The sequence below is a fragment of the Hymenobacter psoromatis genome (genome assembly GCA_001596155.1).
Classification (GTDB): domain Bacteria; phylum Bacteroidota; class Bacteroidia; order Cytophagales; family Hymenobacteraceae; genus Hymenobacter.
Map to the genome: position 1 here is coordinate 1,903,157 of CP014771.1, position 57,671 is coordinate 1,960,827.

At 54.5% G+C, this 57,671-nt stretch carries 49 protein-coding genes (1 of these 49 cut by a window edge); 6 read left to right on the plus strand and 43 right to left on the minus strand.

Going from position 1 to position 57,671, the window contains the following annotated elements:
• On the minus strand, window positions 1-330 hold the 5' portion of the coding sequence (locus A0257_08070) for a peptidase M28 (protein AMR27068.1). The gene continues 1,155 nt to the left of window position 1, outside the view; 330 of the gene's 1,485 nt are visible here — the first part of the coding sequence; the start codon lies at window positions 328-330; the stop codon falls past the left edge of the window.
• Window positions 331-378: 48 nt separating this feature from the next.
• Window positions 379-2,172 carry a hypothetical protein gene (locus A0257_08075; protein AMR27069.1) on the minus strand — a complete coding sequence of 598 codons (1,794 nt, stop codon included), beginning with the start codon at window positions 2,170-2,172 and terminating at the stop codon, window positions 379-381.
• A gap of 169 nt (window positions 2,173-2,341) precedes the next feature.
• Between A0257_08075 and A0257_08080 the strand changes: the two genes are divergently transcribed.
• Complete coding sequence (locus A0257_08080; protein AMR27070.1) at window positions 2,342-3,478, plus strand: N-acetyl-alpha-D-glucosaminyl L-malate synthase BshA; 1,137 nt, start codon at window positions 2,342-2,344, stop codon at window positions 3,476-3,478.
• A gap of 59 nt (window positions 3,479-3,537) precedes the next feature.
• On the opposite strand, the gene A0257_08085 is transcribed toward A0257_08080, so the two are convergent.
• Together A0257_08085 and A0257_08090 are read right to left on the minus strand one after the other, a co-directional pair.
• A complete protein-coding gene (locus tag A0257_08085; protein AMR27071.1) occupies window positions 3,538-4,041 on the minus strand; it encodes a hypothetical protein in 504 nt (167 codons plus the stop codon).
• 96 nt (window positions 4,042-4,137) lie between these two features.
• Entirely contained in the window at window positions 4,138-4,674 is a 537-nt protein-coding gene (locus A0257_08090; protein ID AMR27072.1) for a hypothetical protein, read from the minus strand.
• Between the two features lie 194 nt (window positions 4,675-4,868).
• On the opposite strand from A0257_08090, the gene A0257_08095 reads away from it, so the two are divergent.
• Window positions 4,869-5,216, plus strand: a complete 348-nt coding sequence (locus A0257_08095; GenBank protein ID AMR27073.1) for a [Fe-S]-binding protein — start codon at window positions 4,869-4,871, stop codon at window positions 5,214-5,216.
• A gap of 40 nt (window positions 5,217-5,256) precedes the next feature.
• The gene (locus A0257_08100; GenBank protein ID AMR27074.1) at window positions 5,257-5,445 is read left to right on the plus strand and encodes a hypothetical protein; all 189 of its coding nucleotides are present in this window, start codon (window positions 5,257-5,259) and stop codon (window positions 5,443-5,445) included.
• Window positions 5,446-5,504: 59 nt separating this feature from the next.
• Here the strand turns inward: A0257_08100 and A0257_08105 are convergent, their stop codons facing one another.
• The 13 genes from A0257_08105 to A0257_08165 form a co-directional block, all read right to left on the minus strand.
• A complete protein-coding gene (locus A0257_08105) occupies window positions 5,505-6,212 on the minus strand; it encodes a hypothetical protein (GenBank protein AMR27075.1) in 708 nt (235 codons plus the stop codon).
• Between the two features lie 355 nt (window positions 6,213-6,567).
• Complete coding sequence (locus A0257_08110) at window positions 6,568-7,458, minus strand: iron-regulated protein (protein ID AMR27076.1); 891 nt, start codon at window positions 7,456-7,458, stop codon at window positions 6,568-6,570.
• A gap of 139 nt (window positions 7,459-7,597) precedes the next feature.
• On the minus strand, window positions 7,598-8,989 hold the full coding sequence (locus A0257_08115; protein ID AMR27077.1) for an ABC transporter permease: 1,392 nt from the start codon (window positions 8,987-8,989) through the stop codon (window positions 7,598-7,600).
• Between the two features lie 4 nt (window positions 8,990-8,993).
• Complete coding sequence (locus A0257_08120; GenBank protein ID AMR27078.1) at window positions 8,994-9,956, minus strand: ABC transporter ATP-binding protein; 963 nt, start codon at window positions 9,954-9,956, stop codon at window positions 8,994-8,996.
• An 89-nt stretch (window positions 9,957-10,045) separates the two neighbouring features.
• Window positions 10,046-10,723, minus strand: a complete 678-nt coding sequence (locus A0257_08125; GenBank protein AMR27079.1) for a hypothetical protein — start codon at window positions 10,721-10,723, stop codon at window positions 10,046-10,048.
• A 20-nt stretch (window positions 10,724-10,743) separates the two neighbouring features.
• Window positions 10,744-11,250 carry a hypothetical protein gene (locus A0257_08130; protein ID AMR27080.1) on the minus strand — a complete coding sequence of 169 codons (507 nt, stop codon included), beginning with the start codon at window positions 11,248-11,250 and terminating at the stop codon, window positions 10,744-10,746.
• A gap of 251 nt (window positions 11,251-11,501) precedes the next feature.
• Window positions 11,502-12,647, minus strand: a complete 1,146-nt coding sequence (locus tag A0257_08135) for a molecular chaperone DnaJ (protein AMR29674.1) — start codon at window positions 12,645-12,647, stop codon at window positions 11,502-11,504.
• Window positions 12,648-12,797: 150 nt separating this feature from the next.
• A complete protein-coding gene (locus tag A0257_08140; GenBank protein AMR29675.1) occupies window positions 12,798-13,349 on the minus strand; it encodes a nucleotide exchange factor GrpE in 552 nt (183 codons plus the stop codon).
• A 374-nt stretch (window positions 13,350-13,723) separates the two neighbouring features.
• Entirely contained in the window at window positions 13,724-14,719 is a 996-nt protein-coding gene (locus A0257_08145) for a GTPase ObgE (GenBank protein ID AMR27081.1), read from the minus strand.
• A 171-nt stretch (window positions 14,720-14,890) separates the two neighbouring features.
• Complete coding sequence (locus A0257_08150; protein ID AMR27082.1) at window positions 14,891-15,514, minus strand: adenylate kinase; 624 nt, start codon at window positions 15,512-15,514, stop codon at window positions 14,891-14,893.
• 65 nt (window positions 15,515-15,579) lie between these two features.
• Window positions 15,580-16,119, minus strand: coding sequence for a hypoxanthine phosphoribosyltransferase (locus A0257_08155; protein AMR27083.1), 540 nt, complete (start codon window positions 16,117-16,119; stop codon window positions 15,580-15,582).
• A 244-nt stretch (window positions 16,120-16,363) separates the two neighbouring features.
• Entirely contained in the window at window positions 16,364-18,601 is a 2,238-nt protein-coding gene (locus A0257_08160; protein ID AMR27084.1) for a sodium-translocating pyrophosphatase, read from the minus strand.
• A 79-nt stretch (window positions 18,602-18,680) separates the two neighbouring features.
• Complete coding sequence (locus tag A0257_08165; protein AMR27085.1) at window positions 18,681-19,616, minus strand: aminopeptidase; 936 nt, start codon at window positions 19,614-19,616, stop codon at window positions 18,681-18,683.
• Window positions 19,617-19,729: 113 nt separating this feature from the next.
• Here A0257_08165 and A0257_08170 point away from each other — a divergent pair, with 113 nt between their 5' ends.
• Together A0257_08170 and A0257_08175 are read left to right on the plus strand one after the other, a co-directional pair.
• Window positions 19,730-21,004, plus strand: a complete 1,275-nt coding sequence (locus A0257_08170; GenBank protein ID AMR27086.1) for a tol-pal system protein YbgF — start codon at window positions 19,730-19,732, stop codon at window positions 21,002-21,004.
• Between the two features lie 20 nt (window positions 21,005-21,024).
• Window positions 21,025-22,380, plus strand: a complete 1,356-nt coding sequence (locus tag A0257_08175; protein ID AMR27087.1) for a hypothetical protein — start codon at window positions 21,025-21,027, stop codon at window positions 22,378-22,380.
• Between the two features lie 11 nt (window positions 22,381-22,391).
• Here A0257_08175 and A0257_08180 read toward each other — a convergent pair whose 3' ends face one another.
• The 23 genes from A0257_08180 to A0257_08290 form a co-directional block, all read right to left on the minus strand.
• Entirely contained in the window at window positions 22,392-23,468 is a 1,077-nt protein-coding gene (locus A0257_08180) for a group 1 glycosyl transferase (GenBank protein AMR27088.1), read from the minus strand.
• Window positions 23,468-24,637 (minus strand): hypothetical protein, encoded by a 1,170-nt coding sequence (locus A0257_08185; protein ID AMR27089.1) that lies wholly within the window; start codon window positions 24,635-24,637, stop codon window positions 23,468-23,470. The genes A0257_08180 and A0257_08185 overlap by 1 nt, the downstream gene beginning before the upstream one ends.
• 329 nt (window positions 24,638-24,966) lie before the next feature.
• Window positions 24,967-26,187: a hypothetical protein gene (locus A0257_08190; protein AMR27090.1), complete on the minus strand. Its 1,221-nt coding sequence runs from the start codon at window positions 26,185-26,187 to the stop codon at window positions 24,967-24,969.
• Between the two features lie 33 nt (window positions 26,188-26,220).
• Entirely contained in the window at window positions 26,221-27,141 is a 921-nt protein-coding gene (locus tag A0257_08195; protein AMR27091.1) for a hypothetical protein, read from the minus strand.
• Between the two features lie 5 nt (window positions 27,142-27,146).
• On the minus strand, window positions 27,147-28,157 hold the full coding sequence (locus A0257_08200; GenBank protein ID AMR27092.1) for a hypothetical protein: 1,011 nt from the start codon (window positions 28,155-28,157) through the stop codon (window positions 27,147-27,149).
• Window positions 28,158-28,452: 295 nt separating this feature from the next.
• A complete protein-coding gene (locus A0257_08205) occupies window positions 28,453-29,772 on the minus strand; it encodes a hypothetical protein (protein ID AMR27093.1) in 1,320 nt (439 codons plus the stop codon).
• A gap of 174 nt (window positions 29,773-29,946) precedes the next feature.
• A complete protein-coding gene (locus A0257_08210; protein AMR27094.1) occupies window positions 29,947-31,059 on the minus strand; it encodes a GDP-mannose 4,6-dehydratase in 1,113 nt (370 codons plus the stop codon).
• Window positions 31,060-31,186: 127 nt separating this feature from the next.
• Window positions 31,187-32,224 (minus strand): hypothetical protein, encoded by a 1,038-nt coding sequence (locus A0257_08215; protein ID AMR27095.1) that lies wholly within the window; start codon window positions 32,222-32,224, stop codon window positions 31,187-31,189.
• Between the two features lie 91 nt (window positions 32,225-32,315).
• Entirely contained in the window at window positions 32,316-33,206 is an 891-nt protein-coding gene (locus tag A0257_08220) for a hypothetical protein (GenBank protein AMR27096.1), read from the minus strand.
• A 456-nt stretch (window positions 33,207-33,662) separates the two neighbouring features.
• A complete protein-coding gene (locus A0257_08225) occupies window positions 33,663-34,820 on the minus strand; it encodes a hypothetical protein (GenBank protein ID AMR27097.1) in 1,158 nt (385 codons plus the stop codon).
• Window positions 34,807-35,703 carry a hypothetical protein gene (locus A0257_08230; protein ID AMR27098.1) on the minus strand — a complete coding sequence of 299 codons (897 nt, stop codon included), beginning with the start codon at window positions 35,701-35,703 and terminating at the stop codon, window positions 34,807-34,809. Before A0257_08230 ends, A0257_08225 begins: the two co-directional genes overlap by 14 nt.
• A gap of 3,251 nt (window positions 35,704-38,954) precedes the next feature.
• Window positions 38,955-39,290 (minus strand): hypothetical protein, encoded by a 336-nt coding sequence (locus A0257_08235; GenBank protein ID AMR27099.1) that lies wholly within the window; start codon window positions 39,288-39,290, stop codon window positions 38,955-38,957.
• Window positions 39,291-39,847: 557 nt separating this feature from the next.
• On the minus strand, window positions 39,848-40,921 hold the full coding sequence (locus A0257_08240) for a CDP-glucose 4,6-dehydratase (GenBank protein ID AMR27100.1): 1,074 nt from the start codon (window positions 40,919-40,921) through the stop codon (window positions 39,848-39,850).
• 1 nt (window position 40,922) lies between these two features.
• A complete protein-coding gene (locus tag A0257_08245; GenBank protein ID AMR27101.1) occupies window positions 40,923-41,693 on the minus strand; it encodes a glucose-1-phosphate cytidylyltransferase in 771 nt (256 codons plus the stop codon).
• Window positions 41,694-41,697: 4 nt separating this feature from the next.
• Entirely contained in the window at window positions 41,698-43,005 is a 1,308-nt protein-coding gene (locus A0257_08250) for an ABC transporter ATP-binding protein (protein ID AMR27102.1), read from the minus strand.
• 30 nt (window positions 43,006-43,035) lie between these two features.
• Window positions 43,036-43,860 (minus strand): ABC transporter permease, encoded by an 825-nt coding sequence (locus tag A0257_08255; GenBank protein AMR29676.1) that lies wholly within the window; start codon window positions 43,858-43,860, stop codon window positions 43,036-43,038.
• 263 nt (window positions 43,861-44,123) lie between these two features.
• The gene (locus tag A0257_08260) at window positions 44,124-45,050 is read right to left on the minus strand and encodes a GDP-fucose synthetase (protein AMR27103.1); all 927 of its coding nucleotides are present in this window, start codon (window positions 45,048-45,050) and stop codon (window positions 44,124-44,126) included.
• 46 nt (window positions 45,051-45,096) lie between these two features.
• Window positions 45,097-46,068, minus strand: coding sequence for a hypothetical protein (locus A0257_08265; protein AMR27104.1), 972 nt, complete (start codon window positions 46,066-46,068; stop codon window positions 45,097-45,099).
• 8 nt (window positions 46,069-46,076) lie between these two features.
• Entirely contained in the window at window positions 46,077-47,075 is a 999-nt protein-coding gene (locus tag A0257_08270) for a hypothetical protein (GenBank protein AMR27105.1), read from the minus strand.
• A gap of 599 nt (window positions 47,076-47,674) precedes the next feature.
• Complete coding sequence (locus A0257_08275; protein AMR27106.1) at window positions 47,675-48,790, minus strand: aminotransferase; 1,116 nt, start codon at window positions 48,788-48,790, stop codon at window positions 47,675-47,677.
• A 117-nt stretch (window positions 48,791-48,907) separates the two neighbouring features.
• Window positions 48,908-49,855: an NAD-dependent dehydratase gene (locus A0257_08280; protein AMR27107.1), complete on the minus strand. Its 948-nt coding sequence runs from the start codon at window positions 49,853-49,855 to the stop codon at window positions 48,908-48,910.
• A 75-nt stretch (window positions 49,856-49,930) separates the two neighbouring features.
• Window positions 49,931-51,271, minus strand: coding sequence for a UDP-glucose 6-dehydrogenase (locus tag A0257_08285; protein ID AMR27108.1), 1,341 nt, complete (start codon window positions 51,269-51,271; stop codon window positions 49,931-49,933).
• Window positions 51,272-51,337: 66 nt separating this feature from the next.
• Window positions 51,338-53,266 carry an asparagine synthetase B gene (locus tag A0257_08290; protein ID AMR27109.1) on the minus strand — a complete coding sequence of 643 codons (1,929 nt, stop codon included), beginning with the start codon at window positions 53,264-53,266 and terminating at the stop codon, window positions 51,338-51,340.
• Window positions 53,267-53,443: 177 nt separating this feature from the next.
• Here A0257_08290 and A0257_08295 point away from each other — a divergent pair, with 177 nt between their 5' ends.
• Window positions 53,444-53,938, plus strand: a complete 495-nt coding sequence (locus A0257_08295; GenBank protein ID AMR27110.1) for a hypothetical protein — start codon at window positions 53,444-53,446, stop codon at window positions 53,936-53,938.
• 117 nt (window positions 53,939-54,055) lie between these two features.
• Here A0257_08295 and A0257_08300 read toward each other — a convergent pair whose 3' ends face one another.
• The 3 genes from A0257_08300 to A0257_08310 form a co-directional block, all read right to left on the minus strand.
• A complete protein-coding gene (locus A0257_08300) occupies window positions 54,056-54,907 on the minus strand; it encodes an N-acetylmuramoyl-L-alanine amidase (GenBank protein ID AMR27111.1) in 852 nt (283 codons plus the stop codon).
• A 30-nt stretch (window positions 54,908-54,937) separates the two neighbouring features.
• Entirely contained in the window at window positions 54,938-55,612 is a 675-nt protein-coding gene (locus A0257_08305) for a hypothetical protein (GenBank protein AMR27112.1), read from the minus strand.
• Window positions 55,613-55,856: 244 nt separating this feature from the next.
• Complete coding sequence (locus A0257_08310; GenBank protein ID AMR27113.1) at window positions 55,857-57,557, minus strand: ribonuclease Y; 1,701 nt, start codon at window positions 57,555-57,557, stop codon at window positions 55,857-55,859.
• Window positions 57,558-57,671: the final 114 nt, after the last annotated feature.

A 57,671-nucleotide genomic window follows, 5' to 3' on the forward strand; every position in this document is an offset into this window, starting at 1 on the left:
CTCGTGGGTGCCAATGCGCAGCGTGCTCGCCTTGGTGAGGCGGGTGCGCTGCAAACTGAACCACTGGAAGTACGTCCCGTCGTCGCCGGCCGGCAGCATGCCGGTGGCCCGAATCTGGTCGGCGAGCCATACGGAGGCCTTCAGCTCGTCGAGCGTGCCGCCCTCGCGGCCCCGAAAATGGTCGTCGGCCAGCGCAAACAGGTCGCGCTTGATGTCGGCTTCCTTGATGGCGCTTTCGGCGTTGGCGGGGGGGGTAGGGGCCTTTTTCTGCGCCTGGCCGGCCAGCGGCAGGCTCAGCGCCAGGGTGGCGAGGAGAATTTTAGATTTCATTTGGGCTAGGAAAATGATGAAGCATGACGTTCTTTTTTAGTTAATTTTTCACTTCTGCCTTGCCGCCCAGGCGTCCATTCTTCGCTCCAGCACGGCCAGCGGCATGGCACCATCCAGCAATAATTCGTCATGAAAAGCTCGGAGCGAGAACTTCGGCCCCAGCTGTTTTTCGTAGCGCGTGCGCAGCTCCCGAATCTTGAGCTGGCCGGTTTTGTAGGCCAGCGCCTGGCCGGGCCAGGCCATGTAGCGCTCAATTTCGGCGGTGGCACCCGCCTCGGTGGTGGCCTCGTTGGCCAGCATATATTCAATGGCCTGCTCGCGGGTGAGGCCCTTGGCGTGCATGCCCACGTCCACCACCAGCCGGATGGCGCGGTGCATTTCGGCGCTCAGCGCGCCCAGGTATTGGTAGGGGTCGGTGTACATGCCCAGCTCCTTGCCCAGGCTTTCGCAGTACAGCGCCCAGCCCTCGCTGAAAGCCGAGTAGAACGCAAACCGCTGAAACTTGGGCAGATTGGTATTCTCCTGTTGCAACGACACCTGGAAGTGGTGGCCCGGAATGGCTTCGTGCAAAAACAACGATTCCATGCCCGGCGTCTTAAACTTGGTGGCATCCAGAATGGGCACGTAGAAAATGCCTGGCCGCGAGCCATCGGCCGCGCCGCGATTATACTGCGCGCTGGCCGAAGCCGCCCGAAACGCCTCCGTCTGCCGAATCTCGAAAGCCGTTTTCGGCATGCGGCCAAACAGGGGGGGTAGGCCCGGCTCCACGCGCCCCTGAATGGCCCGAAAGCCATTGAGCACCTCCTCGGGCGTTTTGTAAGGCCGAAATTTAGGGTCGGTGGAAAGCGAAGCCAGCAGCTCGGGCAAGGTGCCGGAGTAGCCAATTTGCTCGCGCACCTGCTCCATTTCACCCTTGATGCGAGCCACTTCCGAGAGGCCGGTCTGATAGATTTCTTCCGGCGTGCGGGTCGTGGTGGTCCAGTACGCCACCGCGGTGAGGTACATATCGGCCCCGCCCGGCACGGCCGCGATGCCGGTGCTGGTGCGGGCGGCGGGCAGGTAGTCATCTTTCAAGAACGCCGCCAGCTTGCGATAAGTCGGCACCAGCTCACCCCGAATAGTGGCCACGTAGGCGGCAGTCAGCCGCTGCTTATCGGCCGCCGAAAACGTGGCCGGCAGCAGCTTGATAGGGCCGTAGAACACGCTCTGCTCGGGCTCGGCCCCGACCAGCGCTTCCAGCTGCGGTATCATCTTCTGCACCAATACCTTGGGCAGCACTACCCCCATCCGCATTCCGTGCCGGAAATCGGCCATCGCGGTGTCGGCCCACGTCGGAAACTGCCGCACGCGGCTCAGCCAATTGTCATAGTCCTGCACCGTTTTGAAGGGTTGCGCGCCCGTGCCCGCGCCCAGCTGCGCCAGCTCGATGGGCAGCCCGCTAAACTGCGTAAACGGCATCGTCCAGGTGGGCTGCGCCAGGTTCCTGAGCCGGCTCGTCATCTCGTACTGAAACACGTCGTAGCTGGTCTGGTCGGCGGCCGTCAGCCGGCTGCGGTCAATGCGGGCCAGCTGGTCGCGGTAGCGCTCATACAGCCGGCGCTGGCTTTGGCGAAAAGCAGCCGTGCCCGAGTTGGGCAGCTGGTCGTTAAAGCGATTATCGCCCTGCGCGGTGGCTTGCAGCGGGTACAGGCGCGCCTGCTCCTCCCAATAATTCGTAAACAGCGCCGCCAGCGGCGAAGAGCCTACTGGCCTGGTCATCGGCGCTTTAGCGCGCGTGGGCTGCGCCAGGGTGGGTAGGGCCAGCCCGGCCAGCAGGCAACCTGCCAGTAGAAAATGCTTCATTAACAAATCAAGAATAAGTAGCAGTCCAAAGCTACGCGGCAGCTTCCGGTTGGCTTGCGATTTCTTTTGCGCGCCTGTTCCGCGTAAAGTCACCAACCGGCTGGGCAAGGTTGCGGCCAAACCTCCGCCGCGTATTCCGGTTAGCCCCTCGCCCCCATACCCTTCTCCCATGAACATCGGCATTGTTTGCTACCCCACCTTTGGTGGCTCCGGCGTGGTCGCCACCGAGCTGGGCAAGGCCCTGGCCCAACGCGGCCACAAGGTCCATTTCATCACCTATAGCCAGCCGGTGCGGCTCGACTTTTTCAACGAAAACGTCTTCTACCACGAGGTGTACGTGCCCACCTACCCCCTCTTTCAGTTTCCGCCCTACGAGTCGGCGCTGGCCAGCAAGATGGTCGATATTGTGCAGAACGAAAAGCTTGACGTACTGCACGTTCACTACGCCATTCCGCACGCCTCAGCCGCCTACTTGGCCAAGCAGATTCTGCATTCGCGCGGCATCACGGTGCCCGTGGTTACGACCCTGCACGGCACCGATATCACGCTCGTGGGCAAAGATGCCAGCTACGAACCAGTGGTCACGTTCAGCATCAACGAGAGCGATGGCGTGACGGCCGTATCGGCCGATTTGCGCCGCGAAACCTACGAGTATTTCCCCGTCGAGCGCAAGATTGAAGTGATTCCCAACTTCATTGATTTGAAGCGCTTTAAGAAGCAGGATAAGAGCCACTTCCGGGCCGCCATCGCGCCCGAGGGTGAGAAACTGCTCATCCACACCAGCAATTTCCGGGCGGTGAAGCGGGTCGAAGACGTGTTGCGCATCTTCTGCGGCGTGCGCAAAGTCATTCCGGCCAAGCTGCTGCTGGTGGGCGACGGCCCCGACCGCTCGCGCATGGAAAAGCTGGCCCGCGACCTCGACTGCCAGCGCGACGTGCGCTTCCTGGGCAAGCTCGAAGCCGTGGAGGAAGTCCTCAGCGTGGGCGACCTGTTCCTGATGCCCTCTGAGAATGAGAGCTTTGGCCTCGCCGCCCTCGAAGCGATGGCCTGCGAAATGCCCGTGGTCAGCACCAACGCCGGCGGCATACCCGAGCTGAACGTCAACAACGTGACCGGCATGCTCAGCAACATCGGCGACATCGACGACATGGTGAAAAACTCGCTCTACGTGCTCGACGACGCCAACCTGCCCCGCTTCAAAGCCGCCGCCCGCGCCCGCGCCGAGGAGTTTGCCGTCGGCAACATCGTGCCGCTCTACGAAGCCTGCTACGAGCGCGCTGCGCAGCTGGCACTAAGTGTGCGGTAAGCTTTAGCTTGCCGTTTTAGCACCTTTTTCCGGCAAGCTAAAGCTTACTCTACAAGCACTTACAGCAAAATATCCGCCACCTCCTGCCAGCCGCGCACGCGGCGGTGGCCAGTTTCATGCGCGTTGTGCGGCGCGTCAAACAGCAGCCCTACCCCCCGAAATCCGTCGAAGTTGTAAGCATTGTCATCAATGAGATAATCGGCGTTGAGAATGCTTTTATCGCCGCAAAACACGAAGTTGCGCCAGGGCAGAAACGGAAAATACTGCCGAAGCCACTGGTATTTATCGAGAAAGGAATTCGGAAATTCCATCGCGGCGGTAGCGACAAACACCTCATATTTCTGCGCCAGTGCCTCGATAACGCGCTGGCTATCTTTGATAACCAGCAAGTCGCGGAAGAAGCCCTCGGCATTGGGGTAGGCGCGCAGGGCGGGTTGGTGCTCGGGCACCACGGCCTCATGCGGGCTCTTGCCACGCAGCGCTGCCAGCGTCAGTTCTACCCGAAAGTCGCGGCCGTACCACTCCTGAAACCGGGCAATGGAGTCGGCCATTACCTCGTCCATATCAATGGCAATTCGTTGCTTAGTCATGCGTTGTAGAACGGAGTGTCACTCCATTCAGGCGGGTAGGGGGAAACGGAGTGGCACTCCGCTTTACGACTAAAACAAGCCCGCCGCCTCGCGCTTCACCACGGCCAGCGCCTGGGCCGTGGGGTCGGCGGCATCAGTCATGAGGCTTTCGAGGATGCGCTTGGCCAGCTCGGTGCCGCGCAGCTGGGTAGGGTTTTGGAGGCCGTGAAAGGCGCGGTTCACCATCGTCAGCACGTCTTCCTTGGCCTGCTTCACCTGGGCCCAGGCTTCGGGGCTCATGTAGAGCTGCTGCGAAAAATTGTGCTCAAACTCGTTGCGGATTTCCTGCTGCAAGAGGCGGTGGTAGTCGGCCGCGTTCTGGCCGGCGCTGCTCAGGCGCACCAAAATATTGCTGGGCGCGATGCGCTCCAGCAGCAGCGTGACGCGCTCATAAGCTTGCAGGCGCAGGGGCAGGGTAGTTTTGCTGCTGTCGAGCCGCAATTCGATGAGCCGGCGCTGCTGGTCTTTTTCTAAGTGTTGACGAAAAAGCAAATAGATGGCCCCGGCCACGATGAGCGCGGGCAGAATAGTCTTGAGTAAGTCAAAGAAATAAGTGGTCGCGTCCATAAAATAGGAGAAAAGGCTATAGCTTGCCGTGAAACTACGGTAGCGCCGGATTTTATGGCCCTTTCGCGCCGCAAAACCCTACCCCCACCCGCCCGCGTGAACCGCTGCCTACCCTACCCTGTTAGCAGGAGCGGCCCACCCGGTGGCCGGCGTATATTTGCCTTATCTACATTCATTCTAAACTCGCTCCAGTCATGGCTACTACCACGCTAGCTCCACCTATCGGCCTCACTCCCCGCGCTTTAGTGGAGGTTAAAAATATTATTCAGGAGAAAAGCGTGCCCGCCGACTACGGCCTGCGCATTGGCGTGCAGGGCGGCGGCTGCTCGGGCATGAGCTACTTGCTGGGTTTCGACAAGGCCAAGGACCAGGACGAAGTGTACGACCTCGACGGCGTGCAGCTCATCATGGATAAAAAGCACGCCATGTACGTGCTGGGCATGGAGGTTGATTTTCAGGATGGCCTCAACGCCCGCGGCTTCATCTTCAACAACCCCCAGGCCAAGAGCACCTGCGGCTGCGGCTCGTCGTTTTCGGCGTAGTCCCTACCCCATCTCCCCAGCCCCAAGCCCACGCAAAGCTATGGATATCAAGTATCTCTCCGATGCCAAGGGCAACATCACGGGGGTTTTTATTCCTATTGAGGAGTGGCAACGCCTGCAAAAGCAATACAACATTGAGGAGGCCGGCCCCGCCGACTCGGGCAAGCAGCTGCGCCAGCAGCTGACCGGTGCCCTGGAACGCCTCAAGCCCGACGACTCAGAGGATTAGCTGCCATTTTGACGCTATGTAAAGCCCGGTTCTGCCGGGCTTTTTCGTGCCCTACCCCCCTACTTTGGTTCCGAAGCGCGCGCCAGCACGTGCGCCGCCGAGCCCCGCCAGTAAGGACCGATGTCGCCCCAGGTGGCGCGCAGCTCGCCGAATTGCCGGGTATAGAGCACGTGCAGGCCCCACACCCAGCCCACCGACCCGACCCAGCCCGCCAGCACATCGGAGGGGTAATGCACGCCCAGGTACAGACGCGACCAACCCATGCCCAGCGCCCACGCGCAGCCCAGCACCACGGCCACCCGGCGCCAGCGCGTGCCCCACAGCAGCACGATACCAGCCGCGGCCAGCGCGGCTGCCGCCATTGAGTGCCCGCTCGGGAAGCTGTAGGAAGTGAGTGGCGTGAGCGATACCCAGAGGTTGGGGCGGGTGCGCGCCAGCAGGTATTTGGCGGCCAGGTTCAGCAGCTCGGCACCCACCACGGCCAGGCTGAAAAACCCGAACGCCCGCCGCTGCCCCGCCAGCCCCAGCCCCAGCGCAATGCTGCCGGCCAGCACCGACCCGCCCACGGGGCCACCCAGGCGGGCCAGCGCCAGGGCCACCACATCCTGGGCTGGGCTGGCGTGGGCGTGCAAAAACTCCAGGATGCCGCGGTCGCCGGGCAGGCCCTCGCCCTCCCACACCTCGCGGGCCAGCCGCACGAAAATGAACCAAGGCAGCACCAGCCCTGCGAATAAGCCGAGCAGCAGCGGCCGGTGGCGTTGCCACACAGCCCGGATTACAAACAAAAAACGATGAAAAAGCATAAGGAAGGCCGATGAATTGCTCCCGCATACGGCCCGCGCCCACCGTAGTTGAGGCCTAGTCAATCTGTGCCTTAACCTCAGATTATGCTCAGAATTCCACTACTCTGGACACGGCGCTGAGCGATTGCCACTGGTTCGGGCCGGCGCTTCGGGAGCCGCGTGCTGGATGCGCTCAGGGGCGATGGTTAGTAGCGCGAACTTTCCAGTTCGCGCGCGCGCGCCAGCGAGCAGGCATAGCCACGCGGCGCGGACGATGATGCTTGCTGGCGCAGTAGCGCGAACTAGAAAGTTCGCGCTACTGCGCCCCTGGCCCGAGTACTCAGTAAGTTTTGGTCATGTCGTCGGGCACTACTAGTATATAGTCGGCCAAGTCAACATTCTCCTTGTTCAGCTGCTGCAACTGGCTCTGGGTTAACATGCTGATAGTTTTGATGCGCAAGGCTGGCTTGCCCGCCCGCAGGTAGGCCACGATGCCATCGTGGTGGTCGGAGTGATACGAGCCATTCAGGTGCAGCAGCGTTTGGCCGGGGCCGAGGCTGCGCCGGATGTAGGCGGCCATCGTGGCATCTTTCAGCGCCTGTGCCTGAATAATGTTGCGCGCCCCGCCGCCGCCGTGGGCCGAAGCGTCGCCACCAAACATGGCGGCCATATTCTTGTAGCCCGGCAGCTCGTAATCAACTGGCAGGGGTAGGGGCGCGAAGTACGCCTTTTCCTCGGCGGGCAGCTGGTCGAGAGCCGCGAGGGAGCCGCGCGCTACCTGCTGGGCGTAGCGGCGCGGCACGTTGGTGCCAATGATTGGCACCTGCGCGGCGCGCGCCCATTGCAGCAGCGGCCGGTAGTCGGTGGCATAGTTGGGCCAGGGCCGGCTCTGGCGCTCAAAGGCCGAGTCGGGCAGCGTGCCGGCGGCGTACTGCGCCACCAGCGGCTGCACGTCGCGCTCAAACATCTCCAGGCCCAGCACCAGCTTGCCGGGGCCTTTCAGCCGAGCTAAATCCTTGGCCACCTGCAGTTCCAGCCAGTGCGCGATGGGGTCGTTGTGCTGCTCACCAAAGAGCACCACGTCGGCCTGCGCCAACTGGCTGAGCATCTGGTCATAGTCGGCGGGCTGGCCCTGGGCGGTGAAGAGGCGGTAAGCCGGCCGGTCGCCGGCCGGCGCGAAGGCCAGCAGGGGTAGCAGCAGGAGGAAAATCAGTTTTTGTAGCATATTCATTTGTCATTGCGAACACGACGAAGTGAAGCGCGGCAATCCTTCCTGCACGTCGGGGTTGCTACCACAACGCAATAGGAAAGATTGCCGCGCTTCGCTTCGTTGCGTTCGCAATGACAAACGCTTAGGCATGGCTCCTTGTTTATTCCTTATAAAACATCCACTTCGACAACTCTCTATACGTCACCTTCTTGCCATACATCAAAATCCCTACCCGGTAGATGCGGGCCGCTACCCACACCGTGCCCACGAAGCCCACGATAAGCAGCCCAATGGAGAGCGCCAGCTGCCACGCCGGCACTCCAAATGGCAGCCGAATAACCATTGCCACCGGCGAGGTAAAAGGTATCATCGACATCCAGAAAGCCACCGGCCCGTCGGGGTTGCGCAGAATGACCGTGAAGCCTACGATGTAGCTCAGAATGAGTGGCATCGTGATGGGAAGCATAAACTGCTGGGTATCGGTCTGGTCGTCCACGGCCGCGCCCACGGCCCCAAACAGCGCGCTGTAGAGCAGGTAGCCGCCCAGGAAGTAGGCGATAAAGCCAAAAACAATCGTCCAGATTGGAATATTGAGCTTGTGCACCATCTCAACCAGGCCGCCAACGGCTCCGGCACGCTTGGCGGGGTTCATCTGCTCGGCCGAGGCGGCGGCTCCGTCAGCCAGTGGCGACGAGCTGGCCGACGGCCCCGCGGCGGCTGGGCCAGCCGGGGTAGTGGTAACTACCTCCGTTTTAGTGGTTTTGTCGCTCAGCAGCAGCGGCACTACCACTGCGGTAGCGCCCCACGAGAGCAAGCCCCACAGCAAAAACTGCGTGAGGCCGACCCCCGCGATGCCCACGATTTTGCCCATCATCAGGTCAAATGGCTTCACCGCCGACAGCATTACTTCCATCACGCGGCTCGACTTCTCCTCCCCTACCCCCCGCATTACCTGCACGCCATAGAGGAAGATGAAAAAATAGATGAGCACGGCCAGCGCCGAGGCGATGCTGGTGGTTACGCCCGAGTTGCTGTCCTTTTCCTTACCCGCCTCATCCACGCTTACCGAGTTGAGCGGCACCTTGGCCCGCAGCTGGTCAAGCTGGGTCTGGGTTAAGCCCGACTTCTGCATTTTCAGCTCGGCAAAGGCATTGGTGAGGGCCGTTTGCACCCGGCTTTCCTTGTTGAGGCTGATGTTGCCTTTGCCAAAAAACTGCACGCCCTGGGGGTCGTTCTGGCTCAGGCCGGCGGGTAGGTAGAGCAGGCCAGCGTGTTTTTCCTTCTGAAAATTCTGCTTCGCCGTAGTCAGCGAGCTTTCTACGGGCAGGAATTGCAGCTGCGGCGTCGATACCAAATGGCTGGCGATGTTCAGGCCGCTGTCGTCGCGCACATCAATGATGTCAGTCGTCTCATCCGACTGCGCAATTTTGGCAACGAACAGCCCGAAGCCGGCAAAGAGCAGCGGCACGAGCAGCGTAAGCACCACAAACGCCCGCTTAGTTACGCGGGTCAGGTATTCGCGCTGGGCAACGAGTAAGAATTTGGAGGCCATAGGTTTAGAGTAAAGCGTTGGCGGTTTCGTTCAGGGTCTCGGGCATAGTTTCGCGCACGCGCCGGATAAAAATCTCGTTGATGCTCGGAATCTGCTCGCGGAAAGCTTGTATTTGCACCTGCCCCAGCAGGAAGCGCAGCAGGTCGTTGGGGGTAGTGCCGGCGTGCAGCTGAATGCGGGCGTAAAAATGGCTGTTTTCGCGCTCCCGCTGCTCCACCACCTCAAAATCGGGGTGGGCTACGATGAGCTGCCCTTGCCCTTCGACCTCGTAAGTATTGGTTTTGAACTGGTTGCGGATGACGCTCACCGGCCCGTCGAGCACCTTGCGCGAGCGATTGATGAGGGCGATGCTGTCGCACATCTCCTCCACCGATTCCATGCGGTGGGTTGAAAAGATAATGGTCGCGCCCTCGTCGCGCAGCCGCAGAATCTCGTCCTTAATCAGGTTGGCATTTATGGGGTCGAAGCCCGAAAACGGCTCATCGAGGATAATCAGGCTGGGCTCGTGCAACACGGTAGCAATAAATTGCACCTTCTGCTGCATGCCCTTGCTGAGGTCTTCCACGTTTTTTTCGGCCCAGGCCTTGAGGTCAAAGCGGTCGAGCCAGCTTTTGATGCGCTGCACGGCATCGGTGCGGGATAGGCCGCGCAGCTGGGCCAGGTACAGCAGCTGTTTGCCCACTTTCATCTTTTTATACAACCCCCGCTCCTCGGGCAGGTAGCCAATCTGGCCAATGTGGCTCGGGTTCAGCCGCTCCCCGCGAAACAGAATTTCGCCCGAGTCGGCCCCTGTTATCTGGGTAATGATGCGAATGAGCGAAGTTTTGCCCGCGCCGTTGGGCCCGAGCAGCCCAAAGATGCTGCCTTCGGGCACGACCAGGCTCACGCCATCGAGGGCAGTGTGGGCAGCGTACTGCTTATGCACGTCGCGGGCTTCCAGAATGGGCCGGGGGGTAGGGCTTCGCATAAAAAGAAGGGGGTAGGGTGGTAATGTAAATGTAGTAGCCATCAGTGGCGAACGGCAAGCCCGGTTTCTCAAACCGTTGAAAGCGGCCCCTAACCGGTAAAATCGGGCCCTGAGCTGGCGTTGGTCAGAGGCTCGTTGTCATCCAACTCGTGCAATTGCCCTTCAAGCCGGTCGAGGTGCTGGCCGTAGAGGCGCTGAAGGTTCCAACGGGTTACTGGCACTACCAGCACTTGCATTAGCCCACCAGCTGCGAGCACTATGACTACGAGTAGTAGCAGCCGGCCCCATTGCAACTGTTCGTTGTGCGCTAGTTCTTGGCCGATACGAACCAGTTCCCGACCGAGTGGTAGGCCGAGCACTGTCAACATAGTAATCGGCACCATACCCAACGTCAGGCGGTAATTGAAGCGCAATAGCTGCCGAAGTCCAGCGCAAAGTAGTCCCAGGTGACTGCGCACGTTGCCAGTCGTTTCGGTCATTTGACGCAATACATCCAGAACCCGATAGTAATAGTACAACAGCCCTAGAGCAAGGAGCAACGTTAAGTAAGGAAGTAAACCAAGTTCTGGCACATAAGGTAAAAACCCGATTGTGAATGCGGCTACTACTACCATCAGGGCCATTTCCCAGTGTGCGCTACGGCGCATTTTTTCTACTACCCCTCCCCGTTGGCGGGTCAGCAAGGCACCTAACTGAGCAGGCGTAAACTTTGCCGAAGCTGCCGGCTCGGGCTGCTGCCACTGGCGGCGCAGGTCATCAAGTTCCATAATTAATCAGTTCTAAAAATTTAAGCACGAACCAGTTGGCGGCGCAGCTTTTCCTGCACCCGGTGCATCTTCACGCGCACGTTGTTCTGGGTAATACCCAGGATATCGGCCATCTCGTCATACGGCCGGTCTTCCAGATACAGGAGCACGAAAGCTTTGTCCACGTCCGAAAGCCGGTCGATGGCGCGGTAGAGCGCGGCCGTTTCTTCGGGCTCGTAGAGGTTGCTTTCAACGGGCTGGGCCAGGTGCCAGGCTTCGTCCTCCACGCTGACCGAAGCCGGCCGACGCGTGCGCTGGCGCAGGTTGGAGATGGCCACGTTTAGGGCAATGCGGTAGAGCCAGGTGCTGAGCTTGGCATCGGGCTGGGGCACGTAGCGCGGCCAGGCCCGCCACAGTTGCAGCACGATTTCCTGGAACAAGTCCTGCCGGTCGTCGGCGTCCTGGCAGTAGAGCCGGCACACGCGCCGCACCAGTGGCTGGTAGTCATGCAGGGTAGCCAGAAAATCAGCAGAAGGGGCGGCGCTCATGCGAGTAAAGGTGTTTCGGGAAGGTATATCGCCGGAGTCACTCGCGCATTACTTGTCTAAACCACGGATTCGACGGATTTTTTGGATTAGTCGGATTTCGTGGACGATAAGTATTACCAGGGCTGCTTCAGCGGTCGCCAGCCCGACTTGCTAAAACAGAAAAGGCCACCCGCTGGGGTGGCCTTTTCTGTTTCTACGTCCACAAAATCCGATTAATCCAAAAAATCCGTCGAATCCGTGGTTCAGATAATTTATTGGAAGTACTCCTTTACCTTCTCAAAAAAGCCTTTCTCATTCTTGCCGGGATGCGGCGTGAAGTTGTCCGACTCGCGCAGCTTTTCCAGGATTTCGCGCTCCTGACTGCTCACGTTCTTGGGCGTCCACACATTCAGATGAATGAGCTGGTCGCCGCGGCCGTAGCCGTTCAGGTCCTTAATACCCTTGCCGCGCAAGCGCAGGATTTTGCCCGGCTGAGTGCCGGGGTCCACCTTTATTTTGACCTTGCCCTCAATGGTAGGCACCTCCAGGTTCGCGCCCAGCGCCGCATCCATAAAGGAGATATACTGCTCAAACATGATGTTGTTGCCATCGCGCTTGAGAAATTCGTGCGGCTCTTCCTCAATCTGGATGAGCAAATCGCCAGGCACGCCGCCGCGCTCGGGAAAATTACCTTTCCCGCTCATGCTCAGCTGCATATCGTTGGCGACGCCGGCTGGAATGTTGATGGGAATGACTTCCTCATGCAGCTGGCGGCCTTCGCCCTTACACACGTCGCAGGCTGTGCTTATTGTTTTGCCTTCGCCGTGGCAGGTAGGGCACGTGCTGGCGCTCACCATCTGACCGAGCATCGTGTTCACCACGCGCTTAGTCTGGCCGGTGCCCTGGCAGGTGGCGCAGGTTTTGAGCTCGGTGCCGTTTTTGGCACCGGTGCCGCTGCACGGCTGGCAGGCCACGTAGCGCTTCACCTTGATTTTTTTCTCGACGCCGTTGGCGACTTCCTCCAAATCAAGCTTCAGCTTGATGCGCAGGTTGGAGCCTTTCTTCACGCGCCGGCCGCCCTGGCCGCGCCCGCCGCCGAAGAAGCCTTCGAAGCCCCCGCCGCCGCCACCAAAAATATCGCCGAACTGCGAGAAAATATCCTCCATGTTCTGCGCGTGGCCGCTGCCGCCGCCGCCCTGGTGGCCAAACCGGTCGTAGCGCGCCCGCTTGTCGCCGTCGCTCAGTATCTCGTAGGCCTCCGCGGCTTCCTTAAACTTGTCCTCGGCCGTGGGGTCGTCGGGATTTTTATCAGGATGATACTTGATAGCCATTTTGCGGTAGGCCGACTTGATAACGTCACCTTCCGCATTTTTTGCTATCCCTAATACTTCGTAATAATCGCGCTTTACGGTTGCCATTGCTGCAAATATTTTATCATAATTGAACGTCATGCTGAGCTTGTCGAAGCATCTCACTTGGGTCGTTGGGATTACTACCCCGAGCGACCCAAGCGAGATGCTTCGACAAGCTCAGCATGACGTTCTTGACTTTTTGTTACTTCTTATTACTTATTGTCCCAGTACCACCTTGGCGTGCCGGATAACCTTATCGCCTAAGTAGTAGCCTTTTTCAATCTCATCAACAATCTTGCCGCGCAAATCGTCGCTGGGCGCCGGAATCTGCGTGATGGCCTCGTGCAACTCGGCATCGAAGTCGCCGCCTTTGGTATCCATCGGCACCAAGCCCTTCTGCTGCAAGGTTTTATTAAGCTTAGTGTAGGTGATATCGAGCGCGTTTTGCAGCGCGGCCGGGTCCTGGGTGCCGTGCGTATGCTGCCGGGCGCGGTCAAAGTCATCGAGCACGGGCAGCAAGGCCACCATCAACTCCTGGTTAGCGGTTTTGAAAAGGTCGGTGCGCTCCTTGGCGGTGCGGCGCTTGTAGTTCTCAAACTCGGCGGCCAGGCGCAAGTATTTGTCTTTCAGCTCGGCCAGGTCAGCTTCGGCGCGGGTAGTGCCCTCGCTGGCACCAGCGTCGGGGGTAGTAGCGTCGGTGGCAAGGTCTTGCTCGCCGGCAGTGTGCTCGGCGGTGCTATCGGTTAGTGGCTGGTCGTCAGGATTCATATGATTATCGTCGGTCATTTTCTGGAAAAAATGGCGCAATCGGCTAGTGAAAGGAGTTCCCATAGGGGTACTGCTTCGGGCGCAAGGAGTTTGCCAAAGACAGCGAGGCTGCCAGTTTGGCACTTAACAGGGCTTACGCAAAAGACGGCTGTCATTGCGAGCAGCGCGAAGCAATCGCACTAAAACGATACTCACGCCAGTCGAGCATCCGTCACTCTGAAGCCATTGCCGCGCTCCTTTCCCAATGACAGCTGTCTTTTGCATAAGTCCTAACCTAATAAGAACAACAAAGAATTTCCTCTGTTATAAATCAGGTTCCATCTTGGCAGCCGTTTAGTATATCATTATGAACCCATCCGTAACGCAGAACTAATCTACTCGTGTAGAGCGCCCCAAATCATATCCTTCAGCGGCTGGATATTTTTGTTGGTCAGGCTGGAGATAAACACCGTGGGCGGCATATCGGGGGGTAGGGAAGCGAGCAGGTCGGCTTCCAACTCCTCATCGAGCATATCGGATTTGGTGATGGCCAGCAGGCGCTTTTTGTCCAGCAGGTCGGGGTTGTGCTGCTCCAGTTCGTTGAGCAGCACCTTGTATTCGGCGGCGATGTCTTTGCTGTCGCAACTCACCATAAAGAGCAGCATGGAGTTGCGCTCGATGTGGCGCAGGAAGCGCGTACCCAGGCCCTTACCCTCGGCCGCGCCCTCGATGATGCCGGGAATATCAGCCATCACAAACGACCGGAAATCGCGGTAGGCCACCACGCCCAGGTTGGGCACCAGCGTAGTAAAAGCGTAATCCGCAATCTTGGGCTTGGCCGCCGAAACCACTGATAGCAAGGTACTTTTGCCGGCGTTGGGGAAGCCCACGAGGCCTACGTCGGCCAGCAGCTTCAGCTCCAGAATCACCTGCTCCTCCACGGCAGGCTCGCCGGGCTGGGCGTACTGCGGCGCTTGGTTAGTGGAGGTTTTGAAGTGGTCGTTGCCAAGGCCGCCGCGCCCGCCGGGGGTAAGGATGCGGCGCTCGCCCTCCTGAGTGATTTCGAGCTTTATCTCGCCGGTTTCGGCGTCGCGGGCCACCGTGCCGAGCGGTACTTGGATGACGATATCTTCGCCCTGTGCGCCGGAGCGCAGGTTGCCGCCGCCGCCCTCTCCATCCTGGGCAAAAAGGTGCTTGCGGTATTGCAGGTGCAGCAGCGTCCAGAGTTGCGTGCTGCCTTCCAAGATAATGTGGCCGCCCCTACCCCCGTCGCCGCCGTCGGGGCCGCCGTTGGGCAGGCCCTTGGCCCGGAAGAAGTGGTGCGAGCCCGCGCCGCCCTTGCCCGAGCGGCAGTTAATTTTTACGTAGTCGATGAAATTATTATTAGCCACGGAAGGGGTAAGTAAAAAGGTATAGAAGATGAAGGAAAGAGAACGTCATGCTGAGCCCCGCGAGGCATCTTGCTCGCGCCGTTGGAGTTAATAACTCAACGATTCGAGCGAGATGCTTCGCGGGGCTCAGCATGACGTTCTGTTTGGACGCTTACGGCAAGGCGGCTTTAATTAAGCCTTTACCTCGCGCGTAGCGGCGGCCGAAGCCGCCTTTTCAGCGGGTTGGTGCTTGTTGATAATGTCGCTGATTTGAGCGAAGATGCTTTCAATCTCGCCAATGCCGTTGAGCGGGTGAAACTTTTGTTGATTGGCGTAGTGGCCAGCTACCTGCGCCGTTTCGGTATTATAGACCTGCACGCGGCGGCGGATTTTGGCCTCGTCCTGGTCATCGGGGCGGCCGCTGGTTTTGCCGCGCTCCAGCAGGCGCTTCACCAGCTCCTGCTCGCCTACTTCGAGGGCCACCATGCAGGCTACGCTCGTGTTGTGCTCGGCCAGCAGGTGGTCGAGGCTTTCGGCCTGGGCCACGGTGCGCGGAAAGCCGTCGAAGATGAAGCCCACCGCTTGCTTATTTTTCTCCAACGCGTTGCCAATCATGCCAATAACCACGGCATCGGGCACGAGCAAGCCTTCGTCCATCAGCTTTTTGGCTTGCAGGCCCAGGGCGGTGCCCTCGGCAATTTGGGCGCGCAGCAGGTCGCCGGTGCTCAGGTGCACGAGGTGATACTTGGCAATGAGCTTCTGGCTTTGGGTGCCTTTGCCCGCGCCGGGCGGGCCGAAGAGGACGATGTTATGCATACAAAAACGGGGATTGGGCGCGAACGCCAAGGCGGGAGGGGGTAGGAGGCCTACGGAAAACGGGGCTAAACAGCCACGTACACATCGGGCAAGTTACGACCCAGCCCATCGTAATCGAGGCCGTAGCCGACCACAAAATCATTCGGAATTTCCAAGGCAATGTATTTTAAATTCAACCGGTAGCGCAGGCTGGCGGGCTTAAAAAACATGGCAGCTATCTCGATGGAAGCCGGCTTGTTAGCTTGCAGCGTGGGTAGCAGGTGGTTGAGCGTGGTGCCGGTGTCCACGATATCTTCGACCAGAATAATATCGCGGCCCTTTACATCTTCGCGCAGCCCCATTATTTCCTGCACCTGCCCGGTGCTGCCCGTGCCGTCGTACGAGGCCACGCGGATGAACACAATCTCGCAGTTGCCGGTGAAGCGCTTGAGCAGGTCGGTGGCAAACATGAAGCCGCCGGTGAGCACCACCACGAAGAGCGGCTGCCGGCCCGCGTAGTCAGCATTGAGGCGCAGGGCGACCTTGTCGATGGCTTCGGCGATTTCAGCGGCCGAGAGGTAAGGCCGGAAAGCCTTGTCGTGAAGGGTGATAAGGGGTTGACCCATGCGAGGAAGAACAGCCAGGGTAGCTGTTTCGGGCTGCAAAGGTAAAGTTCGAACCACGGATTCATCCGGATTTTTCGGATTGGTCGGATTTTGTGGGCGATTATCGTACCGAGCAGGTTATTTTCAAGCAAAAAGACCGCTCGTCAGCGGCCTTTTTTAGTTGTTCCTAAAATGTAAAAAGTCTCTAATCGTCCACAAAATCCGACCAATCCGAAAAATCCGGATGAATCCGTGGTTCAGACAGTTAGCGTAACTCCCGCAAGGTGATTTGTAGAATGACTTCGGCGGCGGGGACAATATTTTGCGCGAAGCGCACGTGGGGCTGGCTCAGCTGCACATTCTCGTGTTGCGGGGCCGGGGCCATGCCGCGCTCACCGCCCACGCGGGCAATGTGCGGGGCAATTACCAGCGAGACGATGCTCATGAGCTTGATAAGAATGTTCATACTCGGGCCGCTGGTGTCCTTGAATGGGTCACCCACGGTGTCGCCGGTCACGCTGGCTTTGTGGGCCTCGGAGCCCTTGAACTGCATGATGCCATCGACCAGCACGCCTTTTTCAAACGACTTTTTGGCATTGTCCCAGGCACCACCAGCGTTGCTCTGGAACATGGCCATGAGCACGCCGCTCACCGTGACGCCCGCCAGCGTGCCGCCCAGCACTTCGGGGCCGAAAGCGAAGCCGATAATAATGGGCGTGAGCAGAGCAATGGCCCCCGGCGCTACCATCTTGCGGATGGCCGCTTCCGTGCTGATGGCCACGCACTTCTCGTATTCGGGCCGCCCGGTGCCTTCCATAATACCCGGAATTTCACGGAACTGCCGGCGCACTTCCTGCACCATCGCCATCGCCGCCTGCCCCACCGCCTTGATAGCCAGGGCCGAGAAGATGAACGGAATCATGGCCCCTACAAACAAGCCGGCTAGCACGTTAGCGTTCGAGATATCAATGGTATCGATGTGAGCCGTGCCCATGAAGGCCGCGAACAAGGCCAGCGAGGTGAGCGCCGCCGAGGCAATGGCGAAGCCTTTGCCGGTGGCGGCCGTGGTGTTGCCCACGGCATCCAGGATATCGGTGCGCTCGCGCACTTCCTTGGGCAGCTCGCTCATTTCGGCGATGCCGCCGGCGTTGTCAGCAATGGGGCCGAAGGCGTCGATGGCCAGCTGCATGGCCGTGGTGGCCATCATGCCCGCCGCCGCGATGGCTACGCCGTAGAGGCCCGCCGCCTTGAAGCTGAGCACGATACCGGCCGCCAGCACCAAAATGGGCGCCACGGTGCTTTCCATGCCCACGGCCAGGCCGCCGATAACGGTGGTGGCGTGGCCGGTGCTGCTCTGCTGCACGATGCTATTGACCGGCCGTTTGCCCATCGCGGTGTAATACTCGGTGATGGTGCTCATCAAAAAGCCCACGATGAGCCCTACTACAACGGCGTAAAACACGTGGTTGGCGTCGAAGGTGTAGCCGCGCAACGTGATGTCGCCGGGGGGTAGCATCCACTTAATCAACAAGTAAGAGAAAACACCCGACACGACGATGGACACGTTATTGCCCAGGTTGAGCGCGCCCTGCACGCTACCCCCCTCCTTCACCCGCACGGCCAGAATGCCCACCAGCGAGGCCACGATGCCCAGCCCGGCAATGGCCATCGGCAGCAGAATGGGCGACAGGCCGCCAAACTGGTCCATATTACCCAGGCGCACTTCGCGGCCCAGCACCATCGTGGCCAGGATAGTGGCCACGTACGAGCCAAACAGGTCGGCACCCATGCCGGCCACGTCGCCCACGTTGTCGCCCACGTTGTCGGCGATGGTGGCGGGGTTGCGCGAGTCATCCTCCGGAATGCCGGCCTCTACCTTGCCCACGAGGTCGGCCCCCACGTCGGCGGCTTTGGTATAAATGCCGCCCCCTACCCTCGCAAACAGCGCGATGCTCTCGGCCCCGAGCGAGAAGCCGGTGAGCACTTCGAGGGCTTTCTCCATCTCCGGGCCCGTGGCTAAGCCGCTCGGTACGAATATTTTATAGAAGATGATGAACAGCGAACCCATCCCTAGCACAGCCAGACCCGCTACCCCCATGCCCATCACCGAACCGCCCGAGAACGATACTTTCAATGCCTGGGTCAGCGAGGTGCGGGCCGCCTGGGCGGTGCGCACGTTGGCTTTGGTCGCGATTTTCATCCCGATATAGCCGGCCGTGGCCGAAAACACGGCTCCAATCAAAAAGGCAATGACAATGACTGGGCTGGACCTTTCGCCCGTGAAGCCTAGGTAGCCCAGGAAGATGGAGGCGATGAGGGCAAACAAGGCCAGCACCCGGTACTCGGCCCGCAGAAAGGCGATAGCCCCGTCGGCAATGTAGCCGGCAATGGTGGTCATCTTTTCGTCGCCGGCATCCTGGCGGGCTACCCAGCCCGAGCGCAGCCAGGTGTAGAATAAGGCAAAAATGCCCAACGCGGGCACCGCGTAGAGGATAAGAGGCATAAGCAAATAGGGTTGGGTGGGAAAAAGATGCCTAAGCGCATGAAAATGAGCCTAGATGGGCAAATGTAGGCGACTGGGACTATAATTCGCGCATCAAAACCTCGTACAGCGCTACCATGCTCATAATGTCGGCCTTAGCTACTATTTCGTTAGGCGTGTGCACCTCGTCCTCGGGAGCGCCCACGAAACACCAGTCCCAGGGTATGTCGCTGCGCTGCAAGTCTTTAGCGTCGGAGCCCCCTACCCCCTCCACTTCAACCTGATGCGCGATGCCCGCCGCCCGCGCGATGGCCCGGATGCGCTCGACGTAGGCGCGGCGCGGAATGAGCGAGTCGCGTAGCGAAATAACGCAGCCCCTACCCCCCTTCACGCCCTCCGTGACCCAGGTGATATCGCAGATGAGCGCCTGCCGCACGCCGTACGTCTCATAAATGAAGCGGGCCAGGTAGGGCACGGAGCCGCCGCCGTGCTCCTCCCAGCACGAAAACGCGATGATGCCGTGCTCCAGGGTTTCGGCCAGGCGCAGGGCCGCCCACACTCCGAGGCGGTTGTCGAGGTAGCAGCTTTGCACGGTCGTGGCCGTCTCGCGAAAGTCGCAGGCGAAGGTGAGGCTGGTGCCCGGCTCAATGTCGCGGCTGAACTCATAGCCGAGCACCTCCGTTTCGTCTTCGTCCTCTTTATTTTCTTCCACCGTCAGCGTACAGCTTATCTCGCCTTGCGAATCGCGTCCGACCAGCCGATAGCCCGCCACGCACTCGGGCCCGCCAATGGGCACCAGCCCGCGCCCGTAGCGCACCGTGAAGCCGATGCTGTCGAGGTGGGCAAACACGGCGGTGCGCGGCTGCCCAAACACCAGCAGCAGGCAATCCTGAAACCGATGCTCATCGTGCACCACCAGGGGCGGCTGGCGCCAGCCGGGGCCGTGCGTGCGCACATAATCGAGCAGGAAGTGGGTCAGCGCGACCTCGTTGCCCGAGGGTGCCGCAATTTGGCAGAGAGTTTGGAGAAGCTGCATCGGGTCAGGGCAGGAAGTAGTTTGGATAAAGCTAAGACTACCGCCGTACTTTCGCCAGTTCATTGCCCATCCCCCGCCAGCAAGCGCTTGGTTATTTAGCATCTTTTGCCCGCATGTCCGCTCCCGTTCGCCTTTTACGCTTGCTGTCACTCGTTGGTCTGCTGAGCTTCGCGCTGGTTGGAAAAGCGCAACAGACCGCCGATACTACCCGCCTGCGCGTGGGCCAAGTGCCGGCGATGCGCACCATCGCGGTCGATACGGTAAACGTCCTACCCACCGCCGCCGACACCAAGGGCTGGCTGCTCCTGGATAAAGACATTCAACTGGAGCTGGACGGCGCGGTGCAGAATCTGTACAATTTCAAGTACGACAAGGCCGAGAAGCAGTTTCGTTCGCTGCGCCGGCGCTATCCAAACCATCCCATGCCCTATTTTCTGCTGGGCCTGAGCACTTGGTGGAAGATAATGCCCACCAACTTCGACACCAAGCAGTACGACAAGATTTTCTTCGCTTACATGGACACGGCCAACACCTACGCCGAGCGGCTGGTGAAGGCCGACCCGCACAACTACGAAGGCTATTTCTTCCTCTCGGCTGCCAATGGCTTCGATGCCCGGCTCAACGCCGAGCGTCACAACTGGCGCAAGGCGACCTTCAGCAGCAAGCGGGCCCTCAATTATTTGCAGAAGAGCAGTGAAGCCAACGGCCTGAGTCCCGAATTTCTGTTCGGTGAGGCACTGTTTAATTACTATGCCGTCTGGATTCCCGAGAACTACCCTCTACTCAAGCCGGTATTACTTTTCTTCCCGAAAGGTAACAAACAGCTGGGTCTTAGCCAGCTGCGTACCGTAGCTAACAACGCTTTCTACACCGGAGTCGAGGCCAAGGTGTTCTTGATGAAGCTGCTGCACAACGATGAGCACCAAACAGCCGCCGCCATGCCCATTGCCCGCGGCCTGGCCCTCAAATATCCCGACAATGGCTACTTTGCCCGCTTCTACGCTCTGCTGTGCTTCGACCAGGCCGACTTCGCCGAGTGTGAGCGCGTCAGCCGCGACATCATCGATAAAATCAACGCCGGCATGCCGGGCTACGAGGCTACCAGCGGCCGCTACGCCATGTATTTCATGGGCTACCTCATGCAGTACAAATACCGCGACTTACCCAAGGCCCAGGACTACTATAAGCGCTGCATCGTTTTCGCCGAAAGCAACGGGGAAACCGACGGCGGCTTCTACCTTTTCTCCAATGCCAACCTGGCCCGCATGGCCGAGCGCGACCGTGACTTGGCGGCCGCCCGCCGCTACTATGAGGTAGTAGCCGACAAAGCCGACCACAAGTCGGACCAGTACAAAGATGCCAAGGCGTGGCTGAAAAAGAATTCCTGACCTGCTACTAGACCTATCTAATGGAGCTATCAGACTTATTCTTAGGGCCGCTTTACCTGCTGCTCTTCTATTCCCTGGCTTTTGCGGTGCGCCCGGCTGTCACCAATAAATACACGAAGCAATTCTTTATTCCCGCCTTGACCTTAAAATTTGTGGGGGCAATAGGCCTAGGTCTTATTTATCAATTTTATTACAGCGGGGGGGATACCTTCAATTACTTTCGTCATGTTAAGCTTATCAATGCTGCGTTTTTTCAATCCTTCCCAACCTGGGTAAAGCTTATCCTGGATAATGGGGGTAGCAAAGACCCAGCGCTTTGGCCCTATACTGCGGGTATGTTTTGGCATCAAGCCAATTCCACGGAGTATCTGTTAGCGCGAATCGCGGCAGTCATTGGAATACTCTGTTTCACTAACTATACTGCTATCGCGCTGTTCTTCGCCGTTATTAGTTTTAGCGGCATGTGGGCCCTTTATATCACGATGGCCAAGATTCGGCCGCAAGTATATAAAGAGCTAGCCTGGACGATGTTCTACGTACCCTCTTTATTCTTTTGGGGTTCAGGTCTGCTCAAAGACTCTCTCTGTATGGGTGCTCTGGGCTGGCTATTCTACGGGTTTTATCGCGGTACTATTCAAAAACAAGCCGTTGTTAAAAGCTTATCCATCACTTTATTAGCTGCTTATATTTTATTTAATATAAAGGTCTACATATTATTATGTTTTCTACCAGCCGCTTTATTGTGGGTATTCAATGAAAATAATGCTCGCATCAAAAACGCTACGGTTCGGATGCTGGTTAAACCCATTTTCTTTGCGCTTGGGGGTGTTGTGGCTATATATGCTGCCACTAACTTAACGAAGGGCGACGAAAAATATGATATTGATAAGATTGGTGAGCGCAGTAAGATTACGGCTGACTATCTCTATGAGGTCAGCCAAAAGCAGGAAGGCTCCGCCTATAACTTGGGTAAACAGGATGGTACGCTCGGGGGTATGGCTAAACTAGCGCCGCAGGCTATCGCAACTTCTCTGTTCCGACCTTTCCTATGGGAAGCCCACAATCCGGTAATGCTGCTATCTGCCATTGAAGCAACTTTTTTCTTGGTCTTTACACTGCGCATCTTCTGGCGCACGGGTATTGGCACTACCCTATCTTTGATTGGCCAGACCCCGGTACTACTCATGTGCTTCATCTTTTCACTGATATTTGCAGCATCCGTTGGCATTACCAGCTCCAACTTTGGCACGCTGGTCCGTTACAAGATTCCCCTAATACCTTTTTATTTGGGTAGCTTATATATTTTGCAAAGTATTGCGGCTGAAAAAAGCAGGCGGCGCGTGGCATCGACCCGCCGAAAGCACCAAATTGCTTAGCACCGATACTTTTAGGCAGCGAACAGACTCAGGAAGTTAGTAGTATTGGCTTGCACCGAGTAGCGGGCTACTACCGTTGCGCGCGCCGCTACCCCTAGCTTTTGCCGCAGACCAGGGTCAGTGAGCAGCTGGCGCAGGCGAGCCTCCCACTCAACTGGCGTAGAGCAGACATAGCCGTTATAATCGTTCTGCACAACCTCGGTGTTCATGCCTACCGGTGACACCAGGGCTGGAATACCCAGCGCCATGTACTGCAAGGCTTTAAAAGCGCACTTGCCCTTCGCCCACGGGTCGTCTTCGAGCGGCATCAGCCCCACGTGAAATTCGAGTAAGTCGGCTATCTCCGTAGCTTTGCACCAAGGCACGAATACGAGTGAGCGCAGGGGTAGGGCGGGTAGCTGATTGGAGATTACCCGAAATTCGAAGTCCAGGCCCTCCGCTTCCAGTTGCGCTAGCACAGGTACTAGCTGGTCAAGGTACTTGAGCGTCGAATGCGTTCCCGTCCACCCGATAACCAATCGGCCCGGTGCCGCCTGGTCGCGCACCTGATTATGCAGGTGCTCAGTATCAATAGTAGTTGGGTTTACCAGGGAATGCGCGTTAAACTGCCGGGCGTAGGCAGTCAGGTAGCCATTTCCGCAGCTGTTTTTGTGGGCCCAACGGCAAATGCTGGCTACTTTCTGATGCCACTTCAGGCCCGCCGCAATGCGGTTGGCCTCCGAGGTGTTGGCCAGCCAGATAGCATCGTCAAAATCATAAATGATTTTTTTGCCCAGCACTTTAGCCAGCAGCCACTCCAGCACCGGAGGCCCTAGTGGTGCGGCTTCCCGATGAATAAAAACAAAATCATAGGCCGGCACTTGCCAGAGCAAGGCAAACCGCCGCCCAAAACCTGACGCAATACCCCCCGCCTTCCGCAACGCATGGCCTGGCTTATAAAGAATAGCCCAGGTAGCCGCTGACAAAAATGGCTTCAGGTCGTATGTATGCCCCTCCTTCGTTAGAATATCCAGGTATTGCTCAAACCGAAAGCGCTGCGAGGGTGCCTGCCCGTGGGGATAAGGTGCCAGAAAAAGAATCTTTGCCATTAGCTACTAATCGGTCGCGTAGTACAAGCGCTAGCCTGGGGTAGTAGCGTTGCGTAAGCTTGACGAGCTTGGTTAAGGGAGCGATGTCGCAGGGCCAGTTCGCGTACCCGTGCCCGGCTGTCAGGAGCCCGCCAGATGAGGTCCAGCTGCCGCAAAGCATCGGGCAGCGTGGCCGGGTAGTCTAAATCAAAAACCGCTCCGCCGCCCTCGGCTTGTATAATCGCCGAATCATCACCAATACCAGGGGGTAGCAGTACCGGTAGGCCACTGGCCCAGTATTCGCCTATCTTAATAGCGGAACAGAACAGCCGACACTTAGCGGGCTTGATAGTAGCAAAGGCGAAGTCGGCGGCCGACAAATAATCGGGCACCTCCTGGTGCGGAGCTTTCGTAATGTGCGCGTGCGCTACGGGCAGGCCAGCTTCGGCTAAGCGCTGTTGCACGTCGGCCACCCGGTCGGGGGTAAGAATGAGCAAGCGGAAAGCGGGCCCAAAGTAGTCGGCGGCGGCCCGAAAAACAGCGAAAGCTTCCCGGTCATAATAAATACCACCAAATTTTCCCACGTAGATGCCAACTACTGCCGCTGAGTCATCAAACCCTAGCAACTGACGCACCCGCTGGCGGGCAACTGCATTAAAAGCAAAGGCCGTCGCATCGACCGAGCAGGGCACCGTGGCAATATGCGCAGCGCCTACCCCCTCCCGAATAAGCTGATGTCGGTAATTCTCGGCTACCGGCATTAGCCCGAGCGCCAACTGCTTCTGCCGTTTCTCCCAGTGTCGCTGAAACAAGTAGCGAGGGTCGTAGCGCCGCCATACCCCCGATTCCAGCATATAGTCGGCGTGGGGCTCAAACGACTCGACATAAAAGGGCAGCTTGGTTTTTTGCCACACCAGGTAAGCCAGTGCCCCCGCCGGCGCGCCCCGCGCCAGGATAAAATCGGGCTTAAACTCCGCCACCTGCTTTACCAACTCGGCCGGAAAACGGGTAAAATCCTCTATTTTATTGAGAATGACGTTGCGGCCGGGCCGTGAGCGTAGGGGCTCAAACGATATTTTGCTGGCCTCAAAACCGGGCGCAAATACCAAATCGTCCTGCGCCCGTGAGCCGCGCTCGATGGTGACGAGGCAAATAGCCGTTACGTCGGGCCGCTCCTGCAGCAAGCGCAAATGTGGAAGAATAGTACTAGTTGTTAACCCATCCTGTATGCCCCAGTACCCCAAAAATAATATTCGCATAGACTTTATGGCGAAAAACGCTTGGCACGCAACTAAAGAGATTGTACTAAATACGTAGTTCGCCTTTTATCGGAAATTAAAATAATTATTAGTAATACATTAAATTATTTTACATCGAAGTAATGAGAGATAATTATAATAAAACAACTGAATTTAAAAATTTTTTCAATAGCTTGAAGCGAAGCCTACGTTTCTTAATTCGACCATCAAAAACACTAAATGCACGTTTGATGCAATCGTCCTAACCCGCAACTATTTTATCAAAATATGAAAACTTGCGTGACTACATATGCTGCAAATAATCGTTTGTATGCTCTACTAGCATAGTTACTTGAACGATAATGGATAGCTAACTGTCGAATACGCAAGCGATGGGCTGCGTCGTTCAAAATAGAATGCAATTGGCAAAGCGCCTTTGCAACACTCCCTGGGTGACTTAAGTTGAGTACTGCTCCGGCACCTTCCTGCTGAATAATACCGGAATCGTCGCCTACCCCTTCTGTTAGCAATACTGGTAATCCGTTGGCCCAGTACTCCCCTACCTTAATGGGTGAAACGTAGGGGGTAGGCCGGTGCAGGCCAAATCCAAAATCAGCCGCAGAGAGATAATTGGGAACCTGACTAAAGGGTGCAAAGACGATGGATACCCGACTGCTATCTACCCCTGCGGCGAACAATTTTTGCTGTAGCTCTTCAGCAGGCTGAGGCGTCAGGATAAGCAGGTAGAAGTCGGGGCCGAAGTAGTCAGCCACTTGGCGAAATAGCCCGAAGGCCTCCGCATCGTAGTAGATGCCCCCAAACTTGCCCACGTACACCCCTACCACCGCCGCCGGTCTAATGCCCAACTGCTGGCGTAGCCGCATGCGCGCCTCCACATCGAACGAAAATGCTTCCGCATCCACCGAGCACGGCACCGTCACTACCTGCCCGGCTGGTAAACCTTCGGCCAGCAGCTGCCGCCGGTAGTTTTCAGCCACTGGCATCAGCCCCTGCGCGTAGCGCTTTTGCTGCCTTTCCCAGTATCGCTGGAACAGATAGCGGGGGTCATAGCGCCGCCACACGCCTGCCTGACGCATATACTCGGAGTGTGGCTCGAACGACTCGACGTAAAATGGCAGATTGGTTTTTTGCCATACTAAGTAGGCCAGTGCCCCCGCCGGGGCACCCCGCGCCAGGATAAAATCAGGCTTAAACTCCGCTACCTGCTGTATCAACTCCCGAGGAAATCGCCGAAAATCATCTATCTTATTTAATAAAACCGGCATTCCAACCCGCGACAACAGCGGGGCGAACGTTATTTTGGTAGCTGCGAAGGGTAATACCAGTGCCGGAGGAAGCTGAGACGTTGTGCCCCGCTCAATTGTTATTAATAAGATAGCTTCAACGTCAGCATTTTCCTGGAGCAAGCGTAGGTGTGGCAACACCGTAGCGGTAGTTAGCGGGTCCTGAAGCGACCAATAGCCTAAAAATATAAGTCGCATCTTATCATTAGTTGATAGAAGTTATTTTTATACTTAACCACGCTTGCTTTTCAGCCATTGAATCAGTGCTGGATTAATCAGGGTCCGTAATAACAGTGCTGCCGCCGCCCGGCCGGGCAGGCCATTGGCTGCCCGCCGCGCAAATTTGATAGCCTGGAGCTGATGCCCATCAATATGAGCGTGAATTGCACAAAGATAGTAAATGCGTCCCAGCAACCGCCGGCTCTGGTCGGTTGTCAGGGTCAGGTGCTGCTGCATCCAACCAGCGGCCAGTTCCAACCGCCGAATGAGACCTTGGTTGTCGGCCCGCATAGAGCGCTGGTCATGGTCATTCATGGTTAAGGTCACAGCATCCACAAGTTGCACGGCGGCTCCGTGCTGGGTATTCTCCAGCATAAACATCCAGTCCTCCACGGCAGCGTAGCGCCGGTCTTCCTCAAACTTTTTTAGCGCTGAGTTGGCCCGGCGCACGCAGACATTGCAGGCCAGCACATTACCCGTCAGGAAAGTCTCAAAGCCCAGTGGCCCGGCGGGTAGCCATGCTATATCGCTCGGCCGGCGCTGCCCCTGGCGGTCAAAATCATACTTGGTGGCGATAAAGTCGGGCGGGGTAGCGGCAGCCGCAATGGCGGCGCGCAATGTGCGCAAGTGGTTGGGGTGCAACAGGTCGTCCGAGTCCAGAAACAGCGCGTATTCGCCCCGCGCCCGCGCCAGACCATAATTACGGGCCGCGCCGCGCTCGGCGTTTTCCTTGGGCAGGTAGCGCAGGCGCGGGTCAAGGTAACGGCCTACTACCTCAGCGGTAGCATCCTGGCTACCATCGTCTACTACCAGTACTTCAAAGCTCGCCTCTTGCTGGCTCAGCACCGAGTCGAGCGTAAGCCCGATAAGGTCGGCCCGATTGTAAGTAGGGATAATGATGCTGAAGAAAGGCGGGCTGGCAGTAGTCGTCATAGCTTTTACTCCACTTCGCACCCGAAGCTGAGATACTGTGCTTTGAATTTCTGAATCCACTTTGCCCACTCCGCTACGCTAACGCGCGCATCGCCGGTGGCCTGTAAAATAGCGCCCAAATAGTCCTGACTGAAGTCGGCCGGAAAATTCTGCATAGGGTCAAGCCGGCCTTGCCGCCAAGCTTCATTCAGGTGGTGATTGAAAGCAAAAATGTCCAGGCCTACTCCTTTATACATATTGGTAGTAGAGGTTATGAAGGAGGTTTTGGTTAGTTCCACCCGGCTTTTGGCGTAGCGGCCGTGCTGCTGCTTATACCACTGCCCAGCTTTTTGCAGCTGCTGCACCTCATCAACATGCGTCTGTTCGTCCTGCCACAGGTGGAGCCAATACCGCTTGGTAAAGAAGGCAGATGCTACTCCATAAAGCGTATACACAGGTAATTGCAGTTGGAAATCACTACGCAACAGGCGCATGAGCCCCAGCTTTTTCATCATCGACCGGACGCCTAGCTTGTTGAGCACCAGTAGGTCTGAAGCAAGCGGAATATGCGGAATGATTTCTTCCAGATGTTCTCCTACTGGCACCTTGCGCCCCGTGATAACAGCTGGATTACCCAACCAACTGATTTTAACCATATCTAATTGCTGAGCCTGCATCGTATGCTCAATAGCGGCTAATTGCAATGGCCCAGTCAGCCAGATATCGTCTTCCAGCAGCAGGAAGATATCGGAACCTGCGGCCACGTGTTCTAGCCACAGGCCGGTTGGAATAGTTCGCTGGTCAAAGGTGCGTTCGCCAGCCACGTGCGCCCGCAAAGCGACTACTTTAGCTTCATATAAGGGCGAAGTGAAGATAGCTACTTCTGGAAACTGCTCCTTAATACGAACTAAGTATTCAGGCGGCGTCCCGTCATCCAGTACCCGAATACAATAGTTTCCCACCGCAAACCGATAAATACTACGCAGGCAGCGTTCTAGATAATAGGGACGATTAAATGATTTTATGAATATGTCCATAAGGAATGGATACTAATGCAATTAAAAAAGGCAAAACGTCAAGCAAGCCGCCTAGCGCTTGGTCAGAGCATCTTTACATCTGAAAATGAGGGTTATTCCCTTATAAAATAGATGGTATGCATCACCTTTCGGGAAACTCTGTGTATAAAAGCCCGCGGAGTTTCGCGGGCGCAATGCCAGAATGATTATCGGACAAATTCACCTAGCGTTGCCCTAGTTATTACGTTCACGGGGGTAAGTCGGCAGTTTTCAAGGCTGCTCAAGACCGACAGCCGCGCAATGCTTATCAGTCAGTCTAGTGCCGGCCCATAAAGTATTGCAATCCTAAGCGACTGGCGTACAAAATAGCCAACGTGAATAAAACCAGCCCTATGCTACGTAGGGCTACTCGCCATACTGATACTTCTAAAAGATACAGAATATTCATATCCACCCCAAAAGTCACGAATAAACTACTGATACCAAATAACATCATGCCTAAGTTGAGATTCTGAACGTAAATCCCTACTCCTAAACTGGCTGCCCTTACTACTACCAGCAGCACAATGCCCCATAAGGCCAGGCGCTGCCGCCGCAATACCGCATAAATAGGACTTGTGGCATAGGATGCCAGTCGGAATATGTAATAGTATCCCAGATAAGTAGTGAACACCCCTGCTTCCTCCCAACGTGCGCCGAACACAATCCGGAAAATCCAGTCACCATAGACGGTGAGGATACCAAAGGGTATCAGACCCACGTATAACAGCTTGTTATAAAGTTCGAGGCACAGTGCGGGAAGACGGTCAGGCTCATGCCTATGGGTTTCAGTGGCTTTTTGTAAAAAAACCGGCGAAATGGCGGCCCCCATTAGATTAATCGGGAGTTCTAGCAGACTGGTGGAGAAAGCGTACAAGCCTACCGCCGCCGTGCCAAACGAGCTAGTGAGCACAAGCGTAGGTAATTGAAATGCCAGCGTATTAAGATAGCCACCGGGTGCCGTATAAAGCGGATATTCTCGGTATTCGTAAGCAACTGCCCGCACCCTTGCCCATGAGAAAGAACGCACAAGTACCCCTAGCCGGTGATTGATACCGCTAAAAAATACGGTACCCGTACCCATCAACTTAGTAAATATCTCGCCCAGCAACAACCCTGAAGCGCTGCCATGTAGTAGCAGGCCGGCCCCCAGTGTTAATGCCCGCCCCGCAACCGAGGTAATAGCATTGATACTGGCCTGCTTGCGAAATTCTTTGGTTCGCAGGTACCAGGCATTCATAATGAGCATCAGGTTATAGATGAATGCCGTAGCTGGCACGGCATACACCCAGTTCCCTAACGCCTCTATATGCAGCCAGCGTAACAATGGCTCATGCAGCAGCACCAAGGCCAGCGTTACCAGCCCAAAGTTGCCTACTGCCAGCAATAGACTCAAATGCACTAGGGCATAAAATCGCTTAGTTAGGCGCGGAAGCAGAAAAGCTGACGGATAAGCCAGCGTAGAAATCATTGTAACGTTCGAAACGAGCCCATTAAACACGGCAAAAAGCCCATAAGCAGCTGGTGCGTATAGCCGCGACATAATGGGAGAAACCAGAAACCCTATGGCGGCCATTATAGCCGTTGCAGAAAACATCAGCGCAAAGTTTTGCGCGAAAGAATTGCGTTGCCGAAGTGCTTGCACATTGCGACGCGCTATACCCTGGATAGCTTTTATCACCTTGTGCCTTAGCTCTTTGAAGGGCGTTTGTTTATTAAAAAATTAATTAAATATTCCATTGTTAACAATGAAATATTTTAGCTAAATACTCTATTCATGATAGTTGTATACCTTGTGCCCACCTTTTAGCAGGTACGCATCGCGGCGAAACAACTCCACGTCGGCCTTCATCATGTCCTTTACCAAAGAAGCCAGGTCGTGCTTTGGCTCCCAGCCCAGTTTAGTTTTAGCTTTGGTAGGGTCACCAATCAATAATTCTACCTCGGTTGGGCGGAAATAGCGGGGGTCAATCTCTACTACTACGTCACCCACCTTCACTTTGCTCTCGAGGTTGCTCACGCGCACGACATGTCCTTTTTCGTCCACGCCTTCCCCCGAGAAAGTAACTTCGATGCCTACTTCAGCAAATGACATTTTCACGAAGTCGCGCACGGTCGTCGTTACGCCGGTGGCAATAACAAAGTCTTCCGGCTCATCTTGTTGCAGAATACGCCACATAGCTTCCACGTAATCCTGAGCGTGGCCCCAGTCGCGCTTAGAGTCGATATTGCCGAGGAAGATTCTGCTTTGCAGACCCAATGAGATACGGGCTACTCCGCGCGTAATCTTGCGCGTCACAAAGGTTTCGCCTCGCAAGGGGCTCTCATGGTTGAATAAGATGCCATTGCAGGCAAACATGCCGTATGCTTCGCGGTAGTTCACCGTAATCCAGTAGGCATACATTTTGGCTACCGCGTAGGGCGAGCGGGGGTAGAAGGGGGTGGTCTCGCTCTGCGGCACCTGTTGCACCAAGCCGTACAGCTCTGAAGTGGAAGCCTGGTAAATACGAGTTTTCTTTTCCAGACCCAAAATGCGGATTGCTTCGAGCAAACGCAGTGTACCAATACCATCAGCATTGGCCGTATATTCAGGTGTGTCAAACGACACCTTCACATGCGACATAGCCCCAAGGTTGTAAATCTCGTCGGGCTGAATCTCCTGCACGATGCGAATCAGGTTCGTCGAATCGTTCAGGTCACCGTAGTGCAGCGTTAAGCGCACATTGCTCTCGTGAGGGTCTTGGTAGAGGTGGTCAATCCGGTCAGTATTGAACAACGACGAACGGCGCTTGAGGCCGTGTACCTGATACCCTTTTTCAAGGAGTAACTCAGCTAAGTACGCGCCATCTTGGCCCGTAATTCCCGTGATAAGGGCAACTTTCATACAAATTCTATTAGGTGTAGAGTCGTTCGTATTTTTGCGCAAGCGATTTACAATTCTGCCCTCAAAAGTACGGACAATCGACGGCCTTTGGGTATTCTATCCGGCGGACCTAATGCATAGGTAGCAGTTAATATTTTACCAATAACTGGGTTAGCTCGCGGGTCCGGCACGAGGTGTAGTGCTTAGCTAGTATCTCGCGGTGCACGTCGAAGCCAGGCTTTTTTTGTTGCAAATAGTCTAGCATAGTTTGCTCGAATTCCTCGTAATTCTCAATGTTGGGACACACACGCTTCAATTCATAGTACGCAGTTTCCTCATTGTCGGGGTAGCGACCTAGCAGCAGACATTGGGCGCTCAGCAATTCCAAGTAGCGGGGTGTTACAGGGTTGAATCCACCGGTACGCTTTTCGCCTCCATCGAGACCAGGGGTACTGTAGAACGATATTTTGCTGGCTCGTAGCAGCCGCACGTAGTCTTCACGGCTCTGGAACTTGCCTATCATGCCGCGCTGGTTCGATACGTAGTATAACTCTCCGTTGACTTCCTGCTGGTATAGGTACTCAGTGTTGGGATATTGTTGCACAAACCGCTCCAAGTAATCACGCAGGCGCTGGTTAGTGCGGATATTGAGCCTTCCAGCCAACAGAATATCATACTCCTTGATATAGGTCACCCCTGGTTCCAACCGGTAGCGGTCCGACAAACTCAAACCCAAGTGCTCGATGGGTAGCGGACAATTATTTTCTTTTAAAAAATTCAGCGCCTCCAGGCTCGACACCAGTATTAGTTTGCAGTCGCGGTAGGTGTGGTAAAACTCGGCCAAGTCGGTGTGCTTCCAGAAATCGACCAGAATAGGCACCGCTTGCGCTGAAGTAGTGAAGTTGGGTTCGGTTGCCACATATAGCTCAAACACCAGATTGAGGCCGCCCCGGCGGCGGGCACTAAACTGCTCCACCGCCTTATTAAGACTGGCCAGGGTGTCCGTGCCCAGCTTATTGGTTATCTGCTTAGTGACCCGGTTTATCAGCATCTTACGATGCAAGGGCTTAGCATCAAGCACTGGTATATTTAAGTCGTGTCCCAGGTCTTCTTCCCACTCAAAAATCAGTTGGTAGCTAGGGTTGTGCTCAAAAGCGCGTGCGGATAAGATAGCGGCAATCCTCATACTCCTAGATTATGTATTTTAAAGTAAGGCCAGCGCTTATGCCATAGGCCGTCGTCAGCGGCTGAACAGCGTCCTCGCTTTTTTATAAAAATTACTTGTTCATTAATTGCAACAACTTCTCAAACGCAGTGATATCTACTTGCAGATGAGCCTCATTAGTTAGCATCTCATCACCCATACCAGCGCAGGGCAGGCAATAATAGGGCAGTTGCAAAGCACTAGCCATTCGGAAATAAATAAGATTTTCAAAGTCCTTATTTTTTTTACAAATAATTTTATCTCTATTCATTAGCTCTCCAACCCGCGCCGCCGAGGGCAAAAAAAGCATATTAGTCAAGCCAGCACCGTGAATACTAATGAATTGCTCGGTTTCAGCCATAAGCTTTATCTGCTCCACAAAAGACAGGTTTTCAAACTCAACGATTTCGTATTTGTACTGCTTCAGCATTTCTTCAATAGCGTGTTCGTTGACCAGACGACGTACACGCTGCGAACGCCGGGATACATAAACCCGACGGTGGGGCACAGGCAGTTGCCCGGCGGTGTACAACTTGGCCAGCAACTGTTCCCGCACCTGACGCAGCAAGGTCGGGTGCTGGTAGCCAGGAGCAGTTACGTGGTCAGGCACCAGCAAATCGACATTTACCAGCGTATGTCCTGGCTCTAGCAGCAGCAGTTCGGAGAAGCCCAGCATGGCGGCCGACTCCCATACGAAAGCAGCTACGGGGGCTGGCATTAGCAAGCGACAATCCGCATAATTAGCTTGGAGTAGCAGTAAGCGCGGCAGCGAATCTACCAGCCAATGATAATAATTAGCACCGGTCCACTGGTTATGCACCAAGGCCAAGGGACGAGCATCAGGCGACACTCGTTTTTTCTTACCAATCCACTCCTTGAATAAATAGGCATCGTTGTAGTTTTCCTCTTCGCGAGGATGGGCCAAAGCCGGCAAAAAGATGCGCAGCTTACGGAATACCACCATGTGCCAGGATACCACTGTCTGCCGTAGAAAATGCAAATAAACGGGAGGCAACGCAATAGACTCGTGAAAATAAGGCTGCATTGCCGCCGGTAGCTCCTCTATATTAACCGGCAGCGTCGGCAAGAACGAACCAGATTCTGCCAGCAATAAGGCGCGCTTACCGAAAGACGTTTGTTGGTTAGCTATTCGTCGAATAATAGCATTTACTAAATTAATAAATAATCTGTATATAAATGATTTCTTCACGCTATAACTGGCAAATTTTAACATGACTTAATACAATTACTTAAAAAGTAATTTTTAAGTAATTGTATTAAATAAAAAGCGATTACTTAATGTGGTAATTAGTCTATTTAGTACGCGACATTGCCGTCAGCCAATATTATTTTAAAACGAAATGGATAATAACTGAAATGAAAATATGCCGTACTTATCAGCTAAGCGACCAGCAATAATTTATGCGCATTGAGTAATGAGGCTTAGAAAAGACTGTTCAGGATTGGAATCTACAAGGACTAGCGTGCGATTGAAAGCATTCTCACCTAATTGCTTCAATTGAGCGCGATGATTCCATACTTTCTCCAGCCCTTGCGAAAGATACTTAGCTTTGGGTTCGCCAATCATGAAGCCAGTTTGACCATCCACTACATAACGCTCCACTCCGCCTACGTCAGTAGCTAATACCGTCCTGCCCGCCAACATAGCTTCTACTACTACCATCGGCACCCCTTCGATAGTAGAGGACAGCACCAGCACTTGGTTAGTTTCCCAGATATGGTCTACATCGCTTATATGACCTTGTAGCGTTACTTTGTCCTGAAGAGTATAGAAGTCAATCAGTCGGCGGATATGCTGCTCATCAGGGCCACGACCATAAATTTTTAGACTGAAATCGCGCGTGCGCCATATATCACCGCTCAAGGCTTCTAATAGTAGGTCCTGCCCCTTAGTAAGGCAATCAAGCGATGCTACCGAAGCCAGCAACAGCTTGTCGGAGTGTGGGTAGGGCTTGATAGAAGCTTCACGAATGTTCACCGGGTTATTTACTACCTGGTAAACGCCCATTGAATGCGCTAGTTGTCGCTCTGCACACTGCCGGTTGCGCTCCGATACAAATAAGCGCAGAGCCGCCCCCTCTAGCACGGAGATTGCGTAGCCACGCAGGTTTTCAGGTACTATATCACCGTATTCAAAAGCATTGTGCTCTAAAATAATGTACGGCTTGCCTTTGTTCGATACGTAGTCAGTGATAGCGTGAAAGGCGCAGATGTCCCACAGGATGCCGCTGGAAATTATGTAGACATCGGCATTCATTGATGGAAATACCTGCGATTTAGGCTTTTGCAGCCCCATTCGTACTGCCATGCGGTCAGTCAAGGCGCGACTGTCGTGCTGGTAGAACTTAGTTTCAACGCCTGCCTCGCGCAGCTTCGCAATGCGAGGCGACACCGGGTCCCAATGCATCGTCAGTGATTGCACTTCCAGCCCTTGTTGCGTGGCCAGTAATGCGGTTTTCGACCATAGTTCTTCGCTGCCGCCCCACGGCGCTACGCACATCAACGAAACGAACCCTATTTTCATCTTTTCTAAGTACTTGTTTTCAGCGTTGACCAACTGTTCTGGCCCAGCCGTGCTGCCAGTAGTAACTAGCATATAGCCAACATAGCCAAGCAGTATGGCGAGCCAGAGGTTTTAATCTTAAGCAACGAAGCAGGTAGCGCAATGCCATACGCGCCGGCAATTTTTGCTCCACAATCCGCTGCACAAAGGTCTCCGTGAGGCTGTACTCCAGATTTTGCTCGTTGTGGGAACTAATGGGAGCAACGCCCAACGGCAGGTGCCAGTTGTGCTTGCGGTAGAATACATCAGCAAATTCCGTCCACGAGTCATTGTAGCTACCCATTGAATAATGCGTAACTCCTATTTCCAGAGTTACGCAGACACGATAGAAGGGGAATATATTGGCGCAAAAATCTACATCGTAGAAGTGAAAGCCCGGAAAAATTTTGCTGTCGAACGGGTGCTTCTGCCAAACTTCCTTGCGGGTACACATCCACATACCATCCACAACTGCCACATCTACTACTAGCTTATCTTCGGGGTTTGAGTATACGTAGTCATGATATTCACCCTTGGGTCCCGCATTAAGCACGTTTGAGCTTAGATACTTATTACCGCAAGCCCACCAGGTGCCCGGTGCCTTCGGAAACCATTTGCCTCCAATAACCCCAATTACCCCGATGGAATTATCAAGTAACACCCGCTCCACCACTTTGCCCCAGTCGTTGGTGCGGAAAGCAATGTCTTCATGCACGAAACAAAGTAAGCTATAGGTGGCTTGCGCCGCACCAATATTATAAGCTTCGCAGATGCCATGCTGCCTTTGGCTATTATCAATGGCGATTAACTCATACTCCACACCAATAGTTGCTGCTATATTTTGACTAACACTGGTTAACGCATCAGCATCACGAGAGCAAATAATAATTGAAAGCATAGAAATAATAGGCGATAATCCAATTGAGAATGATAAAATAAATCAGAATAAATACCTATTAGAAATGAACTTAGGTTAAAATCAGAAGAATTAACTCTTAAAAAACATCGTCTTTTATAAGCCAGTAGTTTGACTAAGAATGATACTTGGTGTTATCATAAAGTATTTGTCGGCTAAGTACCCGTTGGTAAATACTTTATGTTAAATCAGACGGTCATGCTGAGCTTGCCGAAGCATCTCTACTGCGTAACTAACTCTAAACGTTAAGATTACTCTCGTGGTGGAGATGCTTCGACAAGCTCAGCATGACGTTCTTTTATAGCAAACTAATTAGCAAGGGGTACTCAGTACTTAAAAACGTAAAGCTTTATGTTTTTAAGTACTGGTTAAATCTCTAAACAGTTTTGCTATTTATTAGGTGTTTATGTTAAAAAACTTTTTTTTGAAAAATTTCTTAACCAACCACAATGTGTCCCTGTTAAAAGGCTCCAACAACAAGCAGCGCAGTAGTAAGTTGACGCCTCTGCCAAATGAAACATTTACGTTTATATACCCAGACATAAATTCATGAAAAACTTTTAAAGTAATCGCTTTTTCTTCATCAACTGCCAACTGAATACTACCAAAAGGAAGATAAGAACGTCGTACTAAATAATACTTAGAAACATTATCATACCAGGACTTATTGTAAGAACCAGTAGAAAAATGCTCAACAGAAATGCCCAAATTTACATATATTTTGTATTTAACAAATATTCTGGTACAAAAGTCTATATCATAACAGTGAAATTCAGGAAAATCACCTTGGTCAAAACGAAATTCAGCCCATACTTCCTTTCGACAGCACATCCATAAGCCATCAACTACAGCTACCGAAAACAAGGTTTCTTCGGTGGGGCGAACATCAATAGAAGTTGATTCACCCCCAACAGTGTGAATGACCTTCATCCGTATATACTTCGGCCCTGAGAGTGCATACCAGCTCGCGGGAGCATCCACCATGTACGCGCCGCCAGCAACGCCTAAAACTCCCGTTTTTATATCAGCCAATAGGGGAACTACTAATTTCCCCCAATCTGGCGTATGAAAGCGGATATCTTCGTGCATAAAACACAAATTATCGTACTTGCTTTTTCCTGCTCCTATATTATAGGCCTCGCATATTCCATACTGCCCTTCACTATTATCGATACCAATAATTTCGTATGGAATACCAATTGTATTTTCAACATCCTGCGATACTTCTTTTAAAGCTTGAGCATTTCGAGAGCAAATGACGATGGAAATCACAGAGTAATGAGAAAAGTAAAAAATTTGAGCGATTATAATTTACAAATCGTCTTACTTTTTATTGAGTGAATCAGTATAAACCTGCTGCAACGTTTTTTAATATGACTTATTTTTCATATTGTTTGTAAATTGAAATAATGAACGCAGCTTGCTGCTTCATCTGATAGCTACTGCACGATACTCAAACATGTGGCTTCGGAGTAGGCCAATTCAAACGGCTATCCCGAAAGTACCACCGGCCTGTAGCTACTGCCGACCACGCCCAGCAGCTACAAGCCGGGTTTTGCTGAAAAGTGGTAATTACCAGTTGTTCCCAATCAGAATTTTCAAAGCTAATAACCTAGTGCATAAAACAAAATATTTCATAATTTTTTTACTTGAATCGCTCACTATAACTCTGTAATATACTATATTTCCTATTGCTGTTATCCAGGGGGGGTAATTTCGTACGGCACTCCAGTAGTTTCTTGCCAATTACACGAGACCTATTGCAAAACCGTTGGTAATAATTGAAATCATTGCAGGTCAAATTCGGTCATCAGTATGAAATGCATTTGCTTCCTTTTTTTTGAGTAATTTATTTTTTATTACTAGCCTAAAATCATAAAATAAAAACGAGAAAAAATTCATGTTTAAATCACCAAATAGCAACGACCTAAAATATATTTGACGTAGCAGAAAACGCTTATTATACATATTCATATTACGATATTTTGGTTGTTCTAATATATTAAATATATCCTTGGGAGATTTGACGTGGGTTAAAATGTGTTTTGCTAGCAAATGCTTTGCTGACTTAGAAATGCTTAATGGCATCTCAAACAGAATAGGTATACACAAACTCACTGATAACCAAGACCAGGTTTCATCTGGTTTTGTATCCCACAAATGAAAATCATGCAATTTTCTAATTAAGAAGGCAACTTTTCCATTTTGTTTAACTCCTGATAGTAAGTATACTAAATGAGGCGCAATACTATAAGATAATTGATATGTTAATCTTAAATCGCCAGCAAGACGCTTTAAATTATAAACGCCAACTGATATAAATAATAGGTTCCCAAAATCATCTAGTTTTTTAATTAACTCTTCTTGGCCGACAGTATAAAATGGAATAAGCCTTTGAGCACACAAGGGAGAACTATAATTCATAAAAACACAATCAGCATTAGTGTTTATATCTGTCAAAATTCCTGAAATCGCATTTGAATTAGGTATATCATCATCTCCTAATAGCCACATCCAATCAGTATCGCAGTTTTCGAAGCAGCGAATGAGATTTACAGATAAGCCTACATTGGATTTGTTACGTACTACTCTAACACTCGGCACTAATAAATCACCAAGTGTATCAACAACAGGTAATGGCGAACAATTATCCAGAATCAATATTTTAACAAATTTATTTAACTGGGGAATCAGTGCGGCTAAGGAACGTGCAAGCTTCTCATTCCTATTGTAAGTGGGAATTATAACTGTTAATATTGACTCATCCGTTTCTATAGTCTTCATAATAAAAATATAATTTATAAACTTTAATAACTAATTTTTATCAAAACCAGTAAAAGCAATAGTATTTTCTGGAACGAATAATTCATCGGAATATGCTAATAGCAAGAAATCATTACTGTTACTTGAATTGTAAAACAAATGTGCTACCCCACTAGGAACGAATACTGTTTTAGGTTCAGTACAATTTAATAAAATTAATAATCTTTCTCCAGTGGAAATATCAATCAAATTCAGTTTGCATTCACCTTGGAGTAAGGTAAACCATTCATTAGCTTTGGGATGATAATGACCTCCTTTAGCTTCACCAGGCTTTGCCGACGTCACATATATTTCCCCGGTATGGGCAGGCAACCCCTCTTCCTTTCCCGTCAATACTTTTAGGAAATATCCCCGACTATCGGCAATAATTCGCCGGTCAATAATCTGAATTTTCTCTACAAGGCCCATTATTACAAATATTCGCTAACACCTTCATCCAAACTTACAACGGCCTTCCAATCCGGGATTAGTTCGGCCACTTTTTTGGCATTAATGGCCAGAAACTTCATACTTTCATCCCGGGTACTTAAGGTCCCCAAAGAAGATTCGCCATCCTTGTTAAACAGCGAAAAAATCTTTTTTACCAAATCCCGAATTTGGATAACTTCCTCGCTGGCTACGTTGTAGATGCCGGGCGAGCAATCGGATTCTACTACCTGGCTTACCAAAGCTGCTACGTCGTGGCAATGCAAGTATTGCCGCACTTGCGTACCCGCACTGAGCTGCATAGGCTGCCCATTTTTCAAGGATTCAATAATGTAGGGTATTAAGCGTGAAGTATTTTCTCTGGCACCGTAAATGGTAGGGAGAATAAAATGAAATGTTCTAATCTTATTCAAGCCGCTACTCATGAATCGTGTCAGCAGCCTTTTCGATGAGCAGTAATGATTTGGAATAGCCAATTCGCTAGCCGTTACTTCATCTTCGGTAAAATGATGCTCTACATTATTATTTCCAATTTCGAAATACGACCCGAAACTCACCCAAGTACCGGCAAAAAAGTGGTCGCTAAGGTAATTGATTATTTTAATTGGCAAAAATGCGTTTACCTCGTAGACCAGCGAAGTATCTGTTACTTTATTTGCATGAACTCCGGTAGCAGCGCAATAAATAATAGCATTACAAGCAAAAAGCGCAGCAAAATCGACCGGACTATCTGGATAGGCAAAATAGGTAAACGTGGCATTCGCGTTATCTGCGTTAGGCGTTTTGCCAAATAAGTACAGCTGGTGTACCCCATCCCTGGAAAATATTTCCACGATGTAAGAAGCCAGCAACGAATTCGACCCTATTACCGCGATTTTCATAGGTCAGCGTAGTTCTGTATGGTGGCAATGGTATACTCTGCAATGTACTCTCGATTGGTAAAAAATTCCTTATACCAATTAATAGTTACTAAAATAGCTTCGGTAGCCTTATATTTTGGTAGCCAGCCCAATAAGTTGGTAGCTTTGCTGATATCTAGTTTGAGCAATCCTGCTTCGTGCGGCTGATTAGCTAGCTGTGAAGATTCATAGCTACCGCTACCCCAAATACCAATGGCTGTTTGCACTAGGTCGCCCACGGTGCGGTTGTCTTCGGCATAAGGGCCAAAATTCCAGGCACCACCTTGCTCTGCGGGCACAGCGGCCATCTTTGCACCCAGTAGTAGGTAGCCACCCACAGGCTCTAATACGTGCTGCCACGGCCGCACGGCCTGGGGGTTACGTACTACCACGGCGCGGCCAGCTTCCAACGCGCGCACAATGTCGGGGATGATTCGGTCTTTGGCCCAGTCGCCCCCCCCTATCACATTGCCAGCACGGGCACTGGCAATGCTTTTGCGGTGCTGTTTAAATGCGGCAGGATTGAAAAATGACTGCGTGTACGAATGAATAATGATTTCGGCGCAGGCTTTACTCGCACTGTAGGGGTCGTAGCCGCCCAAGCGGTCGGTTTCACGATAGGGAAATACCCACTCCTTATTCTCGTACACCTTATCAGTCGTGATTAATATTACGACGCACGGCTTGGCAAGCTTGCGCACGGCATCCAACACGCTGGCAGTACCTATGGCATTGACGGTAAAGGTTTCAGCCGGGATTTCGTAAGAAAGACGAACCAGCGGCTGGGCCGCCAAGTGGAAAATAAAGTCGGGCTGAAAGGACAGGATTTCTGCTTCCAACCGGGTAGTATCGCGCAAATCAGCAAGTACGGAATCACACAACCTATCACCTTCAATCAGATGATATAAGTCGTCGGAATGCTGGGGTGCCAGCGCGTAGCCTTTCACTTGAGCCCCCAATAAGTGCAGCCATTGTAATAGCCAAGCACCTTTGAAACCCGTGTGCCCCGTCAGGAACACCTTTTTATTTTCGTAAACCGATTTCAGGTCCATACTACCAGGTTTTCCATTTGGCAGTGTTGGTGCGCCATTCCTTATCCAGTTCCACTTTGTCGCGGAGGGTATCCATTGGCTTCCAGAAGCCGGAGTGCTTGTAGGCCCCCATCTGCCCATCGGTCGCGAGCTGTTCCATAGGCTCCCGCTCCCAGGTAGTGGCATCTTCGGTAATATAGTCAATCACCCCTGGCTCGCAGACAAAAAAGCCACCATTAATCCAGGCTCCGTCGCCTTTTGGCTTTTCTGTAAAGGAACTTACTGTGTCTTCATCCGCCATATTTATAGCGCCAAACCGGCCGCTGGGCTGCACTGCCGTCACGGTGCAGAGCTTGCCGTGTTGCTTGTGAAAAGCCATGAGAGCTGTTACATCGACGTCGGAAACGCCATCACCATAGGTCAACAGGAATGTTTCGTTGCCAAGGTGCCGAGCCACTTTTTTAATCCGGCCACCAGTCATGGTTTCCAAACCAGTGTCTACCAACGTAATATTCCAAGGCTCGGCGTAGCTGTCGTGCACCTGCAAGGAATTTTCCTTGAGGTTGATGGTTACGTCAGATTTATGCAGGAAATAATTCGCAAAATACTCCTTGATAACGTAGCCCTTATAGCCTAGGCAGATTACAAAATCATTGAATCCGTGCGAAGAATATATTTTCATGATGTGCCACAGAATCGGCATATCACCAATTTCCACCATCGGCTTTGGCTTAAGCACTGTTTCTTCGGATAAGCGAGTTCCCAACCCTCCAGCTAGAATTACGACTTTCATTTTCCTACAATTCTTTGGTGGTTTTCCATTCCAGCCTTGGCCGTATCTGCCCAATCCAGGTGCCAATATGCTCTTGCCGCATAGCACCGGTTTCATTCACTTCAAAGGAGATAACTTCCTCAGCCGATGTTATATTATGAAACGAGACATCATTGGCAATAAATGCGCTAATCGTGTATTGCGTATCGTTTAAGAAATAACGGGGAATAGTGCATTGCACCCGGTACTGGCCTTTCGGCAATACTTTATCATAATAGGGGTCTGGTGCCAGGGTAGCCGAAGTCGCATTAAATGAAGCCAGAATACATTCTCCGTAATTATTGAGTAAGTGAATACTCGGAACCACGGTGGTGCTCTCATTTACTACCTCGTAATCGAGCTGGCAAATCACGTCTTCGTCCAAACCAAAACTATTTGATAAGCCATTTTTACCAATTAGCGATATCTTTTTGAATTTTAGGTTTGGATTATTTAACGTAGTCTTAATGTCTTCTTCCCAAACCTCGCCATTCGATGTCCGACCAATGGATATGTACCGCTCGATGATACTTTTGGTATCACCGTGGTCCAGCACCGTTCCTTGCCTCATCAGCACACTAGCTGAGCATAAGGTCGAGACAGCCGCCATATTGTGGCTCACAAAAAGAATAGTCCGGCCATCATTCGTACTCACATCCTTCATCCGCCCCAAGCACTTCTTCTGAAACTCAGCGTCGCCCACGGCCAGCACTTCATCCACAATCAGGATTTCCGGCTCTAGAAAGGCCGACACGGCAAATGCCAACCGAACGTACATGCCCGATGAATAGCGTTTGACGGGCGTATCAATATAGCGCTCGACGCCCGAGAAATCAACTATTTCGTCGAATTTGCGATTTATCTCGCTCTTCGACATGCCCAGAATGGCACCGTTGAGGTAGACGTTTTCGCGCCCGGTCAGGTCTGGGTGAAAGCCGGTGCCTACTTCCAACAAGGAGGCAATGCGGCCATTTACCTTGATGCGGCCCGTGGTGGGTGCCGTCACTTTAGACAGGATTTTCAGCAGCGTGGATTTGCCCGCGCCATTACGCCCGATAATACCCAGTACTTCGCCAGCTTTCACATCGAAGTTGACATCCTTTAAGGCCCAGACGTATTCGCTGGTGCCTTTGGTGGTGCGGTCGTTAGCTTCGCCAATTTTGGCAAAGGGGTCTTCTTTGCCACGCATACGTGCCCACCAACGGTTCAGGTCGTGGCTGAGGGTACCGGTACCGATTTCACCCAGCCGATACTGTTTGCCCAGGTTTTCTACTCTTATCGCAATATTACTCATGGATAGCTGAGCTACATTCTGGCAAAAAGCTTATACCGTATCGGTAAAACTCTTCTCAACTTTATTGAAAATAATAGTCCCGGCAAGCAGAATGACGACTGTAAACAGGGCGCTGTAGCCCAGGTAGCCCCATCTAAAGGAGCCGGAACCCAAGAAGGCATAACGGAAGGTCTCCACAATGGAACTCATTGGATTGGCCAGAATAAGCCACTTATATTTCTCCGGAATGCTGGAAAGCGGATAGATGACGGGCGTGGCATACATCAGCAATTGCACGCCAAAGGTGAGCAACATCGACAGGTCGCGGTACTTGGTGGTAAGCGAGCTGAATATCATACCCAGCCCCAGCGACAATAGGCCCATCATGACCAGCAACAAGGGCGTGAGCACAATCAACCAGTTAGGGTGAATAGAAGACTCGCCTCGCACCACGTAGAACAGCCAGATGGCCAGAAAAAGACCAAACTGGATTAGAAAGCGCACAATGTTGGATACCACAATGGATACCGGCATAGTGAGGCGCGGAAAGTATACTTTTCCGAAGATGGCGGCATTCGTCACAAACACCGTGGAAATAGCGGTCAGGGTTTGGGAAAAATAACTCCACACCGTGACTCCAGCTAGGTAGAATACGATTTGTGGAAGTCCATCGGTCGAAAGTTTAGCTACCTGGCCAAATATGATAATGAACGTGAGCGTGGTAAGCAGCGGTTGAATGAAGAACCAGATGGGGCCCAGTATGGTCTGCTTATAGGTGGAGACGAAGTCGCGCCGCACGAACATCATTACCAAATCACGGTAGCGCCACACATCGCTGAGACGCAGGTCGAGAAGATTGATGCGCGGCTCGATAATTTCCGTCCACTCGTTGTTATCCGAGGTGGTGGCAACTACTGGCTCAAGCTGTGTTAAAACTTCTGTATGTTGCACAATATGCTGAATAACAGTATTATATCAAATCTTATTAGTGCAGCAGTAGTCACGATACAACCTAACCGATAAATAACTGACACTTGAGCTTTTAGCTACTAAGCGACTACAAAGATAGCCTGTACTTCGCCAACTAGTGGGGTGTTAGTAGGTTTCCACTTCTTTCTGAGTTATTCAGTCAGGCTCAATTAGGCTATTTCAAAGGCACTATTATACACGGCAGTAATGCCCTCTTCCAGTCCGATGGTGGCTTCCCAGCCGTGGTTGGCCAGCTTGCTCACGTCCATGAGCTTGCGGGGCGTGCCGTCAGGGTAATCGGTGTTGAAGCGGATGCTACCCTCATAGCCTACAATGCGCTGCACCAGCTCGGCCAGCTCGCGGATGCTGAGGTCGGTGCCGGTACCCACATTCACTAGGCCGGGCTCGTTGTAGTTTTCGAGCAGCCAGTAGCAGGCATCAGCCAGGTCATCTACGTGCAGGAACTCGCGTCGGGGCGTGCCGGTGCCCCACACCTCCACCTCGGGCGCGTTTACCTGCTTCGCTTCGTGGAACTTGCGGATGAGTGCCGGCAGCACGTGCGAGTTCTTGAGGTCATAGTTATCGTGCGGTCCGTAGAGGTTGGTGGGCATGGCCGAGATGTAGTTGCAGCCATACTGCGCCCGGTAGGCATCGCAGAGCTTAATGCCGGCAATCTTAGCGATGGCGTAGGGCTCGTTGGTGCTTTCCAGCTCGCCAGTGAGCAACGCGTTTTCCTGCAAGGGCTGCGGCGCGAACTTAGGGTAGATACACGACGAGCCCAGGAACAACAGCTTCTTCACCCCATTGAGGTAGGAATGATGAATGACGTTGTTCTGAATCATCAGGTTATCGTACAAGAACTCGCCACGGTAGGTGTTATTAGCATTGATACCGCCCACTTTGGCGGCGGCCAGCACCACGTAATCGGGCTTTTCCTGGGCGAAGAAATCAGCTACGGCCGGCTGGTTACGCAAGTCTAGCTCAGCCGAGGTGCGGGTGATGAAATTGGTAAAGCCGGCTTGGTCCAAGCGGCGCAGCATGGCGGAGCCCACCATCCCGCGGTGGCCGGCAACGTATATTTTAGCGTCTTTTTCCATGAAAGGAAGTTGATTCACGAGCGAATGAGGGGGTAGGGCGGCTTAGCTAAGCCTTCCACCAGTCCAGGTCGGGTTTGGCAGCGGCAGTTGGCGCGGTCGGGCGCATAGTCTGCATCAGGCCCACCGGTACCAGTTTTTTTAGCAGGGGGTTGATGCTGGCCCCAAGTATTATGCGGCGGGTGCGGGGGCTGTAGCTAAGCAGGCCGGGCAGCTTGGCAAAGGCAATGGGCCGGGCGGCGGCCATGTCGCGCTTGCCTGTCCAGTTGATTTCCCAGTAGGTATAAAGATTGCGGCGCTCCTCATCACTGAGGCGAAACTTACTGCCGTAGCGGGGTTCGGCTTCGCACAGCTCCACCATCTTCACCAGGTTCGGGTACCATTTATCGCTGGTTACGGTGCGCTGGTCGGGGTGCAGCTGGTACACGGCCACCATGTCGGAGATGTAGTGCCCCGAGGCCAGGTGCGCTACCCGGTACCACTGGTCGATGTCGGCACACATGTCCACTTCGCGGCGCATGCCGCCCGTTTCCTCAAAGAAGCGGCGCTTCACGAACGTAGCGTGCTGCGGCGGAATGGTGCTGAACAAGATGGTGCGCGGCGTGATTTCACCGGTCGGGCGGCTGCTGCTCTGCACGTTGCCCGGCAAGTCAATGGCGTATTCGCCCCCCGATATAAAGCTCGCCGCCGGATACTGCTGAAAGCCCCTGGCCATTGCCCGAAACGCGCCCGGCAGGTAGTAGTCGTCGGAGCTTTGCACGGCCAGAATCTCGCCGGTAGCCTTGGCCACACCTTTGGTCACGGCATCAACAAAGCCCTTGTCGCGGGCCGACCACCAGGTGAGGCGGTCGCCGTAGCTTTTAAGCACATCCACGGTTTCGTCCGTCGAGCCACCATCCGACACGATTATCTCAATGGGGCCAGGATAGTCCTGCTTGAGAATACTGTTGAGGGTGCGGCCAATAAACCGGCCCTGGTTCCAGGAAGGAATGACGATGGAGACGGAGGGAAATTCCTGCATGGTGCTTATTACTTGGTAAGCGTCGCCATATCAGCCAGCCACAGGTCGAGCAGCTCAGTTTCCTGGGCCGTCACGATATTTTCCTTGGCCAGCTCGGCATAGGCGCGACGCAGGTTTTCACCCACCGTATTGGCCGGGTCGATGGCGCGGGTTACGGCCACGATTACCCGGTTAGGGTGCAAGTAACACGGAATTTCCGATTCAAAATCCTTTACGTAGTCGTGCGGGTTGCGCACCTGAATTACGGTAGCCTCCGTGAAGCCCAGCCGGTAGCCGTGCGCCCACATGATGGGCTGAGCTACTAGCCCGCGCAGAATGTCAGTGAAGCGGAACGTGACGTAGGCCGGCAGGTAGAGCAAGGGAAACAGCTCGCGGCGCACCATCGTATTCTGCGAGTTGAAGGGGCAGAGCGTGCCTTTAGCCAGCACAATGGGCGAACGCTTATCGAAGAATACCTCGGTGTTATCCACCAGGCGGTAAATCGCATCTACGTCGGGGTCCGAATCGGCCAGCCCCTGCCAGATACCAATTTTGGCGGTTTCCTGGGTCAGCTCCTCCTCCTTCAGATTATGGTCTGTATTCAGGATAAGGTCGAGGGGGTAGCCACGGGGCCAGATGTGGTGACTCGTGAAATTTCTGTAAATATTGACGAAGCCTTTGCCAGCCGGCGAGGTGGCGAAGGTGCCCTCGGTAGCCGGAAACTGCCAGCCGTCATAGGGGATATTATCGTCGTCGGTATCGATAATTACCTGCGCACCCTGCCGGATGGCGTGCAGGTAGCCTATCATCTTACGCCCGTAATGGTTGAAGGGCAGCTTTTCACTGAGGCGGAAGCCAGCGGCCTCCTGGTCGGCCACCGATAGATACGTCACGTTGGGCTCGCTCCAGTCGGCAGGCGATTTTTTATCACCCGCCACTACCAGTTGATAATCGGGCAGCGAAGCAAATTTGGTAACCGCCTCCGTAGGCGCGAAAATAGAGGTAATGACGATGCTGGACTGGCCCATGAAAGGAAAATAGACGGTAGGGGATGTTGCTTGGTGAAGCAGACAGGCGGTTTGCGGGGGCAAAGGTAAGGATTTTTGGGTGGGTAGCGCGCAAGCTGCTGGTGATATAGACAGTTTGCGAACCCACCGGACCTGCGAGGATGAAGTCGCGACAGGTCTGGAAAATAAATTTTGAAGGCTGGCGGAGGGCTGGCCGAACTAGGCATTCTTAGTTATTGGGACTTATGCAAAAGACGGTTGTCATTGCGAGCAAAGCGAAGCAATCGCCCCAGAACGAAATCGTTCGGGCATCGTTCGGGTGCGATTATTTCGCTTCGCTCGCAATGACAAACGATTTGCGTAATTCCTAATTATTACACTCGTCGTGGAATGATTTGCGGAAAAGAAGTAGGGAGCGGGGCTTGCCTTATCCGCTGTTGAACGAGTCGCGCGCCATTAGCAACGACGGGCGGGGGCAAGCCCCGCACCCTACTTCGCGAAGAGATGATTATAATCGTGCTATTGACAACTAAAAGCCAAAGATTCGTCAATCTAAAATATGCCTTTCACCAGCCCCGCATACCATAAAAGCCAGCGATGCAAAAGACCATAGCCTTACTTTATGGCATTAAAAACCCGCGAATAACCGAGGCCACCTCTATTATCATCTCCTCCGTCATGCCGGGCCACAGGGGTAGGCTGAGGCACGTGGCAGCCAGCTCTTCCGCGAGGGGTAGGCTACCGGGCAGCAAGTTGAGAGGGGCGTAGGCCGGTTGCCGATGGGGCGGCACCGGGTAATGCACCAGCGTGCCGACCCCTTGGGTAGCCAGGTGCTGCCGCAAGGCATCCCGGAATGGGGTGTGCACTACGTAGAGATGATAAACGTGCGTGGCACCGGCGGCCAGCATAGGTAGGCGCAAGTCGTTGATGCCGGCCAGGTGCCGGGTGTACCAGGCTGCTACCTGTTGGCGCTGGGCCGTCCACCTGGCCAAGTAGCCCAGCTTTACCCGCAGCAAGGCTGCTTGGAGCTCATCCAGACGCGAGTTGTAGCCTACTGTCTCGTGGTGGTTTTTGGCAGTCGAGCCATAGTTACGCAGCATCCGTAGCCGCTGGGCCACTTCCTCGCTATTGGTCGTGATGGCCCCGGCGTCGCCCAGCGCCCCGAGGTTTTTAGTGGGGTAGAAGCTGGTAGCGTTCGCAGCACCGAAGCTGCCCGTCAGCTGCCCGTCGAAAGCCGCGCCCTGGGCCTGAGCATTGTCTTCTACTACCTGCAGCCCGTGCGCGTGAGCCAGGTCCATTATTGCCGGCATCCGGCAGGCCTGACCGTAGAGATGCACCGGAATAATAGCCCGAGTGCGCGGCGTAATGGCTGCCTCCAGCAGCTCGGGGTTGAGATTACTGGTAGCAAGTTCCGGCTCGACAGGCACCGGAGTAGCCCCCACGTGCGAAACGGCCAGCCACGTAGCGATGTAGGTAGTAGAAGGCACAATGACTTCATCGCCAGAACCAATACCCAGGGCTCGCAATGCCAGCGTTAGGGCCTCCAGGCCATTCCCTACCCCTACGGTATGCTTTACCTGACTGAATTCACTGTAGGCCTGCTCAAATTGCGCTACCTCCTGGCCCAGCACGTACCAGTTGGAATCGTAAACGCGCGTCATTGCCGCCAGCATCTCCTCCCGAAGGGCCGCGTGCATGGGCTGCGATGAAAAAAAGGGGATTTCCAGACCAGGCATTACCGTAACTATTAATTCCACCCTACCCCCTACCCTACCGCAAACGAGAAGGCGGCTGAGCCAGCGCCGGGCGGCACTGACTCAACCGCCTCGTGGGTAACAAGGGGGGTAGAGGCGCTATTTCACGTGCTCCTTGAAATACTCCAGCGTGCGGCGCAGGCCTTCGGCGCGGTCCACTTTGGGCTCCCAGCCCAGGATTTCCTTGGCCTTCGTAATGTCCGGCCGGCGCTTCATCGGGTCGTTTTCGGGCAGGGCTTGGTAGGTCGGCTTAAACTCCACGCCGGTCAGCTTGGCGATTTCTTCGCCAAACTGCTTGATGGTGATTTCGGCCGGGTTGCCGATATTCACGGGTAGCGCGTAGTTGCTGAGCAACAGGCGGTAGATACCTTCCACTAAGTCATCAACGTAGCAGAAGGAGCGGGTTTGCGAGCCGTCGCCGAATACGGTCAGGTTTTCGCCGCGCAGGGCCTGCGACAGGAAAGCCGGCAATACGCGGCCGTCGTCCAAACGCATCCGGGGGCCGTAGGTATTGAAGATGCGGATGATGCGCGTTTCCAAGCCGTGATGAGTGTGGTAGGCCATCGTGATGGCTTCCTGGAAGCGCTTGGCCTCGTCGTAGCAGCCACGGGGGCCGACGGGATTCACGTTGCCGAAGTAGGTTTCGACCTGCGGATGCACTTCGGGGTCGCCATATACTTCCGAGGTGCTGGCAATCAGCATGCGGGCACCCTTCACCCGCGCCAGGCCCAGCAAGTTGTGCGTGCCCAGCGAACCCACTTTCAGCGTCTGAATCGGAATCTTGAGGTAGTCAATCGGCGAGGCCGGCGAGGCAAAATGCAGGATATAATCGAGCTTGCCGGGCACGAACACGAACTTGCTCACGTCGTGGTGGTGAAACTCGAAGTCTTCCCGCTTGAACAGGTGCTCGATATTGGCCAGGTTACCCGTTATGAGGTTATCCATCGCAATGACGTGGTAGCCCTCGGCCAGGAACCGGTCGCAGAGGTGCGAGCCCAAAAAGCCGGCTCCGCCGGTGATGAGGACGCGTTTTTTTTCTTCAGCCATTTTAAAATGCTTAAATCGTTGTCATGCTTATCTGGCGTTCGCTTGCCGAAGCGTGACTGCGCCGTTGAAAATTAGTTAAGAAACCGGCTCTTTGTGGTCGGCTTTAATCCCGATGCAGTGATAGGTAAACCCTATCTGCTTCATCTCGGATGGGTCGTAGATGTTGCGGCCGTCAAAAATCACTTTCTGCTTGAGCAGGCGGCCTACTACCTCGAAGGAGGGCGAGCGAAACTCGGGCCACTCCGTTACGACCAATAGCGCGTCGGCATCTACCAACGCTTCAAACTGGTCTTTGGCGTAGGTAATGGTGTCGCCCAGCGTGTGCTTGGCTTCGGGAATAGCTACGGGGTCGTAGGCGGAAACAGTTGCGCCCTCGGCCAATAGCTTCTCGATGATAACCAGCGATGGTGCCTCGCGCATATCATCGGTTTTAGGCTTGAAAGACAGGCCCCAGATGGCAAATTTTTTGCCTTTCAGGTCGTTGCCAAAGTGCTTTTTCACCTTGTTGAACAGCACCTCTTTCTGGGCTTCGTTCACGCCTTCCACGGCTTGCAGCACCTGCATCTGATAGCCGTTTTCCTGGGCCGTTTTGATGAGGGCCTTCACGTCCTTCGGGAAGCACGAGCCGCCGTAGCCAATGCCGGGGTAGATGAACTTGTGCCCGATGCGAGCATCAGAGCCAATACCCTGGCGCACCTTGTTCACGTCGGCACCCATGATTTCGCACAGGTTAGCGATGTCGTTCATGAACGAGATTTTGGTCGCCAGCATCGAGTTAGCGGCGTATTTCGTCATTTCGGCCGACGGAATATCCATGAAGATAATTGGGTGGCCGTTGAGCAGGAAAGGCTTGTAGAGACGACGCATCACCTCCTCAGCGCGCTCGGAGCTCACTCCCACCACGATGCGGTCGGGCTTGAGGAAGTCGTCGATGGCCGCGCCTTCTTTCAGAAACTCGGGATTGGAAGCCACGTCGAACTCCACGCTGGCTCCACGCTTGGCTAGGGCCTGCTCGATTTCGGAGCGCACTTTGGCAGCGGTACCTACGGGCACCGTGCTCTTCGTCACGACCACCGTGTAGGTATCCATATTTTCGCCAATGCCGCGCGCTACGGCCAGCACGTATTTCAGGTCGGCCGAGCCATCCTCGCCGGGAGGGGTGCCCACCGCGATAAAGGCTACGTCGGCACCTTTAATACTGTCGGCCAGCGAGGTAGAGAAGTTGAGTCGCCCCGACTTCACGTTGCGCGCCACCATTTCCTCCAAGCCCGGCTCGTAGATGGGCAGGATGCCTTGATGGAGGTTCTCAATTTTTTTCTGGTCAATGTCGATGCACGTTACATCAATGCCTACTTCGGCAAAGCACGTGCCCGTAACCAGCCCGACGTAGCCGGTGCCTACTACTGCTATTTTCATAAGGTGTTCAAAAGGGGAAAAACCAGGATTTTGCGCATTAAGCAAAAAGGCTGCCTAACGTTCGGGTTAAGGAATTTTTATTTTCACTGGCTCCGCCATGTAGTGCTTCCACCAATACTGAAATACTACCAGCCCCCAGATACGGGCGTGCGCATCACCAGGATTGCTGGAGAACAACTGCTTTTTCAGCCTCTGCACCGCTGCCATGTCAAAAATATCCTGCTCCGCCACGAAGTCATCGGCCAGCAGGTCTTGCTCAATCAGGGGCCGCAGTTCGCCGCGCATCCACTTGAGCAGCGGCACTTCGAAGCCATGCTTGGGCCGGTCGTAGAGCTCGGGCGGCAGCATGGGCCGAAAGGCATCCTGGACGATTTTCTTCTTCATCGTGCCATCCACCTTGCTGCTGACGGGTAGGGAGAAGGCGAAATTAACTACCTTATAGTCAAGGAATGGTGTTCTGACTTCCAGCGAGTTGGCCATGCTCATCAGGTCCACCTTGGTGAGCATGTCGTAGGGTAGCACCAGCTGCGTATCGGTCAGCAGCACCTCGTTGAGGTCGCCGTCGGCGTGGATGTTTTCGAGGATATCCTTGCGGCGCTTGGTGGCCAGCTTTTTATCCACCTTGCGGCGGCTGGCGGGGCTGAGCAGCTCGGTGGCCTGCTTGTCGGAGGCGAAGCTGGCCCAGTCCCAGTAGCGGTCCTTGGGGCCACTGAGCATGCCGCGCGAAAAGCGCTGAAACTGCCGGATTTTATTGCCAAAATACGAGTTGCGCGACTTGGGCAGGATGTCCCAGAGCAGATTCAAGCCCGTAACGGCTTCGGCTTTGAAGCCGCCCTGCCGCACCCGAAAATCGCCCATGTGCTTGTTGTAGCCGCCGAAAAGCTCGTCGGCCCCATCACCACTAAGCGCCACTGTCACGTGCTGGCGCGTGCGCTGACTTAGCACGTGCACGGCCAGCGCCGAAGAGTCGGCAAAGGGCTCGTCAAAATAGTCCAGCATCTGAAAAAGATGCTCGTACAGGTCGTCATTGCTCAGCGAAAACACCGTGTGGTTGGTGTTGTGCATCTTCGCCACCAGGTTGGCATATTTGGTTTCGTCGAAGAAAGGCTCATCGCGAAAGCCGATGCTGAAGGTGTTAAGATGCGGCGTGTGGCGGGTAGCCAGCGCCGTAATGACGCTCGAATCGATGCCTCCGCTCAGGAACGAACCCAGTGGCACGTCGGCTACGAGGCGGCGCTCCACGGCCTCATCCAGCAGCGACACCAGCTTTTTCTGCTGCTCGTCGTAGGTCAGCTTGTTTTTGGCAACCTCTTTCGGGTCATAAGGAATCTTGTACCAGCGCTTGCGCACCACCTTCTTACCCTGAATGAACAGGTAGTGACCGGGCAGCACCTTTTTAATGCCTTTGAAAATGGTAGCCGGCCCCGGTATGTAGTTGAGCTGCAAGTATTGACTAAGAGCCACGTAGTCGAGCTTGCGGGGCACGCCCAGCGCCAGCAGCGACTTCAGCTCGGAGCCGAAAAGCAGGTTGTCTTCGTCGCGATAGACGTGCAAAGGCTTCACCCCATACCGGTCGCGGGCAATGAAGAGGGAGCCGTCTTCCTGGTCATAAATGGCGAAGCCGAAGAACCCGTTCAGCTTTTTGATAAAGCTCCTGCCCTCGCTGATGTACAGATTGAGAATAACCTCCGTATCAGTCTGCGAATGAAACTTATAGCCCTTGCGGATTAGCTTCTCACGCAGTTCGCGAAAGTTGAATATCTCCCCGTTGAAAACGATGGTATAGCGGCCCGAGGCGTCGGTCATCGGCTGGTTGCCATCGGCCGACAGGTCGAGGATGGCCAGGCGGCGAAAACCCAGGCCGACGTTATCGTAGATAAAATGCCCCTGCGAGTCGGGTCCCCGGCGCACGATGGCGTCGGTGGCAGCCTGCAAGCGGGTCAGGGCCAGACGGCCAGAATCAGAGAAGGCGTAAGCGCCGGTTATTCCACACATAGCTAGGCCGCAAAGATAGGACGTGACACAGCCTAATTCTGAAGTAGCGGGACTTGGGGCGGGGCAAGGGGGGTAGGGAGCTAGGCGCAACCCCAACCGGCATCTGCTAGTAAAGCCCAGCAGAAACCCTCATTCGCATTACATCTCTTTTAATTGCCGCCCCGCGGTATCCCGCCCATGAACCTTCAACAACAATTTGACGCCGCCGCGCGCCAGGTCGATAACCTGCCCGGTGACCAAGCCGCCAAGTATATGACCGAGCTGTATGGCCTTTATAAGCAGGCTACGGAGGGCGACGTTAACATGAAAAACGAGGCCGTGGATGCCGCCGCCGCCACCCAGGCGAGCGGGCCGGGCAACTTGTCGCAGGCGCAGTGGGACTCGTGGGATAAATACAAAGGCACCTCCGAGGAAGATGCCAAGCGCCAGTACGTGGCCAAAGTAGCCGAAATAACGGGCTCCGGGACCAGCGGCACCGAGGCCGGCGGCGTGCCTACCGACGCGCTCACCAACGCTCCGATGGCCCCCGACATTCCCCACGGAAAAGAGAACGACACCACCGCCCCGCAGCCCGGCTTTGGCCCCGGCGACATGACAGCCGGCGGCCTGCGCGGCGACATCACGGCGGGCGCGCCCTACGGCGGCGAAGACAAGCTCAAGGGCGACCAGTAGCCGATTGCTTGGGCGCTAAAGTCAGCGTGTCCACGTGCGCAAAAAAGGAGGGGGTAGGGCCGGCCGCATAGTTGTTGCGGGCGACCCTACCCCCTCCTTTTTTGCTGTAGCCGGCTCTTACAAAAACTTACGGTAGAGATTATACAGAATGCGGCGGTCTTGGTCGGTAAGAATCGGGCTCACATCAGTTGGAATAAAGTGCCGCTTGAACGCGACGATGGCGGCATTCAAATCCTGCACGTCGTAGCCGATAATGCGCAGCGCCTCGCGCGGGGTGAGGCCGGGGAGGGGCCGCCCCAGCGAGTCGGCGGCGAAGGGCGCGGCCGTGGTGTCGGTCAGCACGGCCGCGTCGTACCAGAGGCCGTAGCCGCGCGCGGCCAACTGCTGCCAGGGAAACAGCGCGCTCGGGTCATTTTTGCGGGTCGGCGCGATGTCGCCGTGGCCGATGAAGTTGGCCGCCGGAATGTTATACGTGCGCTTGAGGCCGCCCAGTACTTTCAGCAGACTGGCAATCTGGGCGGGCTGAAATGGTTCACTCCCATCGTTATCCAACTCAATACCAACTGATACCGAATTGATGTCGGTCACGTTGCCCCAGCGAGCTACCCCCCCGTGCCAGGCCCGCAGGTAGTCGTTGAGCATATGGTAGGTCTGGCCATCGCGCCCAATGACGTAGTGCGCGCTCACCTGCGTTCTGGGCAGCGTAAACGTCTTGAGCGTCTGCTCGGTGCTGTGCTGCGCCGTGTGGTGAATGATGACGTAGTTAGGCTTGCGCAGGTTGAAATTGACAGTGCCCACCCAGTAGGGCGGCGCAGGTAGGCTGTCGATGAGCAGCGTAGGTTGAGCCTGCAGCTGTTGTGCTAATAGCTTGGCCTGCTGGCGATACGCTTCGTTGGTAGCGGCGTAGGGATTGCGCACGCAGGCGCTCAGCGCCAAGCCCAGCACCAGCGGCCCGAGAAAGATTTTCATGCTGCAAAAAACGACAGACTAGCCTGGGTTTCAATGCCGCCACAGCGCACTTGGGAAAAATCCCAGGCCGAGAGTGAAGTAGGTGTTGGAATCCAGCAAACTGCTTTCCGGGCCACCCACCTGACCGGGCCAGGCACGTAGCAGCGCCGAGCCGCCTATGCCGGCTTGCACATAAGCCAGCCGCTCGCCACCAGGGCGAAAGCCAAACGTGCTACGCAGAAAAAACATCGGCTCGCCGCGTAGCATCGCAGTCAGGCTGAGCGGTTGGCCCAGATTGGTAAGGCTGATAAACCGTACCTGTGTGAGCCGATAGGCCGCCCCTAATTGAAGAGCGGGGCCAATCTGCCAGGTGCCATATAGCTCGCCAAACAGCTTATTGTAATGAGCATCATACTGGTATTGAATAAAGGAAGAGTTTTCTATGGGACTATAGCGCACTTGACTGTGGGCCTGCCCACCCCCGGCCAGCGCGCCCAGCACCACCTGTTCGCCCAAGGGCCAGTAGGTGCCAGCGGCCAACTCGTACTGCCAAATCCGGGCGTAGGCGCTATCCCGGCTATCGCCTTTGCCGTCGATGGCGGCGCGCACGAGCAAATGGCGCACCGGCGAATAGTTGACGGCCCCGTGCAGCCGGCTGTTGAAGTAGGCGCTGCTGGCTACCTCCACCTGACCCTTGTCGTAGAGGGCGGGCGCGGCGCACTGCATAGGTCGATACACCGCGCAGCCGCCTAAGCCGGCGGCTAGTAAAAAGCCCCCAATAAGACGAGCAAGTAGGTGTTTTATCATAAATCCCCGGTCAGAAATACCCAAATTATCAGGGCTTGCGCTTAGTAGAGTCACCACGCTGCCTTGTTGGTTGCACTACTGAGCGGCGCTCAGGATTTAGTCATAAATAAAGCCGGCCGCTACCCGTGAGGCTGGCGGCCGGCTCTGGCATTCAGGGCTTTTATTACTTAGCGTAGGCCACCGAGCGCATTTCGCGGATGACGGTCACTTTAATCTGGCCAGGGTACTGCATCTCCTTCTCGATTTTCTGCGAAATCTCGAAGCTCAGCTCGCCGGCGCGCTCGTCGCTCACGTTTTCAGCATCCACGATGACACGCAGTTCGCGGCCGGCCTGGATGGCGTAGGTCTGGTTCACGCCCTTGAAAGCGCCGGCGGTTTCTTCAAGCTGGCGCAGGCGCTTGATATAGCTCTCCATCATTTCGCGGCGGGCACCGGGGCGCGAGCCCGAAATGGCGTCGCAGGCCTGCACGATGGGCGAAATCAGAGCCGTCATCTCCATCTCGTCGTGGTGGGCACCGATGGCGTTCACCACGTCGGGGTGCTCCTTATATTTCTTGGCCATTTCCATGCCCAGGATGGCGTGCGGCAGCTCGGGCTCCTCGGTGCTCACCTTGCCGATGTCGTGGAGCAGGCCGGCGCGGCGGGCGTGCTTCACGTTGAGGCCCAGCTCGGCGGCCATCGTGGCGCAGAGGTTGGCCACTTCGCGGCTGTGCTGGAGCAGATTCTGGCCATAGGACGAGCGGAAGCGCATCCGGCCAACCATCCGAATCAGCTCGGGGTGCAGGCCATGAATGCCGAGGTCAATGACCGTGCGCTCCCCGATTTCGATGATTTCCTCCTCGATTTTCTTGGTTGTTTTAGCCACGATTTCCTCCACGCGGGCGGGGTGAATGCGGCCGTCCTTCACGAGCAGGTGCAGCGAGAGGCGCGCGATTTCGCGGCGCACCGGGTCGAAGCCCGAGATGATGATGGCTTCCGGCGTGTCGTCCACAATCACCTCTACCCCCGTCGCGGCCTCCAACGCCCGGATGTTGCGGCCCTCGCGGCCAATGATTTTGCCCTTCACATCGTCGTTTTCGATGTTGAAAACCGACACGCAGTTTTCAATGGCGTGCTCCGAGGCGGTGCGCTGAATGGTTTCCAGCACCACTTTCTTGGCATCTTTAGTGGCCGTGAGCTTGGCCTGCGCCACGGTGTCTTTGATGTAGGAGCTGGCTTGGAGCTGGGCTTCGTTGCGCAGGCTTTCTACCAATTGTTCGCGGGCTTCGGCGGCAGTGAGGCCGGCCACTTTTTCAAGCTGATTTTGCACGTCGTGCAGCTGGGCTTCGGCTTCCTGCTGCTTGGCTTGCAGCTCGGCCACCACGGCTTCGTGCTTGCTCTGGCGTTTTTCTTCTTGCTGCTCGAAGCGGGTGCGCTGATGCTCGGCGTCGGCCTGCGTTTTCTCGCGGGTGGTTTCCAGCTCTTTTTCCTTGTGCTGGAGCTGCTCCAGCTGCTTCTGCGTGGTGTCGGTGAGGTGCTTAATGCTCTGCTCCTGGGCCAGCACGCCCTGCCGGCGCTCGGTCAGCTCCTGGTCGAGGCTGGCCTTCAGGCGCTGGCTTTCGGTTTCAAACTCGCGGCGCTTCTGCTTCTGCTCTTGCTCGTACTCATTCTTGAGGTTGCGAAACTTATCTTTCGACTGCTGAATGCGCTCGTCGCGGGTGCGAGTGGCTTCGGTTTCTGCCTCGGCGAGCAATTGCTGGGCTTGGGCGCGGGCCGCGCCTTCGTGGTCTTGCCGGACTTTGCCGGCCATCTGCCGACCCACCACCACGCCCGCCACGAGGGCAATGACGGCGGCAATCGCGCAGTATAAAATTATAAGGGACATAGAGTTATGGAACTGAAGTGAATCAACACCATAGCCACGGCAAAAACCCGGAACCGCAACGCAACAGAAGGCCGCTTGCCTTCGGTGCGCCCGGCCGGGCCAACAAACATGTGG

Bases quoted from the DNA above. Each gene is read 5' to 3' on its own strand.
- A0257_08155 (AMR27083.1), bottom strand. From the start codon at position 16,119: ATGGGTCAACCCCTTATCACCCTTCACGACAAGGCTTTCCGGCCTTAC.
- A0257_08190 (AMR27090.1), bottom strand. From the start codon at position 26,187: ATGCGACTTATATTTTTAGGCTATTGGTCGCTTCAGGACCCGCTAACT.
- A0257_08160 (AMR27084.1), bottom strand. From the start codon at position 18,601: ATGCCTCTTATCCTCTACGCGGTGCCCGCGTTGGGCATTTTTGCCTTA.
- A0257_08080 (AMR27070.1), top strand. From the start codon at position 2,342: ATGAACATCGGCATTGTTTGCTACCCCACCTTTGGTGGCTCCGGCGTG.
- A0257_08275 (AMR27106.1), bottom strand. From the start codon at position 48,790: ATGCCTGGTCTGGAAATCCCCTTTTTTTCATCGCAGCCCATGCACGCG.
- A0257_08245 (AMR27101.1), bottom strand. From the start codon at position 41,693: ATGAAAGTCGTAATTCTAGCTGGAGGGTTGGGAACTCGCTTATCCGAA.
- A0257_08250 (AMR27102.1), bottom strand. From the start codon at position 43,005: ATGAGTAATATTGCGATAAGAGTAGAAAACCTGGGCAAACAGTATCGG.
- A0257_08210 (AMR27094.1), bottom strand. From the start codon at position 31,059: ATGAAAGTTGCCCTTATCACGGGAATTACGGGCCAAGATGGCGCGTAC.
- A0257_08180 (AMR27088.1), bottom strand. From the start codon at position 23,468: ATGGCAAAGATTCTTTTTCTGGCACCTTATCCCCACGGGCAGGCACCC.
- A0257_08175 (AMR27087.1), top strand. From the start codon at position 21,025: ATGGAGCTATCAGACTTATTCTTAGGGCCGCTTTACCTGCTGCTCTTC.
- A0257_08115 (AMR27077.1), bottom strand. From the start codon at position 8,989: ATGGCCTCCAAATTCTTACTCGTTGCCCAGCGCGAATACCTGACCCGC.
- A0257_08265 (AMR27104.1), bottom strand. From the start codon at position 46,068: ATGCAGGAATTTCCCTCCGTCTCCATCGTCATTCCTTCCTGGAACCAG.
- A0257_08095 (AMR27073.1), top strand. From the start codon at position 4,869: ATGGCTACTACCACGCTAGCTCCACCTATCGGCCTCACTCCCCGCGCT.
- A0257_08220 (AMR27096.1), bottom strand. From the start codon at position 33,206: ATGGTGGTATTCCGTAAGCTGCGCATCTTTTTGCCGGCTTTGGCCCAT.
- A0257_08130 (AMR27080.1), bottom strand. From the start codon at position 11,250: ATGAGCGCCGCCCCTTCTGCTGATTTTCTGGCTACCCTGCATGACTAC.
- A0257_08140 (AMR29675.1), bottom strand. From the start codon at position 13,349: ATGAATCCTGACGACCAGCCACTAACCGATAGCACCGCCGAGCACACT.
- A0257_08285 (AMR27108.1), bottom strand. From the start codon at position 51,271: ATGAAAATAGCAGTAGTAGGCACCGGCTACGTCGGGCTGGTTACGGGC.
- A0257_08280 (AMR27107.1), bottom strand. From the start codon at position 49,855: ATGGCTGAAGAAAAAAAACGCGTCCTCATCACCGGCGGAGCCGGCTTT.
- A0257_08305 (AMR27112.1), bottom strand. From the start codon at position 55,612: ATGCAGTGCGCCGCGCCCGCCCTCTACGACAAGGGTCAGGTGGAGGTA.
- A0257_08085 (AMR27071.1), bottom strand. From the start codon at position 4,041: ATGGACGAGGTAATGGCCGACTCCATTGCCCGGTTTCAGGAGTGGTAC.
- A0257_08135 (AMR29674.1), bottom strand. From the start codon at position 12,647: ATGGCAACCGTAAAGCGCGATTATTACGAAGTATTAGGGATAGCAAAA.
- A0257_08310 (AMR27113.1), bottom strand. From the start codon at position 57,557: ATGTCCCTTATAATTTTATACTGCGCGATTGCCGCCGTCATTGCCCTC.
- A0257_08240 (AMR27100.1), bottom strand. From the start codon at position 40,921: ATGGACCTGAAATCGGTTTACGAAAATAAAAAGGTGTTCCTGACGGGG.
- A0257_08195 (AMR27091.1), bottom strand. From the start codon at position 27,141: ATGACGACTACTGCCAGCCCGCCTTTCTTCAGCATCATTATCCCTACT.
- A0257_08270 (AMR27105.1), bottom strand. From the start codon at position 47,075: ATGGGCCAGTCCAGCATCGTCATTACCTCTATTTTCGCGCCTACGGAG.
- A0257_08110 (AMR27076.1), bottom strand. From the start codon at position 7,458: ATGAATATGCTACAAAAACTGATTTTCCTCCTGCTGCTACCCCTGCTG.
- A0257_08170 (AMR27086.1), top strand. From the start codon at position 19,730: ATGTCCGCTCCCGTTCGCCTTTTACGCTTGCTGTCACTCGTTGGTCTG.
- A0257_08215 (AMR27095.1), bottom strand. From the start codon at position 32,224: ATGAGGATTGCCGCTATCTTATCCGCACGCGCTTTTGAGCACAACCCT.
- A0257_08150 (AMR27082.1), bottom strand. From the start codon at position 15,514: ATGCATAACATCGTCCTCTTCGGCCCGCCCGGCGCGGGCAAAGGCACC.
- A0257_08200 (AMR27092.1), bottom strand. From the start codon at position 28,157: ATGGACATATTCATAAAATCATTTAATCGTCCCTATTATCTAGAACGC.
- A0257_08090 (AMR27072.1), bottom strand. From the start codon at position 4,674: ATGGACGCGACCACTTATTTCTTTGACTTACTCAAGACTATTCTGCCC.
- A0257_08290 (AMR27109.1), bottom strand. From the start codon at position 53,266: ATGTGTGGAATAACCGGCGCTTACGCCTTCTCTGATTCTGGCCGTCTG.
- A0257_08205 (AMR27093.1), bottom strand. From the start codon at position 29,772: ATGTTTTCTGCAACGGCTATAATGGCCGCCATAGGGTTTCTGGTTTCT.
- A0257_08100 (AMR27074.1), top strand. From the start codon at position 5,257: ATGGATATCAAGTATCTCTCCGATGCCAAGGGCAACATCACGGGGGTT.
- A0257_08295 (AMR27110.1), top strand. From the start codon at position 53,444: ATGAACCTTCAACAACAATTTGACGCCGCCGCGCGCCAGGTCGATAAC.
- A0257_08165 (AMR27085.1), bottom strand. From the start codon at position 19,616: ATGCAGCTTCTCCAAACTCTCTGCCAAATTGCGGCACCCTCGGGCAAC.
- A0257_08300 (AMR27111.1), bottom strand. From the start codon at position 54,907: ATGAAAATCTTTCTCGGGCCGCTGGTGCTGGGCTTGGCGCTGAGCGCC.
- A0257_08120 (AMR27078.1), bottom strand. From the start codon at position 9,956: ATGCGAAGCCCTACCCCCCGGCCCATTCTGGAAGCCCGCGACGTGCAT.
- A0257_08075 (AMR27069.1), bottom strand. From the start codon at position 2,172: ATGAAGCATTTTCTACTGGCAGGTTGCCTGCTGGCCGGGCTGGCCCTA.
- A0257_08260 (AMR27103.1), bottom strand. From the start codon at position 45,050: ATGGAAAAAGACGCTAAAATATACGTTGCCGGCCACCGCGGGATGGTG.
- A0257_08125 (AMR27079.1), bottom strand. From the start codon at position 10,723: ATGGAACTTGATGACCTGCGCCGCCAGTGGCAGCAGCCCGAGCCGGCA.
- A0257_08230 (AMR27098.1), bottom strand. From the start codon at position 35,703: ATGCTTTCAATTATTATTTGCTCTCGTGATGCTGATGCGTTAACCAGT.